This window comes from Brevundimonas sp. 01N35, from assembly GCF_056399785.1.
Genome location: NZ_JBFTRZ010000005.1, coordinates 111,672 through 165,932 on the forward strand (window position 1 = coordinate 111,672; position 54,261 = coordinate 165,932).

Genomic DNA, 54,261 nt, shown 5'->3' on the forward strand with positions numbered 1-54,261 from the left:
CTTGGCCAGTTCGGGCAGGTTCAGCGGGATCACGCGGCAACACTCGACGCAGCCGCCGCAGGTCCGGTCAGGCAGAAGGGGAAGGCTCATGGACGGGGTTTAGCGCACGGCTGGCGGACATTCGCCTCCGAAGCGCTCATCGCCGGGCGCTGCCCTTCAAAACCGTAACAGAGACACTAGCTATTGCGCGGCGGCGCCGGTTCGAATGTCCGCGCCCGGCAAAGTTCAAGGAGAAGCCGATGAAGATCGACCTGGAAGGCAAGACCGCCCTGGTCACAGGGGCCAGCGCCGGGATCGGTCTGGCCATCGCCACAGGACTGGCCCGGGCGGGGGCCGCGGTCACCATCGTCGGCCGCGAGGCGGTGCGCCTGGACGAGGCGGCGGCGCAAATCCGCTTGGCGTCCGGCCGAACCGACGTCGGCGCCGTGGTCGCCGATCCCGGCACGGCCGAAGGCTGCGCCGCGATCATCGCCGCTTGTCCCGAGGTCGACATCCTCATCAACAATGTCGGCATCTACGGCGCGCGCCCCTTCTTCGACATCGACGACGACGCCTGGCTGGAAATCTATCAGGTGAACGTGATGAGCGGCGTGCGTCTGTCGCGGCACTACGCCAAGGGCATGCAGGCGCGTGGATGGGGGCGTATCCAGTTCATCTCCAGCGAGTCCGCGCTGAACATCCCGACGGAGATGGTCCACTACGGCGTCAGCAAGGCGGCGCTGCAGGGCGTCTCGCGCGGTCTGGCCAAGGTGCTGGCCGGCAGCGGAGTCACCGTCAACACCATCCTGCCGGGGCCGACGCGCACCGCCGGGGCCGAGGCGATGATGGCCGATCTGGCCGCCAAGCGAGGGATCGACGCGGCCCAGATGGAAGGCGTCTTCCTGGCCGAAAACCGGCCTTCGTCCCTGCTGGGGCGTTTCGCCACGCCGGAAGAGGTGGCCAACCTGTCGGTTTACGCCGCCTCGCCGCAGGCCAGCGCGACGACGGGGGCGGCCCTGCGCGTCGAGGGCGGGATCGTGGAAAGCATCGCCTGATCGTCCCGTCCGGCGCCGTTGTGGTCTAGGGGCGCATCTACGCTGAATTCCGTAGAGAATCCCTCTAGGGTCGGTTCATGCATGGGCGTTTCCCGATCCTCTATATCGCCGAGGCGGACGCTGAAGAGGCGGTCCTCTCGTCGGGGACGCTCGCCCATCTGGTCGAGGCCATCCCGCACGCCACCTTCACCGTCGTCGGTTCGCCGGCCAGCGCGCCGCTGTTTGCGGACACGCCGCGGCTGGAGCGGCTGATCGTTCTGGACCGCGACGGGCGCTGGGACTGGATCGCCCTGTGGAACCAGGTGCGCGAGACCAACTGGGGGCTGGTGGTCGACATGCGCGGCTCGACCCTGTCGGGCAAGCTGCGGCGCCAGAAGCGAGCGGTGCGGGGCAAGCCGCAGCCGGGCGTGCATCTGGTCGAGCAGGCGGCGAGCGTGCTGCAACTGGATGAGATTCCGGCGCCCAAGCTGTTCGTCGGGCGCGACACCCAGGAAGCCGCCGACGCCCTGATCCCGCCGGGCGAGGGTCCGATCCTGGCCATCGGGCCGGGCGTGGACTGGGTCGGCAAACGCTGGCCGGCCGAGCGATACGCCAAGGTGGCGGGGCCGCTGTTGGCCGACGACGGGCCGCTGGCGGGCGGGCGGCTGATGATCGTCGGCGAGGACATCGACCGGGATTCCGCCCACACCATCCGCTTCGCCGTGGCGCGCCATCGGGTCATCGAACTGCAAGGCAAGCTGACGCGGCTGCAGACGGTGGCGGCCCTGTCGCGGGCCAGCTTCTATCTGGGCGCGGACTCGCTGTGGACCCAGTTGGCCGTGGCGGCGGGCGTGCCGGCGGTGGGCGTGTTCGGCCCCTCGGACGAGACCCTGCGGCGTCCCTGGACCGGCGCCGCGGTGCGCGGTCCGCGCAGCCTGCAGGAGTTCACCGACATGGACCCGCGCCTGAACCAGCACATCCAGCACATGATGGACCTGCCCTATGAGCGGGTGCTGAAGGCGTCGAGGAAGCTGCTGGCGCAACTGGCGGATTAGTTCGCGAGCCCCTGAATTCGTCATTCTCGGGCTTGTCCCGAGAATCCAGACACGCGCCGGTGTGGAGTCGAGGCGTCGCGCGTTCCCTTTCGGCGTCGCGCGTCTGGATCCCCGGCACAGGGCCGGGGATGACGATGGAGAGGGCAGCCTCTCGGGCTTGTCCCCGGCCGGCGACAGCGCGCATAAGCGCTCGACCTCAGGAGATGCGCCAATGACCCAAACCTATGACCTGATCGTGCGGGGCGGCGAAGTCGCCAACCACGCGGGACGCGGCAAGGCGGACGTCGGCGTCATCGACGGGCGCATCGCCTTCATCGGCGACCTGTCGCAAGCGTCTGCGGGCGAGGTGTTCGACGCCACGGGCCTGACCGTCCTGCCGGGCGTCATCGACACCCAGGTCCATTTCCGCGAGCCGGGTCTGGAGTGGAAGGAAGATCTGGAGACGGGCAGCCGCGCGGCGGCCCTGGGCGGCGTCGTCGCCGTGTTCGAGATGCCGAACACCAATCCCAACACCACCGATCCCGACACCATGGCCGACAAGCTGGTGCGGGCCAGGGACCGGATGTGGACCGACCACGCCTTCTACGTCGGCGGCACGCATGAGAACGCCGAGCATCTGGGCGAGCTGGAGCGCCTGCCGGGCTGCTGCGGGGTCAAGGTCTTCATGGGCGCCTCGACCGGCGACCTGCTGATCGCCGACGATGAGGGGGTGCGCAAAGTCCTGTCGAACGTGCGCCGTCGCGCCACCTTCCACTCCGAGGACGAATACCGACTGGTCGAGCGCCGCAGCCTGGCCCGCACCGGCGACTGGACCAGCCACCCCGAGGTCCGCGACGCTGAGAGCGCCATCATGTCCACCCGCCGTCTGGTCGGGCTGGCTAAGGAAACCGGCGCGCGCATCCACGTCCTGCACGTGACGACGCGCGACGAAATGGAGTTCCTGCGCTTCCACAAGGATGTCGCCACCGTCGAGATCACGCCGCAGCACCTGACCCTGGTCGCGCCCGAGGCCTATCAGCGGCTCGGCGCCTATGCCCAGATGAACCCGCCGATCCGGTCGCAGGAGCATGTCGACGCCCTGTGGCTGTGGGGGATGCAGCAGGGGGTGGCTGATGTGCTGGGCTCGGACCACGCGCCGCACACCAAGGAAGAAAAGTCCAAGCCCTATCCGGCCTCGCCCTCGGGGATGCCGGGGGTGCAGACCCTGGTGCCGCTGATGCTGACCCACGTCGCGCAGGGCCGTCTGTCGCTGGAACGCTTCATCGACCTGACCTCGGGCGGGGCGCAGCGGGTGTTCGGCACGGCCAACAAGGGGCGGATGGCCGTCAGCTATGACGCCGACCTGACCATCGTGGATTTGAAGGCGAAGAAGACCATTTCCCACGACCAGCAGGCCAGCCGCTGCGGCTGGACCCCGTTCGACGGCTTCGAGACCACGGGCTGGCCGGTGGCCACCATCGTGCGCGGTCGAGTGGTGATGAAGGACGGCGAACTGATCGGTAAGGCGCACGGCCAGCCGGTTCGGTTCCAGGAGACGCTGGCGGGGTGAGCGGCTCCCGGCCCCAGCTTGGCCTGATCGGCTTCGGCGCTTTCGGGCGGCTGACGGCGCGGCATCTGTCGCCCTGGTTCGACATCCTCGCCTACGACCCGGCGGCGAGCGACAGCGAGGGGCTGGCGCGGCTGACGACGCTGGCGGAGGCCGCCGCCTGTCCGGTGGTGGTGCTGGCCGTGCCGGTCGGGGTTCTGGAGGAAACGGTCGCGGCCATGGCACCGCATGTGACGCCGGGCGCCCTGATCCTCGACGTCGGCTCGGTGAAGGTGAAGCCGGCCAAGGTGATGCTGGACGGCCTGCCCGAGGGTGTCCGAATCGTCGGCACTCATCCCCTGTTCGGCCCCCAGAGCGGCAAGGACGGCATTCCGGGTCTGCGCATCGCCGTCTGTCCGGTGCGCGGCGACAAGGCGGCGTGGCACGTGGCCGCCTTCTGCCGCAAGGCGCTGGGCCTGAAGGTCTTCGTCGTCACGCCGGAGGATCACGACCGCGAGGCGGCGACGGTGCAGGGCCTGACCCATTTGATCGCCAAGGTGCTGATGGCCATGGAGCCGCTGCCGACGCGGATGACCACGACCAGTTTCGAGCGGGTCATGCAGGGGGTGGATATGGTCCGCCACGACAGCGCGGCGGTGTTCCGCGCCATCGAACACGACAACCCCTATGCCGCCGAGGTGCGCCGGCGGTTCTTCGACCTGGCGGAGCAGGCAAGGGCGGAGCTGGAGGGGTAGTCCTCTGCCTTCTCCCCTTGCGGGAGAAGGTGGCAGGCGAAGCCTGACGGATGAGGGGTCTCTCAGAGGCCGGGTGAAGGGCTGCTACTTGCCGTCGCGAAACCCCTCATCCGACCCGCTGGCGCGGGCCACCTTCTCCCTCAAGGGGAGAAGGGAGAGCTTACTTCAGCACGAAATCCGCCACCGCCTCGACCACGCCGGGCGCAAGCGGCAGGGCCGGGTCCACATAGGTCGCCATATTGGCCGCGCGGTCGGCGGGCGCGGTTTTCAGCACATGGTTGACGCCGTCCCAGACGACGAGCTCGGCGCGGGGCTGGGCCGCCTTGATCGCCTCGGCGTCGGCGACTGAAACCTGAATGTCGGTGGTTCCCTGGCCGACGAAGACGGGACCGTTGTAGGCGGCGGCCAGCCTGGCCGGGTCCAGCGCCAGCCACGAAATCAGGTAGGGCTGGACCGAGGGGCGGAACAGGGCGGCCAGTTCGGCGGGCGGATCGGCCACGGTGCGGCTGGCCTCCAATTCGGCGAGGGCGTCATAGGCGCGGGTTTTCAGCGGCTCGGGCAGGGGCGCCAGTTGTTCGCGCAGCACCACGCCCGCGGGGCGCCCGGCGCCCGACAGCAGCACCAGGCCGCAGACCTTGTCGTCGCCGTTCTCGACGGCCGCCAGGGCGACGAGCGCGCCCTCGCTGTGGCCGATCAGCCAGACGCAGGGGCGGCCCGTCTTCGCCGCCGCCTCGGCGGCCCAGGCGCGGGCGTCGTCGGCATAGGTGTTGAAGCGCAGGTCGGCCTCGGCGGGGCCGGCTGCCGCGCTCTCGCCGAGGCCGCGCTTGTCGATGCGGAGGGTGGCGACGCCGCGCTCGGCCAGACCCTCCGCCAGCAACTGATAGGAGGCGGCCCGAAGGCCGAGTTGCGGGCTGTTCCCGTCGCGGTCGGTCGGGCCGGAGCCGGGCAGGATGACGGCGGCGGTGCGCGTCTGGCCCTCGGGCCTCAGCAAGGTTCCGTGCAGGGGCGCAGGGCTGGATGCCAGTTCGACGGGCGTCGAAACCGGCGAGAGCAGAAGGGCGGCGGCGAGGGTCAGCATGGTCGTCTCCGTCGTGTGGGTTGGGTAGAGATCAGAAGGGTTGGCGGTCGGGATCGGTGCGCCAGACGCGCCAGCTTTCGAAAGCGGACCAGAGCGCGGCGATCAGGACGGCGGCGATCACCCCCTGCATCCCCAGCGGCTGGGGAACGAAGGGCGACAGGAGGATGGCCGCCAGGCCGATCAGGCAGAACAGACGGCCGGCCAGCCGATTGGAGCGGTCCCAGGCGAGGCGGCTCTTATAGCTCCACGGCGTACGCACGCCGATGCCGACATTGGGCCCGACCCGACCGAGGAAGGCGCCGATCAGCAGGAAGAGCAGGCCCATCCCCGCCATGTGGAAGCTGACGGGCGCGGTGGTCAGGGTGCCGCCCAGCGAGGTGGCCAGCATCAATACCGACGCGCCGCCGATCGCCAGCAGCGCCACCAACTGACCCATGATCAGGCCGCGCCGTCGCGCCGGATCTTCGGCCTTGTGGGCATAGAGGGCGCAGCCGCCGCAGGCCAAGGCGCCGACGCCCGCGATCAGAAGCAGGCTGGCGGCCAGCTCGCCGCGTCCGCCGAACCGGTCGGCGACGCCCTGGGCGTTGAAATGCAGGGGGATGGGGCCGGTCGGCCCGGCCAGGAAGACCCAGGCGGCGGCGCCGGCGATGGCCGCCGTCACCACGATGGAGGCGATGTCGATCAGGCTCAGGTCGGGTTTTCGGGCTGCGGTCATGGTTGCTCCTCCTCGTGGGTCTTGCCGGCGCCGGTCAGGTCCAGGAGGAAGGCCATGGCCTCCTCGACCGCCGAGATTTCCAGCCGGTAGCGGATCGACTGGCCGTCGCGCTCGGGGCTGACCAGACCGGCCTCCTTCAGCGCGTTCAGGTGGCCGGTGATGGTCGGCCAACTCATGTCGAAGGCGGCGGCGATGTCGCCGGACGCCAGCGGGCCCGCCCTCAGCATGGCGATGATGCGTCGCCGCACCGGGTGGGATAGGGCCTTGAACAGGGTGTTCATAGGGAAGAGGCTAATTAGGAAGCGTCCTAAATGCAACCCGTGTTCGATGAAGGGGCCGCGTGTCTCCTTGACCGTTCATCCCGGCGGAGGTCGGGATCCAGACTAGGCAGCGCGCATCTTAGCTGCGAGCCGGGCATGGCGATGAGCTTGCAGCCAAAGCACTGGATCCCGGCGTCCGCCGGGATGAGCGGGGGGTAAGGGGGGCGCTTCTTGCGGTCTCGGATAAGGGCTGCGCCCTTTCCGGGATGACGGGGGAGGGCGGGCGGCCTATGGCTCGGCTTCGTTCTTCAGCGTGAGGCAGGCCATGGAAATCCGCGATCAGATCGTTCTCATCACCGGCGGCGCGCGCGGCGTGGGCGCGGCGGCAGCGCGGGCCTTCGCCGGGCAGGGCGCGCGGGTGGCAGTCAACTGGCGGGCCAGCGGGGCGCAGGCCGAGGCCCTGGCCGCCGAGCTGGGCGAGCGGGTCATCGCGGTCCAGGCCGACGTGACCGACCGGGCGGCGGTCGAGGCCATGGTGGCCCAGGCCGAGGCGCATTTCGGCGGTGCGATCAGCACCGTGGTCAACAACGCCCTCGACTACAGCTTCAACGGCGACGCGCGGGCGCAGATGACGGACATCGCCTGGGCGGACATGGCGAGCCAGTTCTCGACCGTGATCCACGGGGCGCTGAACGTCATCCAGGCGACGGCGCCCGGCATGACGGCGCAGAGCTTCGGCCGGGTGGTCAACATCGGCACCAACCTGTTCCAGAATCCGGTCGTGCCCTATCACGACTACACCGCCGCCAAGGCCGCCTTGCTCAGCCTGACGCGGACGGCGGCGGGCGACCTGGGCCCGTCGGGGATCACGGTCAACATGGTCTCGGGCGGGCTGCTGCGGACCACGGACGCCAGCGCGGCGACGCCGGATGCGGTGTTCGACCTGATCGCCGGGATGACGCCGTTGCGCTCGGTCACCACGCCACAGGAGTTCGCCGACGCCATCCTGTTCTTCGCCTCGCCGTGGAGCCGGGCGGTGACGGGTCAGAATCTGGTGGTCGACGGCGGTCTGGTCAGGGATTAAGCCTGCGTCGAAATTCCTGAAAGCGGAGCGGACATGAGCGGCACGATTCTGATCACCGGGGCCACGGCGGGCATCGGTCAGGCGGCGGCGCGCCGCTTCGTCGGCGCCGGCTGGAAGGTCGTCGCCACCGGCCGTCGTCAGGAACGTCTCGACGCCCTGGTCGCCGAACTGGGCGCGGACAAGGTTCACGCCGCCGCCTTCGACATGCGCGACGAGGCCGCCATCGACGCGGCGCTGGACGCCCTGCCCGAAGGCTTCCGCGAGATCGACGTGCTGCTGAACAACGCCGGCCTGGCGCTGGGCACGGCCGCGGCCCAGGACGCGGACCTGGACCAGTGGCGTCAGATGATCGACACCAACATCACCGGCCTGGTGACCATCACGCGGCGCCTGTTGCCGCGCCTGATCCAACGCAAGGGCGCCATCCTGAACATCAGTTCGGTGGCGGCGACCTATCCCTACAAGGGCGGCAACGCCTACGGCGGGACCAAGGCCTTCGTGCGCCAGTTCTCGCTGGGCCTGCGCGCGGACCTGCACGGCACGGGAGTTCGGGTCACCTCGATCGAACCCGGCATGACCGAGACCGAGTTCACCCTGGTCCGCACCGGCGGCGACCAGGGCGCGTCCGACGCCCTCTATGGCGGCGCTCAGCCGATGACCGGCGAGGACATCGCCGAGACCCTGTTCTGGGTCGCGACCCTGCCGCCCCACCTGAACATCAACAGCCTGGAGCTGATGCCGGTCAGCCAGTCCTTCGCCGGCTTCCAGGTCGCGCGCGACTGACAATCGCAGGCATGATGGGATGGTCAGCTCCTACCCTACCCGTCATCCTCGGCCTTGTGCCGAGGATCCAGAGACTCGACGCGGGACGGTCTTTCGACATGACCTGCATGCCTCTTCGTGTCTGGATCCTCGGCACAAGGCCGAGGATGACGCCGGGGGGAGGGCTTCTGCGACCTCCCTTGGGATGACGGCCGTTGGGGGCACGGGCGGGCCAGTCGCCATTCCGGCCCATTGTCTCTATAGGACGCGGCCATCGCCCGAACCGCCGCGCCCTTGAGGTCATGACGCCACATCCGCCGCACAGACTGTCCGTCGCCCCGATGATGGACTGGACCGACCGCAACTGCCGGGCGTTTCACCGCGCCCTGAGCAGCCGGGCGCTGCTCTATACCGAGATGGTGACGGCTCCGGCGGTGATCCACGGCGACCGCGAGCGGCTGCTGGGCTTCGACGCCGTCGAGCATCCGGTGGCGCTGCAACTGGGCGGGTCGGACCCGGCGCAACTGGCCGAGGCGGCGCGGATCGGCGAGGCCTATGGCTATGACGAGATCAACCTGAACGTCGGCTGCCCCTCGGACCGGGTGCAGTCGGGCAAGTTCGGCGCCTGTCTGATGCGCGAGCCGGAACTGGTGGCCGACTGCATGGCGGCGATCAAGGACGCGGTCAGCGTCCCCGCCACCGTCAAATGCCGCATCGGCGTCGATGATCAGGATCCCGAGGTCAGCCTGTTCGCCACGGTCGACGCCTCGGCGGCGGTCGGCATCACCCACTTCGTCGTCCATGCGCGCAAGGCCTGGCTGAAGGGCCTGTCGCCCAAGGAAAACCGCGACGTGCCGCCGCTGGACTACGCTCTGGTGCGGCGTCTGAAGCGCGAGCGGCCGCATCTGACCATCTGCATCAACGGCGGCATCGGCGATCTGGATCAGGCCGAGGCGCACCTCGATGATGCTGACGGCGTGCAGTTGGACGGGGTCATGCTGGGCCGCGCCGCCTATCATGAGCCGGCGCTGCTGGGACAGGTGGACCGGCGGCTGTTCGGGATGGATGTCGAGGACGTCGATCCCTTCGCCGCCATCGAACGCTACAAGCCCTACATGGCCGGGCGGCTGGCCGAGGGCGCGCATCTGGCCGGCATGGCGCGGCATATGCTGGGCCTGATGCACGGCCGGGCTGGGGCGCGCGCCTTCCGCCGCATCCTGACGGTCGAGGGCGTCAAGGCCGGGGCCGGGCTGGAGGTCGTGGACCGCGCGGTCGAGGCCGTGCGCGAAGCCGAGGCGCGGCATAGCCGGTTGGGTGAAGCGGCGTCGGAAGAAGCCGCCTGATCCTTAAGCGCCACCGCATTCTTTCGTCATCCTCCGGCTTGACCGGACGACCCAGCGGCGCCGCAGGCGATCTCTACTGAAAGCGTGGCGGGTGACGGTTTCGCCCTCCAGGCGCCGCTGGGTTCCCCGGTCGGCGCCGCTGCGTTTTGCCGGAGCATGACGAAAGGGGGGCGGGGCGGGTTGACGCCCTTTCCGGGATGACGCTGGCGGGTTGCACCGCTATGCCCAAGCCATGAGCGCTCTGCCCCTGTCCGACCTCGCCATGATGTTCGCCGCCCTGATCGCGGCGGGCGCGCTAGCGGGGGTGATCGGCGGCCTGTTCGGGGTCGGCGGCGGGACGGTGCTGGTGCCCGCGCTCTTCTATGCCTTCGCGGTGCTGGGCGTCGGCGGCGAGAGCAATCTGCACGTCGCCATCGGCACCTCGCTGCTGACCATTGTCGCCACCTCGCTGCGGTCGCTGGCGACGCACCGGGCGCACGGGGCGGTGGATGAGGTGGTGTTGAAGACCTGGACGCCGTGGGTGGCGTTCGGCGGTCTGGTCGGGGCGGCGATCGCGGGCTTCACCTCGATGGAGGGGTTGGCCATCGTCTATGGCGTCTGCCTGTTGCTGATCGCCATGCAGATGGGGCTGCTGCCCGAGCGCATCACCCTGCGCAAGGACCTGCCGACGGGCTGGGGACGGCGCGGGATCGGCACGGGCATCGGCCTGCTGTCGGCCATGATGGGCGTCGGCGGCGGCAGTTTCGGCGGTATGACCATGACCCTGTGCGGACGACCGATCCATCAGGCGGTGGCGACGGCCTCGGGCTTCGGTCTGGCTATCGGGGCGACGGCGGCCCTGGGTTTCGCCGCCTTCGGATGGGACGCGCCGGGCCGTCCGCCGCTGTCGCTGGGTTACGTCAACGTGCCGGCGGCGGTGATCATGGGGCTGCTGACGGCGCTGACCGCCCCCTATGGCGCGCGGCTGGCGCACCGCCTGAACCGCAAGGTGCTGAGAAAGGCCTTCGCCGCTTACCTGTTGCTGACCGCCCTGTCGGTGGTGCTGAAGGCGCTCTGAGCGTTTCTAAGTAGAGTTCCGCTGTCGGACGATAAGGCTTTGGCGAACTGTGCGGCGCAGGAGGAGGGCTTAGTTCCTCCGAGCGTAAAAAATGCTGCAGCATCTGTCGGTTCCCAAGAAGCTCCTCCTGTCCTTCGCCGCCGTGATCGGCGCCTGCGGGATGGCCACTCTGGTGGTGTTGTGGAGCGTGGCGGCGCTGCAACGCGCCGACGCCGCCGACGCCGCTTCGAACGCCATTTTCAAGGGTTCCGATCTGCTCCTGGCTGCAGCGGTCGAGCAACAGAACGCCGTGCGCGGCTACGTCGCCACGCGCGATCAGGAATTCCTGGGCCATTACGAGGAGGCGTCGGGCAAGTTCACGGCGCGTTTGGCGGATCTGGCCTCGCTCGACGCGACGGCCGCCTATCGCGCCGAGCAGGACAAGCTGAATGCGGCGGGCAAGGCCTTCCGTGAGGACGCGGATCGCGAGATCGCCCTGGCGCGAGACCCGGCGACCCATGCCCAGGCTCTGTCCGGCCTCAAGCAGGCGGTGCGCCTGTTCGACGTTCGCGCCGCCATATCGGCCATCCAGGAGAAGGAAGCCGTATTGGCCGCCCAGCGGCAAAAGGCCAAGACCCTCGCTTTCGAAGAGGCCTACTGGAGCTTCGCGATCGGCGGCGCGCTGGCGCTGGTCATCGCGCTGGGGGCGGTGGCCTGGCTGATCGGCGCCCTGAGCCGTCCGGTCGAGGCGATGACCCGCGCCATGAGCCGGCTGGCTTCGGGCGACCTGAACATCGACATCCCGGCGGTCGGCCGTCGCGACGAGATCGGCCATATGGCGGACGCCGTCCTGACCTTCAAGCAGAACGCCGAGGAGAAGGTGCGGCTGGAAGCCGAGGCCGAGGTCCAGCGCGCCGCCGCCGAACAGGCCCGCGTGTCCCAGGCCGAGCGTGAGGCAGAAGCGGCCCGCCAGCAGGCCCAGGTCGTCGACGGTCTCGCCGCCGGTCTGGATCGCCTGTCGAGCGGCGAACTGGCCTTCCGTCTGAACACGAGCTTTGCGCCTCAATACGAACAGCTGCGCGCCGACTTCAACGGGGCGATGGCCAGGCTGCAGGACACGATGCGCGGCATCGTCGACCGTTCCAGCGCCATCGGCGCCAGCGCCCATGAGATCAGCCAGGCGTCGGACGACCTGTCGCGCCGCACCGAGCAGCAGGCCGCCTCGCTGGAGGAAACCGCCGCCGCTCTGGAGCAGATCACCGCCACCGTCGCCCGCTCGGCCGAGGGCGCCGTCGAGGCGGGCGGCGTCGTGGACGGAGCTCACGAGGAGGCGGTCAAGGGCCAGGCCGTGGTCGGCCGCGCCATCGCCGCCATGGGCGAGATCGAACGCTCCTCGAACGAGATCGGCAACATCATCGGCGTGATCGACGAGATCGCCTTCCAGACCAACTTGCTGGCCCTGAACGCCGGGGTCGAGGCGGCGCGCGCGGGCGACGCCGGGCGTGGCTTCGCCGTCGTGGCCTCGGAAGTGCGGGCCCTGGCCCAGCGTTCGGCCGCGGCCGCCAAGGCGATCAAGACCCTGATTTCGGCGTCCAGCCGCCAGGTGGGCGAAGGCGTGCAACTGGTCAGCGACACCGGCGAGGCGTTGAAGCGGATCGGCGGCCAGATCGAACGGGTGACGGCCATCGCCGGCGAGATCGTCGCCTCTTCGCAGGAACAGTCCAGCGGCCTGCAACAGGTCAATATCGCCGTGGCCCAGATGGATCAGGTCACCCAGCAGAACGCCGCCATGGTCGAGGAATCGACCGCCGCCAGCCATTCCCTGGCCCAGGACGCCCGCGAACTGGACCGGATGATGGGGGAGTTTTCGCTGGACGACGCCGCGATGGACGCGCGTGGTCAGCAGCAGCGGTTGGCGCGCGCGGTGGGTTAAGGTCCACTTTCCTCCCCATTTTATGGGAGGGGGACCACGAAGTGGTGGAGGGGGCGATGCAAACGTCAGCCGTGGAGTCGCCCCCTCCGTCACGTCGCCTTCGGCGCCGCGCCACCTCCCCATCGCTGCGCGACAGGGAGGAAAGCGCCTAAGCGTCAGGCTGCGGCGCGCAGCACCAGGGCGTCCAGCGCCTGGGTCAGGTCGGCCAGGATGTCGTCCTGGTGCTCAAGCCCGACCGACAGGCGGATCAGGCCGTCGGTGATGCCGGCGACGACACGCGCTTCGGGCGTCATGGCGGCGTGGGTCATGGTGGCCGGGTGGGCGATCAGGCTTTCGACGCCGCCCAGCGACTCGGCCAGGGTGAAGATGTCCAGGCCCTCGATAAGGTCGCGCACGGCGTCCGTGCCGCCGTTCAGCTCGAAGCTGAGCATGGCGCCCGGTCCCGACTGCTGGCGCGTGGCCAGGGCGTGGCCGGGGTGGGACTTCAGGCCGGGATAGTGGACGGCCTTGACCGCCGGGTGCTGTTCCAGCACGGCCGCGACCAGACCGGCGGTGGTCTGCTGGCGCTCGATGCGGGTGAACAGGGTGCGGATGCCGCGCAGGGTCAGATAGGCGTCGAACGGCGAGCCGGTGACGCCCAGACAGTTGGCCCACCAGGCCAACTGCTCGAAATCGGCCGGATCAGCCGCGATCACGGCGCCGCCGACCACGTCGGAGTGGCCGTTGATATATTTGGTGGTCGAGTGGACGACGATGTCGGCGCCCAGTTCCAGCGGACGTTGCAGAGCCGGCGACAGGAAGGTGTTGTCGCAGACCACCTTGGCCCCAACGGCGTGGGCGCGACGACAGACGTCGGCCACGTCCACCACGCGCAGCAGCGGGTTGGACGGGGTCTCGATCAGAACCAGTTTGGCGCCGTCGGCCAGGGCCGCGTCCAGGGCTTCGCCGTCGTTCTGATCGATGAAGGCGACGCGGAAATGGCCCTTCTTCGCCCGGGCGGTCAGCAGGCGGTGGGTGCCGCCGTAGCAGTCGTGCGGCGCGATCAGCAGTTCGCCGGGGTTGAGCAGGCTCAGCGGCAGATCGACGGCGGCCATGCCGGTGGCGGTGACGACGCAGCCGGCGCCGCCTTCCAGCTCGGCCAGGGCCTCGGCCAGGACGTCGCGGGTCGGGTTGCCCGAGCGCGAGTAGTCGTATTTCCGTTTCTGGTCGAAGCCGGCGAAGGAATAGTTGGACGACAGGTACAGCGGCGGCATGACCGCGCCGTGGGCCGTGTCCGTATCCACGCCCGAGCGGGCGGCGATGGTGCGGGGATCGGCGGGGCGGGCGCGGCTCATTGGTCGATGTCCTTGAGTACGGAAGTCAGGATGTCAGCGACCAGAACGTCTTCCTTGAGGAAGGCGTCGTGGCCGTAGAGGGAGGGAGATTCCACGAAGCGCCAGAGGTTGGGCAGGCGCGCGGCCAGCTCCCTCATGTCGTCGATGGGGCAGAGGCGGTCGCTGGTGAAGCCGACCAGGGTGACGGGGGCGCTGATCGCCTCCGGTTCGACCCGGTGGCGGTCGAGGGAGTCCGACAGGGTCAGCCAGCGCGAGGGGGTGGTGCGGTCGCGATAGGCCCGGCCGCGAGATTGCAGGTAGTCGCAGACGGGGTAGGCCTGACCCGCGTGGCTGGGGGCCTCAGAGTCGAAGCGCTCGCCGAACTCGTCGGGCGTGCGATAGGTGGTCATGGCCAGTTCGCGGGCCAGGCCGACGGCCTGATCCACGCGGCCGGTGTCGAGGCCCAGCTGCAGGATGCGGCGCTGGATCCCGCGCCAGGCCGTCGCCAGCGGGTGAGGGCGGTGGGCGGCCGACACCACCACCAGCTGCTCGGCCCAGTCGGGGAAGAGCTCGCCGAAGGCCAGGGCGATCATGCCGCCGTAGGAGCAGCCGATGAAGGCCGCGACCTTGTCCACGCCGAGGTGATCCAGCAGCAGGGCCAGCAGCCGCGCCTGATCCTGGGTGGTGATGGTCAGCGGCGGCTTGGCGTCCTTGGCGTCAGGGCCGAAATCGGGCGCGAAATCAAAGGCCAGGACGCGGAAACGGTTCAGGTCGATGGGGGCGCGGACGCCCACGGCGCCGGACCACCAACCCAGGCCCTTGGTCTCGGTGCGGTGGACATAGCGGTCGGCGGAGATGCCGCCCGCCACGACGATCAAGGGGGCGTTGGCCTTGCCGTGCAGGCGCCCGACGACCTGTTTCTGGGTCAGCGTCCCGCCGAAATCCAGGGGGAAGCCGTCGGGGATGGGGACGAAGACGTCATGGGCCCCGTCGCGCTGAAGCAGCTCGGAGGGGCGACGTGCAGAGTCGGACCGACAAGCGGGCTCTTCGGCGGGGGCGATGGGGTCGATCAGGGCCAGGGTCATGGATCTCGTCACTCAGCAAAACGGCCCACCGAGGAACCCATGCAGTGACAGATCGTGGAGCGTCGCCTCGTCGATGCTCCACTCATCTCTCGCAGCCCCCAAGACAAGTCTCGAGAACCCCGCAGGAGTTGGCACCGTTTCGGGCGGAACCCGATGGTTGCCCCGGCGTCAAAGGGCCTAATCCCTCAGCCGGTCTTGATGAGTGACCTTACGTTGCGGTTGCGAAGGGCGCCGGTCAAGCGGAAAAATTCACCTCATTTCGTTCTTCATCGGCATAAGGTTGGCGAAATACCGCATTTGCAGCCGTATGGAGCAAAAAATGTTCTTATCGGGGTTGACGCGGTGCGGGGTGGTGGATCACCCTGAGGAACGATTTTCAACCGGACGCCGCCTGTGCTTGACCGCCTCGCCCTCTCGCAGACCACCCGCCTCGCCGCTTCGGCGACGGGCCTCGTCGCGTCCGTGATTACGACCACCGGTACCACCACCACCATGCCCTTGCGGGCGGGGACCGGATGATGCGCGCCGCCTAGGCGAGAAACGCAAAAAACCGATCACCCCGCCCGGACCCCCGGGCGGGTTTTTTTATGGCCCGAACCTCACCGTCGTCTCCCCGAAATCCCCCCGACCCAGCCCTCAGGACCGCCCCGATGCCCGCTTCCGCCCTCGCCCTCGTCGCCGATGAACAGAAACCGCAGGCGGCGTCCGCCGCCGAAGTCGTGGTGCTGAAATTCGGCTCCTCGGTCCTGCGCAACGCCGCCGAGGCGCCCGCCGTGGCCTCGGAAATCTACGGCCACGTACGCGCCGGACGTAAGGTGGTGGCGGTGGTCTCGGCCCTGTCCGGCCACACGGACCGGCTGCTGGCCGACGCCCGGTCGCTGGGCCTGGACCACGAGAACGAGCTTCTGCCCGCCTATGTCGTGCTGGGCGAGGAGAAGGCGGCGGCCCTGGTCGCCATCGCCTGCGACCGGGTGGGGCTTGACGCGGTGGGTCTGTCGGTGCGGGAACTGGGCATCGTCGTCGAGGGCCCGACGCAGCACGCCCGTCCCGTCAGCCTGAAGGGCGCGCGGCTGCATGAGGCGCTGGCCGAGCACGAGGTGGTGGTGGTGCCCGGCTTCGGCGGCGTGCGGGCGAACGGTCGGGTGGCCCTGCTGGGCAGGGGCGGGTCGGACCTGACGGCGGTGGTTCTGGCCGCCGAGCTGGGCCTGGACCGGGTACGTCTGGTGAAGGACGTGGATGGCCTCTACGACCGCGATCCGGCCTCAGAGACGGGCACGCCGCTGCGCTATCGCCGCGCCAGTTGGGAGACAGCGCGCCGTCTGGGCGGGGCTCTGGTTCAGCATGACGCCATCGATTTGGGCGAGCGGCGCGGGGTCGAGATCGAGGTCGCCGCCCTGGGCCGCGCCGAGGGCACGGTGGTCGGAGAGCGCGGGGCGCCTCCGGGCCCGGTCCAGCCGAACGCGCCGCTGCGCGTGGCCCTGGCGGGTTGCGGCGTGGTCGGCGGCGGGCTGCTGAACCGTCTGCTGCCTGACAAACGCTATGAGGTGGTCGGGGTTCTGGTGCGCAATCCGGGCAAGGCGCGCGACGTGTCCGCGCCCGCCGACCTGTTCACCAATGACGTCGAGGCTCTGCTGGCCAAGAAGCCTGATCTGCTGCTGGAGGCCCTGTCGGAAGGCGAGGCCGGTCACGCCCTGATCCGTCGCGCGCTGGAAGCCGGTTGCGACGTGGTCAGCGCCAACAAGCAGGCCGTGGCCCGCGACCCGGCAGGCTTGCAGGCCCTGGCTGCGGCCAACGGCGCTCGCGTCGCCTGGTCGGCCTCGGTCGGCGGCGGCGCGCCGATGATCGAGACCCTGCGCGCCGCCCGCGCCGCCGGTCCCGTCGCCGGGTTCGAGGCGGTGCTGAACGGCACGGTCAACTTCATGCTGCAGCGCCTGGGGGAGGGCGCGGCTTTCGCCGATGCCCTGGCCGACGCCCGCGCGGCGGGCTTTGCGGAAGAAGACCCGTCCTCGGACCTGGAAGGCCACGACGCCGCCGCCAAGGTCAAGCTGCTGTCCTTCGAGGCCTTTGGCCGCGCCCCCGCCGACCTGCCGCGCGACGAGCTGTCGGCGGAAACGCCGCTGGGCGACCAGCCTGTGCGTCAGATCGGCGCCTGCCATGATCGCGACGGCTGTCTGGAGGCCTCGGTCCGGCTTGACGGCGATCTGAAAGACGCGCTTTTCCAGTCGCTGAACGGAGAGCGCAACGCCTTGAAAGTCTATGGTCAGGATGGTCGCGTCTGGACGTGCAAGGGGCGCGGCGCGGGGCGCTGGGCCACGACGGAGAGCGTGCTGGCCGACGTGGCCGACGTGGTGCGCGCCCGTCGCGCGGCGGCGGAGCTGATCTAGATATGGCTGTCTTTACGCCCGTCACGCCGGATCAGGCCGCCGACTATCTCATGCGTTACCCCCTGGGCGATCTGGTCGCGCTGACGCCGATCGCCGAGGGGGTCGAGAACACCAACTACAAGCTGGAGACGACTCAAGGGGCCTATGTCCTGACCCTGTTCGAGGGGCGCACCGACGCGGCTTCTCTGCCCTTCTGCCTCGGCCTGACCCGGCATCTGGCGGCGCGGGGCTTTCCCACGCCGTCGCCGGTGGCGGACCATCAGGGCGAGATCATCGGCCGTCTGAACGGTCGGGCCGCCGCCATCCTCAACTGGGCGCCCGGCGCCTGGAAACGCCAGCCGTCGGACAAGGAACAGTATCGCGCGGGTCAGGTCCTGGCCCTGCTGCACCTCGACGCCGCCGACTATGCGGCTGAACGCCAGAACCCGGTCGGGCCCGAGGCCTGGGCGGCGCTGGCCGCGCGCTGCGACGGCGTGGCGCGTGGGGCGGATCGCCAGATGCTGGATCAGATCAAGGCCCTGCTGCCGCGTCTGGCCGAGCCGTGGAGCGATCCCGCCCTGCCGCGCGGGCCGATCCACGCCGACTACTTCCCCGACAACGTCCTGTTCGCTGTGAACGAACATGGCAAGAGCGACATCGGCGGGGTCATCGACTTCTATTTCGCCTGCAACGACGTGCTGGCCTACGACCTGGCCATCGCGCTGAGCGCCTGGGGCTTCGACGCCGAGGGGCGGCCGATGCACTCGGCCCTGCGCGCCTTCCAGAAGGGCTATGAATCCGTGCGTCCCCTGACGCCCGCCGAGGCCGAGGCCCTTCCGGGATTGGGGGCTGCGGCGGCGGTGCGCTTCACCCTGACCCGCCTGCACGACCGCATCTTCCACGACCCCGCCAACCTGGTCACCCCCAAGGACCCGGCGCCCTTCTTCCGGCGGTTGGACTACTGGCGGGCGGTGGAGGCGGTTTAGTCTGGAAAATGCAAAACAAGGCGGCCTCGGGGCCGCCCTGTTCCATTTAATGTACGGGCTTGTTACCAGTCGTGCGGCAGGTAGGGGCCCATGGGCGAGCAAACCCACATCGGCGTCTTGACCTCATAGCCGGTGGGTAACTGGGGTGTCGTAATCCAGACCCAATCTCCTGATTGAGTGCAGCCATCTGATGCGCTGGCGATCAGATTGGTCAACGCGGCGTCGGAATAGACATCCCGCTGGTAGGCGATCGGATAGCATCCGTCGCGGCCCATGCAGTAGATTCCCTCCCCTGGGACATACTGCTGCACCATGGGCATCGGCGCGGCAGCGCCGACCATCGTAGACATCGTCAGGCCCGCCAAAGCGATGCCCATCACCTTCAAAGACATGGAATCCTCCCTAATAGCCAAGCTGGCGACCGGAAGTAGGCATCGACCCGTGCGCAATTTTAAATAACAATGTTGTGTTATGTTTCGCTGAGGTGTGATCCATCCGCCGGTCGCCCAAGTCGGCGCGGATCCATGCAACGATCTTCTCGCGTCAGACTTCAGGGAAGGGAACCGGCGAGGACTCCTGATGACGTCGCATGACAACGCGCAGACATGGCCAGACCTGTCGGCCGCGTCGCTGTGGCCGACGATGGAGACGCTGCAGTTGTGGGCGCAGGTCGTCGGCAAGGTCAGGCTGTCGCAGACGCCCTGGCTCAACCACGGCTGGCACGTGACGCTGCGGGTGTCGGCGCGGGGGCTGACGACGGGCCTCATTCCCCATGGCGCGGTCGGTTTCGAGATGGAGTTCGACTTCATTGCCAGTGAACTGGTCATCCGCGTCAGCGACGGGGGCGAGCGCCGGATCGCGCTCAAGCCCGGGGCGGTGGCGGACTTCTATGCGGAGGTCATGGGCGCGCTGGCATTGCTGGGCGTAGCGTGCCGCATTGATCAGACGCCGGACGAGATGGCGGAGGCGACGCCCTTTCCCGAGGACCGGCGACATCGCCTCTATGACGCGGCGGTGGCTCGGGACTACTGGCGCGCCCTGGTGCAGGTCGATCGCGTGTTGAACGGTTTTCGCACCCGGTTCCTGGGCAAGTGCAGCCCGGTGCATCTGTTCTGGGGCGCGTTCGACCTAGCCGTGACGCGGTTCTCGGGACGGCGGGCGCCGCTGCATCCGGGCGGGGTGCCGCACCTGCCCGACGCCGTCACGCGCGAAGCCTATTCGCACGAGGTGTCCAGCGCGGGCTTCTGGCCCGGCGATCCGGGGCGGGGGCCGTGCTTCTACGCCTACGCCTATCCCGCGCCGCCGGGATTCGACGCGGCGGCGGTCCAACCGGCTGCGGCGCGCTGGGACGCGGGGCTGGGCGAGTTTCTGCTGCCCTATGAGGCCGTCAGGACCGCAGCCGATCCCGACGCCGTGCTGAGCGCCTTCCTTGAGAGCACCTATGAGGCCGCCGCCGATCTGGGCGGATGGGATCGCGCTGGGCTGGAATGCGCGGAGGGCCGCCCCCGCCACCCCCGATGGGTGGGGTGACGGCGCAGGTTGGGGCTCACATTCGGCCCGCTTTCTTGCCGTCATCCCTGGCCCTGTGCTGGGGATCCAGAGACTCGAGGGAAGACGAAGGAAACGCCGAGCTCGGATTTCAACTGTCGTGTTTCTGGATTCTCGGCGCAAGGCCGAGAATGACGAACAAAATATAAGCTCCCGACCTAGCCCGCGAACCCTTTCACCGCCGCCAGCGCCGCCTCGGCCGTGTTGTCGATCACGGTCAGACGTTCGGGCCGGTCGCCCAGGGCGCGGATGACGGGAGCGGGTTCGGGTTCGAAGCCCAGCACGTTCGAGACGAAGGCGCCGAACTTGGACGGGTGGGCGGTGGACAGGGCGACGACGGGGCCGTCAGCGCGGTCCAGCTGGCGCGCGGCGGCCAGGGCCACGGCCGTGTGCGGGCAGACGACGCGGCCCCAGGCGGCGTGGGCGTGGGCGATCTCGGCCTGGGTCGTGGCCTCGTCGATGGAGACGGCGGAGACCTCGGCTTTCAGTGCGGCCAGCAGGTCCGGCGACAGGGTGACGGAACCGTCGCGGGCGAAGGTCTCGAACACCGCGCGCGTTGCCTGGGCGTCGCGGCCCGAGGCCTCATAGACTAGACGTTCGAAGTTCGACGGCGCCTGGACGTCCATCGACACGCTGCCGCTCTCGACGGCGGGGCGGCGGGCGTAGACGCCCTCGTTGATGGCGCGGGCCAGGGCGTCGTTCTGATTGACGGCGGCGACGAAGCCGTTGACCGGCAGGCCCATCTTCTTTGCGGCGATGCCGGCGAAGGCGTCGCCGAAATTGCCGGTCGGGACGACGAAGGTCGCCGCCTGACCCAGCTGGGCCGTGGCCGAGATATAGTAGGGGATCTGTCCCGCCAGTCGGCCCCAGTTGATCGAATTGACCGACGACAGGCGGCGGCCTTCGCGCAAGGATTCCTCGGCCAGCAGACCCTTCACCAGACGCTGGCAGTCGTCGAAGTCGCCGCGCACGGCCAGGTTCAGGACGTTGTCCGCCTGCACCGTCGTCATCTGCTTGCGTTGCACCGGCGAGACGCGGTCCAGCGGGTGCAGCACCACCAGATTGATGCGTTCGGCGCCGGCGAAGGCGCGCACGGCGGCGGCGCCGGTGTCGCCGCTGGTGGCGGTCAGCAGGGTCAGCTTCTGGCCCGTCGCGGCCAGGGCCTCGTCCGACAGGGCGGCGACCAGCTGCATCGCCAGATCCTTGAAGGCGGCGGTCGGGCCGTGGAACAGCTCCAGCACGAACAGGCCGGGCTCCAGCTCGACCAGGGGCGTCACCGCGGGATGGTCGAAGCCCTGGATCAGGCGGTCCAGTGCGCGGTCGAGCGCGCCTGCAGGAAGGGCGTCGCCGATGAAGGGGGAAATCGCCTCCCTCGCCATCTCGGCATAGGTCCGTCCGGGCCGCGCCGCGTCGGCGGGCAGGGTGGGCCAGGCCTGCGGCATGTAGAGGCCGCCGTCGGGGGCGATGCCGCGCAGCAGGGCGTCGGCGAAACTGGTCGGGGCGGCGTCGCCGCGCGTCGAAAGGTAGCGGTCGGGGGAGGAGGTCATGACGGGTCGTTTCTAGCCGTAGGGCGGCGCTTCGTCATGATTATTTTGCGTCTGCGAAGGCGATTTTGGGGTTTTGCGCAACAAGATGACGGCGGGATGCAAGAAGCGGCGCCGGGGCTGGCGCAACGTCGCGGTCCGGTCCATGTCAGGGGCGATGAGACGCCGTTCCTTTCTGATCCGCGCGGGCGCCGCCGCGGCCGCTGTCGGCGGCGGCCTGTGGCTCAAGGACCATGTGATCTGGCGTCGGCCCAAGCTGGGATTCCCTGAGGGCGGGACCAGCGGCTGGCTGCCGTTCGTGGTGAATGACGCCGCCACGCCGACCGTGCGGGCGCGGATCGCCGGGCGCGAGGTGACAGCCCTGATCGACAGCGGCGCCCAGTATTCGGTGATCGACCGAGGGCTGGTGGAGGCCCTGGGCCTGACGACCTTCTTCGACATGCCGCTGGTGGCCTATGGCGTCGGGGGCCAACCGCAGGTCGGGCGCGGGGTGACGCTGGACGTGACGGTCGGGGCGATGCGGATCGGCGCCCTGCGCACCGCCATCCTCGACCTGGGGCCGCTGGCGGCGGAGGCGGGGCTGGGCGCGCCGTTGGTCCTGGGTCAGGACGTTCTGAGCGAGGCGGTGCTGGATCTGGATATGAAGCGCAGACGCGTCCGCCTGGCCGATCCGGCGGCTCATATCGTACCGCCCGCCCTGCGTCCCGTTCCGGTCAGGCGGACGGGAACGGCCCTGACGGCCGAGGTGACGGTCGAGGGGGCGGTGATCCGCGCCGTGGTCGACACCGGGTTTTCATCTCTGATCGCCCTGAGCCAGGGCGCAGCCGAGGCGGCGGGCCTGCTGGACGGCCGGCCCGAGACGGCGGGCTCCAGCATCGTCCTGGGCGGGGTGGCTCCGGCGCGGGTGATCGAGGCGAAAACCGTCACCTTCGGCGACGACCTGTGGCGGTTCGTGCCGACGCCGGTCTTCAGCGACGGACCTTTGCCCCATGCGCCCGACGCCCTGCTGGGCGTGGCCGCCTTCGCGGATCGCGAAGCGGTGCTCGACCTCGGGCGCGGGCGTCTGCACGTCTCGTCCCAGATGGACCTGACGGTGGGTAGACGTCAAAGCCCCTTGAAGGTGTCGCAGGCCGCCGGGTCGCCGGTCTGATAGCCGCGTTGCAGCCACTCGACCCGCTGGGCCGAAGAGCCGTGGGTGAAGCTTTCGGGCGAGACGCGGCCGCCGCCGCGACGTTGCAGCGCATCATCGCCGATGGCCTGGGCGGTCTTCATGCCTTCTTCCAGATCGCCGGGCTCCAGCGCCACCTGACCGTTGGACACGGCGGCGGCGTTCTTGGCCCAGACGCCGGCGTAGCAGTCGGCCTGAAGCTCCAGCGCGACCGAATACTTGTTGCCCTCAGCGCGGCTGCTGGCCTGCTGCTGGGCGCGCTGCACTTGCCGGCTGGCGCCGGTCAGGTTTTGCACGTGGTGGCCGAATTCGTGGGCGATGACGTAGGCCTTGGCGAAGTCGGCGCCCGAGGCCCCCAGCTTGGTCTCCATCTCGCGCCAGAAGCCGAGGTCCAGATAGACCTTCTGATCGGTGGGGCAGTAGAAGGGGCCCATGGCCGACTGGCCCATGCCGCAGCCGGTCTGGGTGCCCTGTTCGTAGAGGACCGTGGTCGGCGGGGTGTAGCCGCGCAGCTTGGTCTTCCACACGTCGTTGATGTTGGAGCCGATGACCTCGACGAACTGACCCGCCTGATCCTCGGGCGAACCGAGCTTGCCGGCCTGCTCGGTCTGGCTGGCGCCGCCGAACTGGCTGGCGACCTGCTGGGTGGTGTTGGGATCGATGCCGAAGACGAAATAGCCGATGGCCGCCAGCACCAGAACGCCGATGCCGCCGCCCGCCACGGCCCCCCCGCCCATGCCGCGCCGGTCCTCGATGCCGCCGCCGCGCCGTCCGCCCTGCCAACGCATGATGTCGTCTCCGCCCTGAACCGATGCCCGAAACTAGGCCGAAACGTCGGGGAGCGCGAAGAGATGCCATCGTGACGGAGATCAGTTCGGGCGTCGATCCAGCCAGGCGTCGATCTCGGTGACGCCGCGCACCATCTGATCGCGGCGCGCGTCCTGAGCCTCGCGCGCCAGCCGTTCTTCTTCGGGCGAGGGGACATAGGCGATGGGCGGGGTCAGGGGCGGCGTCGCTTGGCGCGCGGCCTGAAGCTGCAGGATCGTCAGCTGGGCCTGCAAGCGCTGCTGCTGGGCCAAGGCCTCGCGCTCGGCGGCCTGATTGCGCAGACGCTCCATCTCGATCCGATGCTGGTCGGCGATGGCCGAGCCGGGATCATATCCGGGCGGCGGCGGACCCGGCCAGCCGGGCCAAATCTGGGCGTTCGCCGCCAGAGGCAGGGCGGCCAGCAGCACGGTCATGAGGATCAGGCGGCGCATGATCAAAACATGGGCGCCCGGTCGTCCCGCGCCAAGCGGGGTCGTTAACCGACAGGGGGGACGAGCCCAGTTGTTCCTTGATTTCACTCGTCATTCTCGGCCTTGTGCCGAGAATCCAGATACGCGGCCTGTCAGGGTGGAATGCGCCGTGGCCCCTATCGAGGTCGAGTCTCTGGATCCCCGGGACAAACCCGGGGATGACGGAAAAAGAAACGCTGGAAGGACCTAGATCGAAAAGCTGACGCCGCAGCCGCAACTGGAGGAGGCGTTGGGGTTGCGCACCACGAACTGCGCGCCGGCCAGTTCGTCGACAAAGGCGATCTCGGACCCCTTGAGGAAGGGGATCGAGACGGGGTCGATCACCGCCGCCTGACCGTCGCGGCGGATGATCAGATCATCGGCCTGTGCGGCGTCGACCAGTTCCAGACGATACTGGAAGCCCGAGCAGCCGCCGCCGTCGACGGCGACGCGCAGCATGACCGGCTTGCCCTCGGTCGCGGCCAGCTTGGCCAGACGCTTGGCCGCGCTTTCGGCCAAGACGATGCCTTCCGGCGCGCGGGCCGAAATGGCAAGCGACAGGTCGCGGACTGATTCTGTGGATTGGACGGTGCTCACGGCTCTCTATATGAGGAGCGGACAGGCATTCGCAAAGGCCTGCGCTGCAATAGAAGTGCTGTCCGCCTTGAGCCAGACCCGCGCGTCCTTCGCCGAAGACCCCGCCGCCAGCCGCGGCCGCCATGTCTTCGAGCCCGCCAGCCGCACCCGCACTCCCTTCGCGCGCGACCGCGACCGCATCATTCACGCCACCGCCTTCCGCCGCCTGAAGGAGAAGACCCAGGTCTTCGTGGCGCACGAGGGCGACCACTATCGCACCCGTCTGACCCACAGTCTGGAAGTGGCGCAGATCGCCCGGTCCCTGGCCCATGCCCTGCGGCTGGACGACGATCTGGCCGAGACCATCGCCCTGGCCCACGATCTGGGGCACCCGCCGTTTGCCCATGCGGGCGAGGACGAGCTGCAGGCCCAGATGGCCGACTACGGCGGCTTTGATCACAACGTCCAGAGCTTCCGCGTCATCACGGAGCTGGAAGTCCGCTATCCGAAATTCCTCGGTCTGAACCTGAGCTGGGAAACGGTCGAGGGCGTCATCAAGCACAACGGCCCGGTGATGCATCACCTGGACGAGCCGGCGTGGAAGACGGTCGCGGCCTATGCGCCCGGCGGGGCGGCGGACTGGGACCTGCGGCTCGACACTTTCGCCTCGCTGGAGGCCCAGTGCGCGGCCATCGCCGACGACATCGCCTATAACAACCACGACGTGGACGACGGGGTGCAGGCAGGCCTGTTCACCCTGGCCGATCTGGCCGAGGTTCCCCTGATCGGGCCGTGTCTGGCCGAGGCGCGCCGCGACTGGCCGATGCTGGACGACCGCATGATCCGTCTGGAGGCCGTGCGCCGCATGATCGGCATCATGGTCGACGACGTTCTGGCCGAGACCGAGCTGCGTCTGGCTGCGCACCGCATCGTCACCGCCGAAGACGTGCGCCGGGCGCCGGAGATGATGGTGCAGTTCTCGCCGGGGATGCTGGCGGATCTGGGCGTGCTGCGTCGCTTCCTGTTCGAGCGCATGTATCGCCACTATCGGGTCAACCGCACCCGCAGTCAGGCGCGCCGCGTCCTGTCGCAGCTGTTCCAGCTGTTCATGGCCGAGCCCGAGGTCATGCCGCCCGAATGGTCGGCGCAGGCTCTGTCGGACGATCCGGTCAAGCGGGCGCGGGCGGTGTGCGACTATATCGCCGGGATGACCGACCGCTACGCCATCGAAGTCCACGGCAAATTGTTCAGCCTCGACCTGGCGCTTGATCTGTGATTCGAAAGAGGCCACGGGCGGGCTAGACTGAACACTTCTCACGCGCCGATTCGCGCGCGAGCCGATCCAGAAAGCGCGACCCATGTCCTACGACGACGATCACCGAGGCAATCCCAACGCCGGCCGCGAGCGGGGGGCCTATACGCCGCCCACCGACGACGACCTGCCGTTCGAGCGTCGCAGCTATGATCCCCGTCGCGCGCCAGCCGCCAAGTCGCCGCCGATCACCCTGATCATCAGCGCCGTGGTGCTGCTGCTGCTGATCGTGGCCGTGGTGGTCTTCTATCGCTCGGGCGTGCGCTCTTCGACCGACGCCCCGCCCGCCGTGGGCACGCCCGTCGAAAGCATGAAGGTCGAGGCGCCGCTGGACGCCCAGCCGATCGACCCGGAAGCCGGCGTGCGCGTCTATCGCGACGGCGGCGAGGCCGTCGGCGCCGCCCCCACCTTCACCCCCGGTCCCGAAGCCGTCGAGCCGCGCCCCGCGCCGGCTCCCATCGCCCCGCCGGTCGCCGCCACCGCCCTGCCGCCCGCAGCGCCCGCCGTGGTTGCGCCCGCGCCGGTCGCCCCGGCCAAGCCTGTGACCCCTGCCGTCAAGGCCCCGGCGACTCCCGCTCCGAGCGCCCCCGCCGCTGGTGGTTCGTCGAGCGTGCAGATCGGCGCCTTCTCGTCGACCGCCATCGCCGACCGTGAATACGCCGCCGTCGCCTCGCGCTTCGGCTCGTTCGCCTCGGGCGCAGAGAAGCGGGTGCAGGAAGTCACCGCCGCCAACGGCTCGACCGTCTATCGCACCACCTTCACCGGCATGAGCCGCGAGCGCGCCGTCGCCTTCTGCAACGCGCTGAAGGCCGCCGGCCGCGACTGCATCGTCCGCTAGGGCCTGACTGCATGACCTCCGCCGCCATCTACGGCTGTTCCGGCCATAAGCTGACGGCGGAGGAGCGCGCCTTCTTCGCCGAAGTCCGCCCCTGGGGCTTCATCCTGTTCCGGCGCAACGTGGACAGCCCCGATCAGGTCAAGGCCCTGGTGGCCGAGCTGCGCGACAGCATCGGCCGCGACGACGCGCCGGTCCTGATCGACCAGGAGGGCGGCCGGGTGCAGCGCCTCGGCCCGCCGCACTGGTCCAAGTATCCGCCGGGCGCCGCCTATCTTCAGGCGACAGGAAACGCGGCGGCGGCGCGCGAACTGGTGCGTCTGGGGGCGCGGCTGATCGCCCACGACCTGCGCGAACTGGGCATCACCGTGGACTGCGTGCCGGTGCTGGACGTGCCGGTGCCGGGCGCTCACGACATCATCGGCGACCGGGCCTACGCCCAGGACCCCGCCACCGTGGCCCAGCTGGGCCGGGCGGCGGCCGAGGGGCTTCTGGCGGGCGGCGTCCTGCCCATCATCAAGCATATCCCCGGCCACGGCCGCGCCTTCTCGGACAGCCACCACGACCTGCCGGTGGTCGAGACTGATCTGGCGATGCTGGACGCCTGGGACTTCGCTCCGTTCAAGGCCCTGTCGGACATGCCGATGGCGATGACGGCCCACGTCGTCTTCACCGCCGTCGACGCCAAGCGCCCGGCCACGACCTCCAAGAAGGGCATCCGCCTGATGCGCGAGCATCTGGGGTTCTCGGGCCTGATCATGTCCGACGACCTGTCGATGAAGGCCCTGTCGGGCACGCTGACCGAGCGCGCCGAACAGTCGCTTAAAGCGGGCTGCGACGTCATCCTGCACTGCAACGGCGACCTCGGCGAAATGCGTCAGGCAGCCGAGGGGACTGGCAGGCTGAAGGGCGAGGCCAAACGCCGCGCCGAGGCTGCGCTCAACCGCATCGTCCACACGCCCGAGCCGCTGGATGTGGCCGAGGCCCGCGCCCGGCTGGAGGCGGCCCTGAGCGGTCGTTTCGAAGCCAAGGGGCCGGACGTCGGCGAGGCCCAGGCCTAAAGATGGATCAGGCGTTCCAGCCCAATCTGGACTTCGCCGCCGTTGACGACGCTGACGCCGCCGAGGCCTTCGTCGTTGATCTGGAGGGCTATGAAGGGCCGCTGCACGTCCTGCTGGCGCTGGCGCGCACGCAGAAGGTGGACCTGCTGAAGCTGTCCATCACCAGGCTGGCGGAACAGTATCTGGCCTTCGTTCACGAGGCGCGGCGGCGCAACTTCGCCATGGCCGCCGACTACCTGGTGATGGCGTCCTGGCTGGCCTATCTGAAGTCGCGCCTGCTGCTGCCGCGCACCGAAAAAGGCAAGGCGGAGGAACCGCCGGCCGAGGAGATGGCCGCCGCGCTCGCGTTTCGCCTGCAAAAGCTGGAGGCTATGCGCCGCTCGGTCGAGGCCATCACCAGCCGCCCGCAGCTGAAGCGCGATGTCTTCACGCGCGGCGACCCGGAAGCCACCGTCATCATCCCGTCGGACCGCGTGGACGCCAGCCTCTATGAGCTGATGGCCGCCTATGTCGCCCAGCGTCGGCGCGAGGAGCGCCGCAACTATGCGCCCGGCCAGCGGGTCGAGGCCTTCCAGCTGGAGGCCGCGCGCGACTGGCTGCGGGCCATGATGCCGCGTCTGGCCGACTGGACGCCGCTGGATCAGGTGGCGCCCGCGCGCGAGGACAGCGAAGGCGAGGGGCCGAGCCAGGCCAGCTATACCGCTTCGACCCTGTCGGCCAGTCTGGAGCTGGTGAAGGAGGGGGCGATGGACGTGCGCCAGGCCGAGGCCTTCGCCGACGTCTTCCTCAAGCGCCGGGGCTTGGGCCAACCCCTGGAGCTGACGCCGTGAGTCATTCTGATCCGCTCATCCCGGCGCTCTTCTCCACGTCATCCTCGGGCTTGTCCCGAGGATTCAGAAACGTATCCTTGCTTCGTCAGGCGAGGCGCATCCTTTCTTCAGCGTCGTGTCTCTGGATCCTCGGGACAGGCCCGAGGATGACGGATGGAGGGGGCCTGGGCAGAAGCGGCGCGCATGGGGAGCGTTCCTGATGTCTAACCTCACCTTCATCCCCGACGACGCCGAGATCGAGCGCCGGGTCGAGGCGCTGTTGTTCGCCGCCGCCGCGCCGCTGTCGGCGGCCGAGATCGCGCGTCGTCTGCCCGAGGGCGCCGACGCGGGGCGGGCCATCGCGGCCCTGCGCCAACGTTATCAGGGACGCGGCGTCGAGTTGGAATGCGTCGCCGATCGCTGGCGTTTCCGCACCGCCGCCGACCTGGGCTTCCTGATGACCGAGGAGCGCGAGGAGCCGCGTCGCCTGTCCAAGGCCGCGCTGGAGACCCTGGCCATCATCGCCTACCACCAGCCCTGCACCCGCGCCGAGATCGAGAGCGTGCGCGGCGTCTCCCTGTCCAAGGGCACGCTGGACCTGCTGCTGGAGATGGACTTCGTGCGGCTGCGCGGGCGTCGCCGCACGCCGGGGCGGCCTGTCACCTACGCCACGACCGACCGCTTCCTCGAGCATTTCAGCCTGGCCAGCCTCTATGACCTGCCTGGCGTGCAGGAGATGAAGGCGGCGGGGCTGCTGGACCTGTCGATTCCTGTCGGCTTCGAGGTGCCCGATCCCACGCGTAGCGGCGAGTCGGAAGGCGAGGACCTGCTGGCCGCCCTCGACGACGGCGCGCCCGAATTCGCCCAGGACTTCGTCAACGAGGACTAGTTTTTAGGGACCTGCGACGCCTTGGCGCGGTCAGGGGCCCGTCGCCGACAGCGACGCATCGCCACGCCCTCGCCGCAATGAGTAAGAAAATCTGATATTCCAATACCTTGTGCACTCCGTTCCGTGCCTTGACCTTCGGCCCCCTCGGCTATAGGTTCCGCGCCGAATTCAGACCTGCCCTGGCGTCCCTGCCGGGGTGCTGAGCGCACAGGCCATGTCCCCAACGATGGAATCGCGCGAAGAGGCGATCAAACGCCTCAACGAGCAGGCCGACTCGCTCAAGGCACGGGCCACGCCGACGCCTCCCGACTATGGGGCGAACGCGGCGGGCTACGGCTATCGCCTGATGGGCGAGATGATCGGCGGCCTGGCTGTCGGTCTGGGTCTGGGGTGGGGTTTCGATCTTCTGGTCGGGACCATGCCTTGGGGAATTATCGCCGGAACCCTGATCGGTTTCGGTCTATCGATCTGGCTGGCGGTTCGTTCGGCCCGAAAAATGAGTGCGATCGCGTTGAAGGAACTGGGGCCTCCCCAGGATCTGACCGACGACGAGGTCGAGGACGAGCGGGATTTTTGACCAAACTGTCGTACGGCGGTTTGGCCTTTTGACTTAGGAGACCGGGCGGCATGGCCGATCCGATGCACCAGTTCCAGATCAGCAAGGTTGTTGATCTTCCGGCCGTCAACGTGCCCGGCCTCGGCATGGTTGATCTGTCGATCACCAACTCGACGCTGGCCATGATGGTCGCCGCCGTGCTGATCACCCTGTTCTTCACCGCCGTGACGGCCAAGCCAAAGCTGGTGCCTGGTCGACTGCAGGTGGTGGGCGAGGGGGCGTTCGCCTTCATCGACGATCTCGCGGTCTCGATCATGGGTGAACAGGGCCGCGCCTTCTTCCCCTTCATCCTGACGCTGTTCGTCTTCATTCTGTCGCTGAACCTGCTGGGCATGCTCACGGTCTTCACCGCGACGTCGCAGGTCGCCGTGACCGCCACCTTCGCCATGCTGACCATCCTGCTGGTCATCGGCGTCGGTTTCGCCAAGAACGGCATCAAGTTCTTCAAGCTGTTCGCCCCGACGGGCGTGCCGTGGTACCTGCTGCTGCTGGTTTCGCCGATCGAGTTCATCTCCTTCCTGCTGCGTCCGGTGTCGCTGGCCCTTCGTCTGTTCGGCAACATGCTGGGCGGTCACGTGGCGATGAAGGTCTTCGCCGGCTTCGTGGTGACGCTGGGCGGCATCGGCCTGATCGGCATCCCCGGCGCGGTTCTGGCCATGGGCGGCGTGGTCGCCCTGACAGCGCTGGAGTTCCTCGTCGCCTTCCTGCAAGCTTTCGTTTTCGCCGTTCTGACCACCGTGTATCTGAACGACGTCGTGCATCTGGATCAGCACTAAGCGCTGGGCCAGCCCGCCAACCCTTTCTTTCAATCCATCCCAACGAGGAACTAAAGTTATGGATGCTGAAGCAGCAAAATACATCGGCGCCGGTCTCGCTACCCTCGGCATGATCGGTTCGGCCCTCGGCGTCGGCCTGATCTTCTCGGGCTTCCTGCAAGGCGCCACGCGTAACCCTTCGGCCGCTCCCGGCCAGTTCACCAACCTGATCCTGGGCGCCGCCCTGGCTGAAGCACTGGGCATCTTCGCCTTCGTGATCGGCCTGCTCTGCCTGTTCAGCTAAGTCGAACTGAATATCTGGGCGGCGGCGCGGTCTTCACGACCGTTCCGCCGCTCGCGTCTTTCTGAGATCACCGGATAGAGCCCATGGCCGCCCCTATCGCGAGCGTCGCCTCGCAAGACCCGACCCAGCCTGCGCCGACCGTCACCGTCCAGAACGGTGAGATCGCGCCCGTGGCCGCCCCCGAGGCGACCCATCAGGCCGAAGTCGCCCACGGCGACGCCCATGGCTCCGGCGGTCTGCCGCAGCTGGAGATGCAGCACTGGGCTGGTCAGATCGTCTGGCTGCTGCTGATCTTCGCCGTTCTCTACATTCTGCTGTCGAAGGTCTTCCTGCCGCGTCTGCGTGCCGTTCGTGACGAACGCGCCGGGACGATCGCCGGCGCCGTCGACGCCGCCCGTCAGGTGCAGGCCGAGGCCGCCACCCAGGCGGACGCCGCCAAGGCCGACGTCGCCAAGGCCCGCGCCGACGCCCGCGCCACCGCCGCCGCCGCCAAGGCTCGCGTGACCGAAGAGGCCCACGCCCGTCAGGCCGCCGAGGAAGCCGTCGTCAACGCCCGCATCGCCGAGGCCGAGACCGCCATCGGCAAGACCCGCGACGCGGCCATGGCCAATGTCTCGACCATCGCCTCCGACACCGCCCGCGCCATGGTCGAGCGTCTGACCGGCAAGGCCGCCACGGCCGCCGAAGCCGACGCCGCCGTCAAGGGAGCCGCCTGACATGCCCGCCTTCTTCAATCCTGAGTTCTGGGATCTCTCGAACGCCGAGTTCTGGGTCGCCGTCGGTCTGGTGATCTTCCTGGGCATCCTGGTTCTGGCCAAGGTGCCGGGCGCCATGGCCAAGGCCCTGGACGCGCAAGGCGCCAAGATTCAATCGGAACTGGACGAGGCCGCCCGCCTGCGCGCCGAAGCCGAAGCCATGCTGGCCCAGATCCGTCTGGAAAAGGCTGAAGCCGAAGCTCAGGCCGCTGACATGCTGGCCGCCGCCGAAGCCGACGCTCGCCGTCTGGAGGCCGAAGCCAAGGTTCGTCTGGAAGAGGGTCTGGCCCGTCGTCAGGCTCTGGCCGAACGCCGCATCGCCCAAGCCGAGGCTCAGGCCACGATCGAGGTCAAGGCCGCTGCCGCCGACCTGGCGGCCAAGGCGGCTCAGGACATCCTGGCCGCTCGTCTGGCCGGCGCCAAGGGCGACGCCCTGATCGACGCCGCCATCAGCCAGATCGGCGTCAAGCTGAACTGACCGCTGTCATAGCGACAAACACATCAGGCCCCGCCGGCGACGGCGGGGCCTTTTGCGTTTCAGCGGTTCGCCTCGATCAGTGAGCCGGTGCGCCGTGGATGAAGCCGGCGGCGCGCTTCTCGCGGGCCAGCAGCCGGGCGAAGACGTTGCCCATCACGCCGCCGAAGATCATGTGCGTGATCAGCATCCAGCCGAAGGTGCCGAAGCCGGCGCTTCCGGTGAAGGTGCGCGGGTCGCCCATCATGGTGATGATCAGCATCATCGCCACCCAGGCCGCCACGGCGAACAGGATGCCCCTGGTCTCTGGCGTCTTGGTTGGCAGCCGGTCGTAGATGACCGCGAAAAGCGGCCCCAGGATCAGCGATCCGATGACGAAGTGGATGGCCCAACCGGCCGCCAGATTGCCCGGCATGCCGAACATCTTGGCGACGACCTCGGGGAACGGGTCGAAGACCTTGGCGAACAACAGGTTCACCAACTCGAGAATGGAAACCGCGACGGTCGCAATGAAGCCGGCGACGATTCCCTGTTTTACGCGTGACATCATGAGAAAAGCGCCTCCCAACGCTATCTGTCTTTTGACTACGCGAGGGGAGCATACGCCGTTCATCGCCGACCGGGTTACGGCGGTGTTCACGTTACCGTGTGCGGTGAAATGAGGCTTTTTTTAGCGGAACAGCTTGCGGAATGAGCGGCGGACGCGCTTGCGGGCCCGGATCAACTGGCGGGACGGGCGTTTGCGCAGCACCACCTTTTCGGCGCGGAGGGCCTGTTGCCAGAAAACTGGGGCGATCTCCGGGTTCTTCCGCATCAGGCGGCGGAAGGGATAGACCCACTTCGGCCGGGCGTGCTGGGCGCGGATGAACTGCCGCTTGGCCCACCAGGAATTGCGCAGCAGCAGAATCAGGCCGAGCGCGATGACGGGCACGCCGCCGGGGCCGGGCAGGGGGGCGATCAGAATGCCCAGGCCGATGATCAGCATGCCCAGCGACATCATCCCCAGCCGCTTCGCACGACGCAGCAGTCCGGGCCTCTGGCGAGGCCGGCTGTGGGCGCGGAAGGAAATCAGGGCCAGGGTCACGGGCGCCACGGGCTAGGGGGAGGAGGGCAGGCAACAACGCCTCCTCGCGCCGGCCGGCGTCCTCCTGATGGAGGCCGCACCGACCGCAGCGACGCTGTCACACTCTCCTAGACACGCGCGACAAGGCCGAACCGTGGCGTGTGAATGACGCTTTCGTAAGAGGGGTCTAAATGCAAAACGCCGTGTCTCGAAAGACACGGCGCTCTACTTCAGGTCTCGATCGGGCGTCTATTCGGCGGCGATGTTGGAGCCTTCCGGGGCCGACCAGCGCAGGCGCGGCGAGCGGGCGGCGCGGGTCTCGTCCAGACGCCGCAGCGGCGCATGGAAGGGCGCGCCCTTGAAGCGATCCACGTCGCCGGCTTTCGCCGCCTCGGCCAGCAGGCGCATGGCGTGGATGAAGCGATCCAGCTCGGCCTTGGACTCGGTTTCCGTCGGCTCGATCAGCATGGCCCCGTGGACGACCAGGGGGAAATACATGGTCATCGGGTGGAAGCCCTCGTCGATCATCGCCTTGGCGAAGTCGAGCGTGGTGATGTCCGTGCCCTTCAGCCATTCGTCGTCGAACAGGGCCTCGTGCATGCAGGGGCCTTCGGGGAAGGCAACGCTCATCAGGTCCGACAGGCGGGCCTTGATGTAGTTGGCGTTCAGCACGGCGTCCTCGGCCACCTGACGCAGGCCGTCAGAGCCGTGGCTCATCATGTAGGACAGGGCGCGCACATACATGCCCATCTGCCCCTGGAAGGCGCACAGACGGCCGAAGGCCTGGGCCGCCTCGTCTTCCTCGCGCTCGACCAGCTTGTAGCAGTCGCCCGTGTTCACGACCCACGGAGCGGGCGCGAAGGGGGCCAGGGCTTCCGACAGCACGACCGGGCCCGCGCCCGGGCCGCCGCCGCCGTGCGGCGTCGAGAAGGTCTTGTGCAGGTTGATATGCATGGCGTCGACGCCCAGGTCGCCGGGGCGGACCCGGCCGACGATGGCGTTGAAGTTGGCGCCGTCGCAATAGAAGTAGGCGCCCGCCTCGTGCGTCAGGCGGCTGATCTCCAGGATGTCGCGCTCGAACAGGCCGCAGGTGTTCGGATTGGTGACCATGATGGCCGCCACGTCCGGACCCAGCTTGGCGGCCAGATCAGCCACGTCCACGCGGCCGTCGTCGGTCTGGGCGACCTCGACCACCGAATAGCCGACGAAGGCGGCGGTGGCCGGGTTGGTGCCATGGGCCGAGGTCGGAACCAGCACCTTGCGGCGCTGTTCATGCTCGCCCTTGGCCTCGTGGGCGGCGCGGATGGCCATCAGGCCGCACAGTTCGCCGTGGGCGCCGGCCTTGGGCGACAGGGCCACCGCGGGCATGCCCGTCAGCGTCTTCAGCCAGTGGGCCAGTTGGTCCATCAGCTCCAGCGCGCCCTGAACCGTCGATTGCGGCTGCAGCGGGTGGATGTCCGAGAAGCCCGGCAGACGCGCCATCTTCTCGTTCAGGCGCGGGTTGTGCTTCATCGTGCACGAACCCAGCGGATAGATGGCCAGGTCGATGGCGTGGTTCTTCTGGCTCAGGCGCACATAGTGGCGCATGGCCTCGGGCTCCGACAGGCCAGGAAGACCAATCGGGTCCTTGCGGACCAGGTCGCCCAGGTCCGAACCGTCGGTGGCGGGCTTGGGCAGGTCGACGCCGGTCTTGCCCCAGCCTTCGCCCTCGAAGATCAGGATCTCGTCCTGCAGCAGGCCGCGTCCGCCGGTCAGGGTCGGGTGCTTGTAGTCGTTGTCCGGCGTGGCGTTCGGGGTGGTCGGGCGGCCGACAGTGTTCATCGTGCTCATGGTTCTATCTCCGCTCAGGCCGCCAGGACCTTGGCGAGCGAACCCGCCAGAATCGTGATGTCGGCGTCCAGGGTGGTCTCGGTCGCGGCGACCAGCAGGACATTGTCCAGACCCGCTTCCGGGGCCAAACGGCTGTAGGGCACGCCGGCCAGGATGCCGTGGTCGGCCAGGGTCTGCACCACCTCAGCGGCGTTCTTGGGCAGCTTGACGGCGAACTCGTTGAAGAAGCGGGGGGTCAGGACCTCGACGCCCGGAATGGCGGCCAGGGCGTCGCGCGTGGCGACGGCCTTCTCGTGGTTGAGCAGGGCCAGTTGGCGCAGGCCCGTCTCGCCCAGCAGGCTCATGTGGATGGTGAAGGCCAGGCAGCAGAGGCCCGAGTTGGTGCAGATGTTCGACGTGGCCTTGTCGCGGCGGATGTGCTGCTCGCGCGTCGACAGGGTCAGGACGAAGCCGCGACGGCCGTCGGCGTCGACGGTTTCACCGCAGTAGCGGCCGGGCGTCTGGCGCAGCAGCTTCTCGCGGGTGGCGAACAGGCCGATGTAGGGGCCGCCGAAGTTCAGGGCGTTGCCGATCGACTGGCCTTCGGCCGCGACGATGTCGGCGCCCATTTCGCCTGGCGACTTGAGCAGGCCCATCGACACGGCTTCCGTGACCACGACGATCAGCAGGGCGCCGGCGGCGTGGGCGGCCTCGGCGATCTTGGTCACGTCGGTGGCGGTGCCGAAGACGTTGGGGGTCTGGACGACGACGCAGGCCGTGTCCTTGTCGATGGCGGCGATGACGGCGTCTTCGGCGTCAACGGCGGCGCTCAGGACCTGGGTCTCGACGCCGACGGCGTGAACCACGGTCTCGGTCGCCTTGACGTAGTGGGGGTGCACCCCGCCTGAGATCACCGCCTTATTGCGACGGGTCACGCGGGTGGCCATCAGCACGCCTTCGGCCATGGCGGTCGAGCCGTCATAGAGGGAGGCGTTGGCGACTTCCATCCCGGTCAGGTTCGCGACCTGGGTCTGGAACTCGTACAGGTACTGCAGCGTGCCTTGGGCAATTTCCGGCTGGTAGGGGGTGTAGCTGGTCAGGAATTCCGACCGCTGGATCACGTGATCGACCGTGGCCGGGACGTGGTGCTTGTAGGCGCCGGCGCCGCAGAAGAAGGGCACGGTCGAGGCCGTGGCGTTCTTGCCCGCCATGGCCGAGAGGGCGCGTTCGACCTCCATTTCGCCGGCCACGCGGGGCAGGTCGACAAAGCCGTCGCGGCGCGCGGCCTGCGGCACGTCGATGAACAGGTCGTCGATGGATTGGGCGCCGATGGCGGCCAGCATGGCCTCACGGTCGTCGGGCGTCAGGGGGAGGTAGCGCATCGGGGGTCCTCGGCGGCATCCCGGAGGTCGCGGAAGGCGACGTCCGGGAGCGCTTCAAGCGGCGGGAAATCCGGCGATCCGGACCGGCGCGCCGCGCCGTCCGGGGACGACGGGTCTTACTGGGTGGCGAGGAAGGCGTCGTAGGCGGCCTGATCCATCAGGGCTTCGACCTGCGAAGCGTCCGAAATCCTGATCTTGGCGAACCAGCCTTCGCCTTCGGGATCGGCGTTGACGGTTTCCGGGGCCGAGGCCAGGGCGGCGTTGCCCTCGACCACTTCGCCCGAGACGGGGGCGTAGACGTCCGAGGCGGCCTTGACGCTTTCGACCACGGCGAAGCTGTCGCCCTGGTTGAAGCTCTTGCCGGCTTCCGGCGTCTCGACGAACACCACGTCGCCCAGGGCGTCAGCAGCGTGCTTGGAGATGCCGACTGTGGCGACGTCGCCCTCGAGGCGAACCCACTCGTGATCCTTGGTGAAGCGCATTTCGATCTTCCTCATGCGGCCGAAGCAGCCTGTTTAACTCGTCATCCTCGGCCTTGTGCCGAGGATCCAGACCCCCAGCTTGGGAAGTCGTGATCCGACGGCGGGCGTCGGTGTTTCTGGATCCTCGGGACAGGCCCGAGAATGACGGAATGAGAGGGCGTTAGGCCTTCGGCTTCCGATAGTAGCGGGTCGCCACGAAGGGGGTGGCGACGACTTCGGCGGCGGCGGGTTTGCCGCGCACGATGACTTTCAGGTCCGTTCCCAGCGCGGCGAAGGCTGGCGGGACGTAGCCCATGGCGATGTTGCGGCCCAGGGTCGGCGAGGGGCCGCCCGAGGTGATGACGCCGATGACGGCGCCGTCAGCGTCGGCGATCTCGGCGCCTTCACGGGCCGGGGCGCCTTCCTTGACGTGCAGGGCGACGCGGACGCGCGACGGGCCGTCGGCCAGTTCCTTGAGGATACGCTCGGCGCCGTTGAAGTCGGCGGCTTCCTTGCGCGACTTGGACAGGGCGAAGGTCAGCGCGGCCTCGACCGGGCTGGTCGTGGCGTCGACGTCGTGGCCGTGCAGCGGCAGGCCGGCTTCGAGGCGCAGGGAGTCGCGGGCGCCCAGACCGATCGGTTTCACGCGAGCGTCGGACAGCAGCAGGTTCCAGACGCGCTCGGCGTCGGCGTTCGGCACGGAAATCTCATAGCCGTCCTCGCCGGTGTAGCCCGAGCGCGAGACGAAGCAGTCGACGCCGAACAGCATCAGGCGGGCCGAATCCATGAAGCCCATCTCGGCCAGGACCGGCTCGTGCGCGGCCATGACCTCGGCGGCTTCCGGTCCCTGGATCGCCAGCAGGGCGCGGTCGTCGAGGACGACCAGCTTGGCGTCGCCGGCTAGGTTGGCGTTGAGGAAGGCGAAGTCGGCGTCCTTGTTGCCGGCGTTGACCACGACATAGAGGCCGTCATGGTCGGGCTTGCCCGCCATCAGGTCGTCCATGATGCCGCCCTCGGCGTTCAGCAGCAGGGAATACTTCTGCTTGCCGGCCTTCAGGATCTCGTAGTCGCCGGGCACGAAGCGCTGGAACTGTTGAATTGCGTCATGGCCGGTGATGCGGGCCTGGCCCATGTGCGAGACGTCGAACAGGCCGGCATGTTCGCGGGTCCAGCGGTGTTCCGCCAGAACGCCCTCATACTGGACCGGCATGTCATAGCCGCTGAAGCCGACCATGCGGGCGCCCAGCGCGCGGTGCGCGGCGTTGAGAGGGGTGGTCTTCAGGGCCTGGTCGCTCATGGCGCACTCCGGGTCGCGGGTTGCGGCGATAGCTTCGCCGTCGTCGCGCCCCCGCTGTCCTGAAGCCTGAGAGATTCCGACCGCCCCCCGATCGAGGTCGGCCTTGCTCCGTCGGCGCGCCATACGGCGACTTTCCAGCGTCCGTGCGCTTTCGCGGTCCTTTTGCCTGAGCGTTTCCGGGGCGGTTGCGCCTTCGGCTCCGACAGCCGCTGCGCGACCGTCGATCTCTCCCGCGAGAGCGTGCGACCTAAGGCCCCGACTCCGGCGCGAAGTCAAGCGGCGCCGGGCTTGCCGTGTACGATCCGAAGGGCCATGAGGAGCGCAAACGCCGCCCTCGCGACAGGATTGAAGGACGCCATGACCGCCCGCACCGACCTCGCCGCCCACCTTGCGTCGCTCAACCTGCCGCAGGGCCTGACCCAGACCCTGACGGTCGTCGCCGCCGCCTGCGTCGAAATCCGCAAGGTGGTGTCGGGCGGGGCCCTGGTCGGGGCTCTGGGCGCATCGGGCGCGGTCAACGTGCAGGATGAGGAGCAGAAAAAGCTCGACGTCATCGCCAACGACATCCTGACCCACGCCCTGCTGGCCTGCCCGGTCGTGGCGGGCGTGGCGTCCGAGGAAATGGACACGGTCCAGCCGGCGACGAACCCGGCGGGCCAATACTTGGTCCTGTTCGATCCGCTGGACGGCTCGTCCAACATCGACATCAACGCCCCGGTCGGCACCATCGTCTCGGTGCTGAAATCGCCGTCGGCCCCGCCGAGCGAGGCCGACTTCCTGCAACCGGGCCGCCAGCAGGCCGCGGCCCTCTACTGCCTCTACGGCGGCCAGACCATGCTGGTGCTGACGACGGGCCAGGGCGTTGCGGGCTTCACCCTGTCGCACGACGGCCAGTGGCTGATGACGCACGGCACGATCACGGTCCCGGCGGACACCAAGGAGTTCGCCATCAACATGTCGAACCAGCGCCACTGGGCCGAAAGCGTGCAGCGCTACATCGCCGGCTGCCTGGCGGGCGCCGACGGTCCCCGGGGCAAGAATTTCAACATGCGCTGGGTCGCCGCCATGGTGGCCGACGTGCACCGCATCCTGATGCGCGGCGGGGTGTTCCTGTATCCGTGGGACAAGCGCGAGCCGAACAAGCCCGGCAAGCTGCGCCTGATGTACGAAGGCAATCCCATGGCCTTCCTGATCGAACAGGCGGGCGGCAAGGCGACGACGGACGGGACCCAGGCCATTCTGGACGTGACCCCGACCGCCCTGCACCAGCGCATCCCCGTGGCCCTGGGCTCGGCCCACGAGGTCGATCAGATCGCGGCGGCCTAACCTTCACTCCGTCATCCCGGCCAAGCCTCGCATCGCGAGGCGCAGAGCCGGGACCGCCAAGGACTCGACATTCAAACGTTTGCGCTTCCGGCGGTCCCGGATCGAGCCTGCGGCTCGTCCGGGATGACGATAGGAGGGATCAGTGCGCCGCCGCGTAGGTCTCGACCTCGGCGATCCGCGCCGCCTTGTCGGCCTCGGGCAGGAAGCTGCCCTCGAAGCTGTTCTTGGCAAGCAGCACGACCTGCTCCCGCGTCAGGCCCACGGCCTTCGCCAGCTGGATGTAGTTGGCGTTCACATAGCCGCCAAAATAGGAGGGGTCGTCCGAGTTCAGGGTGACGTGCAGGCCGCGGCGCAGCATCTCGGGGACCGGGTGGTCCTTCAGGTCCTTGACCACGCGCAGCTTCAGGTTCGACAGCGGGCAGACCGTCAGCGTCATCTGGGACGCAGCCAGGCGTTCGATCAGGCCCTCGTCCTCCATCGAGCGGTTGCCATGGTCCATGCGGTCGATGTGCAGCAGGTCCAGCGCCTCGTGGACATAGGCGGGCGGGCCTTCCTCGCCGGCGTGGGCGCACAGCTTCAGACCCAGTTCACGGGCGGCGGCGAAGACGCGCTGGAACTTGGCCGGCGGATGGCCGACCTCGGACGAATCCAGCCCGACGCCGATGAAGTGGTGCAGATAGGGCTTTGCGGCCTCCAGCGTGGCGAAGGCTTCGTCCTCGGACAGATGACGCAGGAAGCTGAGGATCACGCCGCTGGTCACGCCCAGTTCCGCCTTGGCCCGGTCCATGCCCGCGATCAGGCCCTCGACCACCACGCCGAAGGGCACGCCCCGGTCGGTGTGGGTCTGGGGATCGAAGAAGATCTCGGCGTGGCGGACGTTGTCGGCGGCGGCGCGCTGGAAATAGGCGAAGGCCAGGTCCTCGAAGTCCCGACGCGTCAGGAGCACGGCCGCGCCCGCGTAGTAGATGTCGAGGAAGTCTTGAAGGTTGGAGAAGTCATAGGCCGCGCGCACGGCCTCGACGCTGTCATAGGGGATGGCGACGCCGTTGCGCTGCGCCAGTTCGAACATCAGTTCGGGCTCCAGCGAGCCTTCGATGTGCAGGTGCAGTTCGGCCTTGGGCAGACCGGCGATGAAGGCGTCGAGGGACATGGGGGAGGCTCCGTAACTTGGCCCCGACCTTAGCGAACCCGTTCCCGACCGTCATCTGCCGACCCTCTCCCGGCGGGAGAGGGCTTGAGCCTCGGAGAGCGAAGCGATCCGTAAGGCGAAAGGGTGAGGGGCTGGGGCGTCCGTCGGCGTAAGCCGCAGCGCAACGGCTCACACCGATTGAAAGCCTCGACCCTCATCCGGCCCTTCGGGCCACCTTCTCCCACCGGGAGAAGGAAGCAGTACTTACATCCGCTCCGGCGTCTCGATGCCCAGCAGTTCCAGCGCCTGTTCGAGCTGGTGCAGGCTGGCGGCGGCCAGGGCCAGGCGCGAGCCCTTGGTGGCGGCGTCGGGCGCGACCAGGATCGGGCAGGCGGCGTAGAATTTCGAGAAACTCTGCGCCAGCCGATAGGCGTGCTCGGCGATCAGGTTGGGCGAACGCTTGTCATAGGCGTCGGCCGTGGCCGCGTCGAAGGCGTCCAGCGTCAGGGCCAGGTCGCGCTCGGCCGGTTCGTTGATGGCGATGGCGGCGGTCGCGACGCCCTGATCGGCCGCCTTGCGCAGCAGGGATTTCACCCGCACGGCCTGATACAGCAGATAGGGGCCGGTCTTGCCCTCGAAGCTCATGAAGCGGTCGAGGTCGAAGACGTAGGAGGTGGTGCGGTTGTTCGACAGGTCAGCGAACTTCAGCGCCGCCACCGCCACCTTGCGGGCGATGTCCTCGAACTCGGCTTCCGGCAGGTCGTCGCCGAGTTTGGCCTCGTGCAGACGCTCGCGCGCCTTGTCGGTGGCCATGGTGATCAGGTCGTGCAGCTTCAGCACCCCGCCCGCGCGGGTCTTGAACGGCTTGCCGTCGGCGCCGTTCATGGTGCCGAAGCCGAGGTGCTCCAGCGACTTCTCGGGGGCGTAGCCGGCCAGATAGGCGGCGCGGAAGACCTGTTCGAAATGCTCGGCCTGACGCTCGTCGACGACGTAGAGGATCAGGTCGGGATCGATGGATTTGCGGCGGTCGAGGATCGTGGCCAGATCGGTCGTGCCGTACATGGCCGAGCCTTCCGACGAAACCACCAGCAGGGGCGGCGGGCTGGCGGCCTCGATGACCGAACCGTCGGCCAGCTTCTTCTTGCGGGTCTCGCCGGGCCTGGCGACGTGAACCACCTGGGCGCCGTCGTCCTCGACCAGCAGGCCGGTCTCCTTCAGGTGCGCCAGCATTTCGGGCATCAGGGGATCGGCGTCGCTCTCGCCGTTCCACAGGTCGAAGGTGACGTCGAGCGCGCCGAACTCACGCTCCAGCGCGGTGCGGCTGACGGCGACGAAATGAGCCCACAGCGCGCGGTAGCCCGGACGGCCGCCCTGCAGTTCGGCCGTCGCTTTGCGGGCGCGGTCGCGGAAGGCGGGGTCTTCCTTGGCCTTGGCGGCGGCCTGCGGATAGAGGCGCTCAAGGTCTTCCAGCGTGACCGGGCTGTCGGGGGGGAAGGGACCGTCGCCGTCGGCCATGAAGGCGTCGGCCAGATGCTCGTCGCCGCAAGCGGTGATCAGCAGGCCCATTTGGAAGCCCCAGTCGCCGAAGTGGGCGTCGCCCCAGACGATGTCGCCGCGGAAGCGGAACAGGCGCTTCAGGCTCTCGCCGATGATCGACGAGCGCAGGTGGCCGACGTGCATCGGCTTGGCCACGTTGGGGCCGGCGTAGTCGATGACGACCTTGCGCGCGGGCGTGTTCAGCGAGGCGCCGGCTAGGGTCATGTCGGCGGCGACCTCGGCGGCGCGCTGCGCCAGGGCGGCGTTGGAGAGCTTCAGGTTGATGAAGCCGGGACCGGCGACTTCGACCGACGACAGGCGCGGGTCGGCGGCCAGGCGCTCGGCGACCTTGGCGGCCAGCTCACGCGGATTGGCCTTCAGCGCCTTGGCGGCGGCAAGCGCGCCGTTCGACTGGAAGTCGGCCAGATCGGGACGGTCGGAGGCGACGACGCGGGCGAGAGCGGCGTCCACGCCTTCGGCGGCGAAGGCGGCGGCTACCGCTTCGCCCAGGGAGGTTCTGAGATCGGTCATTAGTCGTTCGGTTGGGTCTGGCCGGCGGTGACGCGGAAGCGGCTGCCCGAGCGGTTGAACTCGGCCATTTCGGGCGTGACGTCGAAGCCGATCAGGACCTCGAAGTTGTTGCCGCTGGTGGTGGCGTCGGCGCGGGGGATGACGATGGACTCGGCCTTCTGGATCGAGGCGGTCTGCTGCCCGTCGAAATTGACCGGCAGGTCGAAATATTCCTTGGCCAGGACGGCCGTGTTCCGCTCGGTCACCGCCACCCAATAGCGATAGGTGCGGGTGTCGCCGCTGGCTTGCGGTCCCTTGCCGAGGTTGAACAGGATGTTGAAGTCCAGACGGATCGGATCGGCGCCGCGATAGGCGCAGTCGGCCGAGACGCCTTCGATCTCGCCCGTGAAGCCGACGCCCGCGGCCGAGGGGCGGTTGAAGTCGGCCAGCTCGACATAGCGGGCCGCGTCGTAGAGCACCTTCACATAGGGGCAGGGGCCGGCGTTGGCGCGGCGGTTCAACGGGGCGATGCGCACCTCGCGCGAGCGCTGCGACGTGCCCTGATCCGGCGACTGGCTGCCGCTTTTCTGGCCGCCTTGGCGGCCGCGAGACTGGGCCTCGGCGGATTGGGGAATCAGCGCGGCCGCGAGGGAGAGGGCGGCGAGGGCGGTCAGGACGCGACGCATCAGGAGCTTTCCGGCAGTCGAAAGGGGCGCGGGACGATCGGGCGTCCGACCAGGCCACGCTCGGTGGTGATAGCGGCTAAAGCGAGGCGCGGCAAACGCGACCATGCAGCCGGTGGCGGGAAGGCGCGCGAGCGACTAGGTTCCAGCCATGAACGCGCCCGTCTTGTCCTCAGTCTCGTCCTCTGGCTCGCCCTCCGCCCTTGAGCGCCGCCCCCTGAGCGTGCGCCTCGCCACGCCGCGCGGCTTCTGCGCCGGGGTGGACCGGGCGATCCAGATCGTGGAGCGCGCCATCGAGAAATTCGGCACCCCCGTCTATGTCCGCCACGAGATCGTCCACAACCGCCATGTCGTCGAACGGCTGAAGGGCATGGGGGCGGTCTTCGTCAAGGAACTGGACGAATGCCCCGACGACCGGCCGGTCGTCTTCTCGGCGCACGGGGTGCCCAAGTCGGTCCCCGCCACGGCGCGGTCGCGCGAACTTCTGTTCCTCGACGCCACCTGCCCCCTGGTGTCCAAGGTCCATGTCGAGGCCGAGCGCCATCACGCGGCGGGCCGGCACATCATCCTGATCGGCCACGCGGGCCACCCCGAGGTCGTCGGCACCATGGGCCAGTTGCCGCCCGGCGCCATCAGCCTGGTCGAGACGGCGGCGGACGCGGAGACCTTCCAGCGCCCCGGCGACCAGCCTCTGGCCTACGCCACCCAGACCACCCTGTCGGTGGACGACACCGCCGACATTCTGGCGGCGCTGAAGCGGCGCTTCCCGGAACTGCCGGACCCGCACAAGGAAGACATCTGCTACGCCACCACCAACCGGCAGGAAGCGGTCAAGCGCCTGGGCGAGGGCTGCCAGCTGGTGCTGGTGGTCGGCTCCAAGAACTCGTCCAACTCGGCCCGTCTGGTCGATGTGGCTCTGAAGGCGGGGGCCGGCGACGCGCGGCTGGTCGATGACGCGCGCGATGTGGACTGGTCGTGGTTCGACGGCGTGACGACCGTCGGCGTGACCGCCGGGGCCTCGGCGCCCGAGCCGCTGATCGAGGCCCTGATCGAGGCCATCCGCGGACGCTTCGACGCGACCGTGACCGAGGACGACGGCGAGCGCGAGACCGTCTCGTTCAAACTGCCGCGCGTCCTGACGGCCTGACGGCGGGTCGCCCCCTCCGTCTCGTCGGCTTCGCCGCCGCGCCACCTCCCCATGAAATGGGGAGGAAAGAAGATGCGCTAACGAAAAAGGGCGCGTCCGCCGAAACGAACGCGCCCCTTGATCTCTTGGCCATTCGGCCTTCTTACAGGCCCGGCAGCTTGAAGCCGCGATCCTTGCGCGGGGCGATGGTGATGCCCTGTTGCGCGCCGGTCAGGGCTTGAAGCCGCGCGTGTTCGGAGTTGGCGTCGATGGTCACGGCGCCCTGGGTAGTCTGGCTGACGGTCGGCGCCTGGGTGGCCGGATCATTCTTGCGCCAGAACATGACGCGGTTGGCCCAGCCCTCTTCCTTGTGGGCCAGGTCGCCGAACTCGTCGTCGACGACATAGCGGGCCAGGGGGTCGGCGCGGTCGGCGCCGGCCTGAGCGGCCAGGGCCTGTTCGCCGCCGGTGCGGGTCACGGCCTGGCGCTGACCCAGCAGGATCTGACGGGCGGCGCTTTCGGGGGCCAGTTCCTGCGGACGCGGCTGGCCCGGCGAGGGCGGGGTCAGGCCGTATTCCGGCGGCACCGACAGGGGCGCGCTGGCGACGGTGACGAACTCGTCCGGCACGACCTTGGTCAGGCCGATGCTCTGTTTCATGCTCGAACAGGCGGTCAGGCTGAGGGCGGTGGTGGCGAAAAGGGCCACGGTGAAGGCGCTACGGATACGCATAGGGTCAGCTCGGCTCCGGGAGGCGCGCCCAATGGCGCTGGCTCGGGACGATAGTGAAGAGGGGGTGATTACGACTTTTCGTTGGCCGCGCCAACCGTCGGACGACGTTCTGACAGGAAGCTGTCGAGGATCAGCAGGACGACGCCGACCGTAATGCCGCTGTCGGCGACGTTGAAGATCCACGGAAACAGGCCCGTTCCCGAGAAGTCGAGGAAGTCCACGACCCCGCCGAAGCGGATGCGGTCGAAGACGTTGCCCAGGGCGCCGCCCATGACCAGACCGATGGCCGCGACCAGCAGCCGCCGATCCGCGCGCGTCGCCCACCAGGCCAGGACGGCTGCGACCAGGACGGAGAAGGCGCTGAGGATCCAGCGCCCGGCGCCGCCGCCGAACAGGCCGAAGCTGACGCCCGTGTTCAGCACATAGGTCAGGTTGAAGACCGGCGGCGCGACCTCGGCGATGCGATAGCCGTCGCGGATCTGCGAGATGTGCGAGGCGTCGATCACGCCCAGGACCCAAGCCTTGGTCAACTGGTCCAGGACGATGACGGCCAGGGCGATGCCGTAGGCGGCGTAGGCGATGCGAGGTATTTTCATGCTGAAAGCCGGTTAGCAGGAAGAGAGGCGAGGGCGAAGAGGGAAAGCGACCACGCCCCATGGCGGGGAGGGGGCGCTTGCGGCCTTTCCCCCGGCGTCCCGGCGGCTATAACCGGCCTATGACCCTGCCTCACGCCCTGCCTCGCCTGTCCGCCGTCGCCGACGATTATGACATCCTGCTGTGCGACGTCTGGGGCGTGATCCACAATGGCCGCGAGAGCTGGCCCACGGCCTGCACGGCCCTGACCAAGTTCAACGAAAAGGGCGGCCATGTCGTCCTGATCTCCAACTCGCCGCGGCCGTCGTCGGACGTTGTTGCGCAACTGGACGCCCTGGGCGTGCCACGCGACAGCTGGAAGGCCTTCGTCACCTCGGGCGACGCCACCCGCGCCGAACTGACCCGCCGCGCGCCCGGCCCCGCCTGGATCATCGGCCCGGACCGCGACTTCGTGCTGTATGAGGGCCTGAACCTCGAGAGCGCTCACGACGCCGCGGACGCCGCCTTCATCTCCGTCACCGGTCCCTACGACGATGCGAACGAGACGCCTGAGGATTACCGTGAACGGCTGGTCCCCGCGGTCGCGCGCGATCTGGAGATGATCTGCGCCAACCCCGATCGCATCGTCCAGCGCGGCGACCAGATCATCTATTGCGGCGGCGCGATCGCCGATCTCTACGAATCGATGGGCGGGCGGGTGGTCATGGCCGGCAAGCCGTTCGGACCCATCTATGAACTGGCGCTGCGCGAGGCGCAGGCGTTGATGGGCCGCCCCGTCGACCGCTCGCGCGTCCTGTGCATCGGCGACGGCGTGGTGACGGACGTTCTGGGCGCCGCCGAGCAGGCGCTGGACTGCCTGTTCATCGCCCAGGGCATCCACGGCGACGCCGCCAAGGCGGCGGATGGCACGCTGGATCCGGCCCGCGCGGCCGAGTTGCTCCGGGCCGAGACGACCTTCGCCCGCTACGCCGCGCTCGAACTGGCGTGGTGAGGCTCGCCATTTCGTCACACCTGCCGTAAAGCCCGGCTATGGTCGAATACGTCACACAGCACCCGTCGGGCGGTTACATCCTCGATGAACTCCACGTCGGCATGGCCGCAGAGAAGACGGTCCACGTCACCGAGGACCGAATTCGCCTGTTCGCCGAGGCGTCGGACGACTTCAATCCGGTGCATCTGGACGAGGCCTTCGCGGCCAAGACCGCCTATCGCGGCCGCATCGCTCACGGCCTGCTCAGCGCCGCCTTTGGCTCGGCCGTGGTCGGCACCATCCTGCCGGGCGCGGGGGCGATCTATATCTCCCAGACCCTGGCCTTCCATTTCCCGGTGCGGATCGACGACACGGTGCGCATCGTCATCACGGTGATGGAGGTCGAGCAGGAAAGCGCGCGCGCCACGCTGAAATGCGAAGGCTTTGTCGAGGACAAGCTGATCATGGACGGCGTCGCCGTCGTCCGCGTCCCCCGGCGTCGCAAGCCCGCCAAGGGCTGAAGCCGGTGACGGTCGAGGTGATCCGCGGCTGGCGCAACCTGCCCGTCTCGCAGCGCGGGGCGGCGGTCGCCGTCGGCGCCTTCGACGGGGTGCATCGGGGCCATCAGGCGGTGATCGCCACGGCCCGCGCCGCCGCCGAACGGCTGGGCGTCCCGCTGGGCGTGGTCAGCTTCGATCCGCATCCGCGCCGCCTGTTCCAGCCTGAGGCCGCGCCCTTTCGCCTGATGACGGCGGACCAGATGGCGCGCGCCCTGGCCCCGCTGGGCGTCGACCGCCTGTATCTGATCCCCTTCGACCGCGAGTTGGCGGCGATGAGCGATGAGGCGTTCGCCCGTCGCGTCCTGTCGGAAGGTCTGGGCATAACCCACGCCGCGGTCGGCTTCGACTTCACCTTCGGCAAGGGACGGTCCGGCTCGCCCGAGGCGCTGCGGTCCTATGGCGAGGCTTTGGGCTTCACCGTCTCCGTCACCGACCGCATCGATGACGTCTCGGGTCTGAAGCTGTCCTCCTCGGCCGTGCGCGAGGCCTTGAAGGCCGGCGACATGCCCCGCGCCGCCGCCATCCTGGGCCGCCCCTTCGCCATCCAGGGCGAGGTGATCCACGGCGACAAGCGCGGCCGCACCATCGGCGTTCCCACCGCCAACATCGCCATGGGCGACTACATGCGCCCCGCCTATGGGGTTTACGCGACGCGCACCCGACTGCCGGACGGACGGGTCGTCAAGGGCGTCGCCAACCTGGGCGTCCGCCCCATGTTCGAGATCGACGCACCCCTGCTGGAAGTCTGGCTGCTGGACTTCGACGAAAGCCTCTACGGTCAGACCGTCGAAACCGAACTGGTCGCCTTCCTGCGCGGCGAGATGAAGTTCGACAGCCTGGACGCGCTCAAGGTGCAGATCGAGGCGGATGCAACGGCGGCGCGGGCCGTGCTGGGCTGAAGAAGGCTGCTCGGTCGTCTGGGGGCGCGTTACAGCAGGCAGCCAGAAGGCGACGTCATCAGAGCATCGCGGGCCTTTCAGCCACGTAGGTGAGGTGCCTTTGCAGGGGATGGCCTTGCTCGAAACGAGGATGGTCAAAATCAAGATCGGAGCGCCGCACCATTCCTAGGCGCAACATCAAGCCCCATGAAGCCCGATTGGAAAGCACTGTCCACGCTGCGATCCGTGATCGCTCCGTGTGCCGCCAGCCCCACGCGAGACTCGCCTGTGCCGCTTCCAGGGCATATCCCTTGCCCCATTCGGTTTCCGCAACCCGCCACCCAATTTCCAGTTCGTCTTCGACGGGGGTGCCCGGGTGCCCTCCAAAGCGAAGGCCGCAAATCCCGATAACGCGTGCGGAATTTTTCTCTTCCATGGCCCACATGCAAAGGCCGTGAGCGGCCTGCATGGCCATTTGTTGATCGATCAGCGCATCAATTTCTGACGCTGCTCGAACGCCTCCCATGTGCGCCATCATGGAGGGCGTATTGGCGAACTCGACAAAGCGAGGCTTGTCCCTATTGCGCCAACCACGCAGACGCAGTCGTTCTGTTTCAATCATCGCAAGCCAAGCCCCGTGGAAGTGGCGGGCGCTGCCTTCTTGCAGGACAATGTTGCGCTCATATGGTCCTCGTCGCCGCTACCCGATCGCCTTCAGCAGGCTCTCCGACAGCGCGGGACGCCCCGCCACCAGAACGTCGGCGACCCGCCAGGCCGTGGCTTCGCGGGACAGTTTCAGGGTCTGGCGTCTTTTCTGACCGTCGACGGTGAAGACGACGGCGGCTTCGGCGGTGTTCCGGTCCGTCTGCGTCACCGCGACCGAGGTCAGGACGACCGCGCCGTCCTGGCAGTCGCAGACGGGATCGCCGTCCAGCCAGGGCTTGCCGCCGGTCGCGCGGCGGAAGTCCTCACCGACCAGGGCGTTCAGGGTGCGGGTGTAGAGGGGATCGCGGCCCGGTTCCGGCGCGGTCCGATCCGGCGCTGCGTAGATGGCGTAGAGGGCGCGCACGAAGCCCTCGGGATCGCCGCTCGCGGCCTGATAGGCGCCTTCGCGGCCCAGAGGCAGGGGTTGCGGCAGGGGCGCCGGCGCCTCGGTCGGGGCGGGCGGGGCCTCGTCGGCGCCGGAACAGGCCGCCGCCGTCAGGGCCAGAACCGCCGCCGCTGTCATCGCCTGAATGCGCATCCGTCGCCTCCCGTCTGTTCGCTTCGACTATGGCGCAGGCGCCGCCCGGTCTGCTAGACCGTTTCCACCATGGCCGTTCGCGTGATCCGTCCGATTTCGATTAGCCGCCCGGCGTAGCGCCCAGGGCCTAGCCCCGCGCACGTCGGGATCGAATATCGCCGATGCCGTCCAACGGCCTTCACGCTAGACTGCGCCCGCGCCCCCCCCTCGGCGCCCGCGAACAAGACAAAGATTTCCCATGGCCGACGCCACCAACGACACCGCTTCCGACGCTGTTTCGGGCCGCGACTATCGCGACACCGTCTTCCTGCCCGAGACGCCCTTCCCCATGCGCGGCGGCCTGCCCAAGAAGGAGCCGGAAATCCTGGCCCAGTGGGGCGACCTGTACGGCCATCTGCGCAGCATCCGTCAGGCCCAGAAGGCACCGCTCTATGTGCTGCACGACGGCCCGCCCTACGCCAACGGCGACATCCACATCGGCCACGCCCTGAACAAGACGCTGAAGGACTTCGTGGTCCGCTCGCGTTTCCTGCTCGGCTATGACGTCGACTACGTCCCCGGCTGGGACTGCCACGGCCTGCCGATCGAGTGGAAGATCGAGGAGCAGTTCCGCGCCAAGGGCCGCCGCAAGGACGAGGTCTCCAAGGCCGAGTTCCGCGCCGCCTGCCGCCAATACGCCGCCGGCTGGATCGACGTGCAGCGCGACCAGTTCCTGCGCCTGGGCATCACCGGCGACTTCGCCAACCGCTACGCCACCATGGACTTCACGACCGAGGCGGCCATCGTCGCCGAGTTCCACAAGTTCAAGAACTCCGATCAGCTGTATCGCGGCTCCAAGCCCGTCATGTGGTCGCCGGTCGAGCGCACGGCTCTGGCCGAGGCCGAGGTCGAGTATCACGACCACGTTTCGCCCACGATCTGGGTCAAGTTCCCGGTGATCGGCGCGACGGACAGCCACCCGGACGACCTGCTGGCCTTCCGCGCGGCGACGCCCTCGGTGGTGATCTGGACGACCACGCCCTGGACCATCCCGGCCAACCGGGCCATCAGCTACGGCCCCGACATCGCCTATGGGCTGTATGAGGTCACGGCGCTGGAGCAGGGCCTGGACTATGAGCCCTGGGCCAAGCCCGGCGACCGCTTCATCATCGCCGACAAGCTGGCCGAGGACGTGTTCAAGGCGGCCAAGATCAGCGGCTTCACCCGCGTCGACGGCATCAACCCGTCGGGCCTGGAGTGCGCCCACCCGCTGGCGGCGCTGGATAACGGCTACGGCTTCTCGGTGCCGCTGCTGGCCGGCGACCATGTCACCGACGACGCCGGCACCGGCTTTGTCCACACCGCGCCCGGCCACGGCGCGGACGACTATGCCGTCTGGCTGGCCCACGGTCATCGGGAGGTGCCGGATACGGTGGACGCTGACGGCGCCTACTACGAGCACGTCCCCCTGTTCGCCGGCTTCAAGGTGCTGGAGACCGAGGGCAAGAAGACCGGCAAGTTCGGCCCCGCCAACGGCGCGGTGATGGAAAAGCTGATCGAGGCCGGCAACCTGCTGGCGCGCGGCCGGATGGAGCACTCCTACCCGCACTCGTGGCGCTCCAAGGCCCCGATCATCTTCCGCAATACGCCGCAGTGGTTCATCCGAATGGACGAGCCGCTCGACGGCGGCGACACCCTGCGCGAGAAGGCCCTGACGGCCATCGACGCCACCGCCTTCCACCCGGCGGCGGGCAAGAACCGCATCCGCTCCATGGTTGAGGGCCGCCCCGACTGGCTGATCAGCCGCCAGCGCGCCTGGGGCACGCCTCTGGCCATGTTCGTGGACAAGCAGACCGGCCAGCCCCTGCATGACCCCGAGGTCGACGCTCGCATCCTGAAGGCCGTGTCCGAGGGCGGCGCCGACGCCTGGTTCGACCGGCCCGACGCGGACTTCCTGGGCGCGCACGACGCCGACCGCTTCGAGAAGATCCAGGACATCCTCGACGTCTGGTTCGACTCGGGCTGCACCCACGCCTTCACCCTGGAAGCCCGCGATCCGGCGCACGGCTATAAGGGCGACCGCCCGTCGCACTGGCCCGCCGACCTCTATCTGGAAGGCTCCGACCAGCACCGCGGCTGGTTCCAGTCCAACCTGCTGGAAGGCTCCGGCACGCGCGGCCGCGCCCCCTATGACGCCGTCCTGACCCATGGGTTCACCCAGGACGAGAACGGCGAGAAGATGTCGAAGTCGCGTGGCAACACCACCGACCCGGCTGTCGTCATCAAGGAGTCGGGCGCCGACATCCTGCGCCTCTGGGTCGCCCTGGTGGACTATGCCGAGGACCAGCGGATCGGGAAGCAGATCCTGCAGACCACGGTCGACGCCTATCGCAAGCTTAGGAACACGGTCCGCTACCTGCTGGGCGCGCTGAACGGCTTCGACGAGGCCGAACGCCTGCCCTACGACCAGATGCCGCCGCTGGACCAGTTCATCCTGCATCGCCTGTGGGAACTGGACGGCCAGGTGCGCGAGGCCTACCGCGACTACCGCTTCCAGGATGTGGTCCGTCCGGTGCTGGAGTTCTGCTCGGGCGACCTGTCGGCGCTGTATTTCGACGTGCGCAAGGACAGCCTCTATTGCGACCGTCCCGACAGCCTCCGTCGCCGCGCCGCCCGCACGGTGATGGACGAGGTCTTCATGCGCCTGACCGCCTGGCTGGCGCCCCTGACGCCCTTCACCATGGAAGAAGCCTGGACGACGCGCTTCCCCGACGCTGGCACCAACTGCGCCCGCGTCATCCCGGACACGCCCGGCCAATGGCGCAACCCGGCCGAGGCCGAGCGCTGGGCCGGGGTCAATACGGTGCTGGAGATCGTCAACGAGGCGCTGGAAGCCGCGCGCCGCGACAAGCTGATCGGCGGGGCGCTTGACGCCTGGCCGGTGGTGACCGGTCCGGCGGCGGCCTTCGCCCCGTTCGACGGCCTGGACGCCGCCGAGGTGTTCCGCACCTCGGGCGCCGAGCTTGTGGTCGGCGGCGACGCCGTGACGGTCGAGGTGAAGACCGCCGACCATCCCAAGTGCGCCCGCTCGTGGCGCCGGGTGCCGGACGTCGGCTCCGACGCCGACTTCCCCGACCTGTCGGCCCGCGACGCCGACGCGGTGCGGTGGCTGGACGCCCAGAAGGCCTAAGGGATCAGGCCCCTTCGCTCCGGCGAAGGGGCCTTTTTCTTCCTTCTCCCCTTGAGGGAGAAGGTGGGCCCGAAGGGCTCGGATGAGGGGTCTTGCGACAGTTGATGAAGGCGCGTGACCAGAGCGCGGCGCGACCCCTCATCCGTCAGGCTTCGCCTGCCACCTTCTCCCGCAAGGGGAGAAGGGTTCACGCTGCATCATGAAAGATCAGCCCTAAGGTCATTCGCTTGCCCGCGCGCACCGTGCTGACCCCGTGGCGCATCTGCACGCGATAGTCGCCGCGCGTGCCGGCGACGGGCCGTTCGCGCACGGCGAAGATGACGGCCTCGCCCTGTTTCAGCGGCACGACGTGGGCCTGTGACTGGGACCGGGGTTTCTGCTCGACCAGAACGAACTCGCCGCCCGCGAACTCGGCCGGATCGCTGAGCAGGATCGCGGCCTGCAGCGGGAAGACGAGATCGCCGTAGAGATCCTGATGCAGCCGGTTGTAGTCGCCGGGGCCGTAGCGCAGCATCAGCGAGGTCGGCCGTGTCTGACCCGCCGCCCGGCACTGGGCGGTCAGCTCATCGAGATTATCGGGAAAGCTCGGCCGCTCCAGCCGCGCCGCCCAGCCGTTGGCGACCGGCGCCAGACCCGCATAGAGCCGCGCCCGCAGCCGGGGCAGGAGATCGGGCAGCGGGTCAGCGAAATACTGATACTCGCCCTGTCCGAAGCCGTGGCGCTGCATGACGATGCGGCTGCGGAACCGTTCGGGCTGGTCGTAGAGGGCCTGCAGGGTCTCGCACGTCGCGGGCGTCAGCAGCGGCCCCACGACGGCCCAGCCCCGGACATTCAGGTCGTCAGCGATACGGGGCCAATCGAGGGCGGGGGAGGCGTCGGTCATGCCGCATTAGCGCGGCGCGCGGCGCCGCTGTCTGGCGGCTTTCGGCTGCGGGATCAGAACCGGCGGCGTTGTTCGGCCGAATGCAGCGTCGCGCGGACGAACTCGGCCGGGGGATCCGTCTCGGCCAGGACGGCTTCCTTGATGGCGCGGGGCTCGCCGAACAGGTGGCCTTGGCCCATGCCGATGTCGAGTTCGAGGATGTCGACGACCTGCTTCTCGCTCTCGACCTTTTCGGCGATCAGTTCGAGGCCATAGCGACGCGTCAGGGGGGCGAAGTCGGCGGCCTGGATGTCGGGCTGCGAGGCCAGGGGCGTGGCGCCGTCCAGATCCAGCAGTTGTTCGATCAGCAGATCGGCCGAGATCTTGATGAAGCGCACGTCCGAGCGCTGCAGGTCGGCGAAGTCCAGATCCAGGGTCTGCACCTTGTCGATGGAGAAGCGGAAGCCCAGGTCGGCCAGCTTGGCCATGTTGCGGGCCTCGGCGGCGCCGCGCGCGTCGAAGGTGGCCTGACCCAGTTCGAAGATCAGGGCCTCCTTCAGGTCGCGGTTCTGGCTGAGGAAATCCAGGAACTGCGGGAAGAAGGTCTCGTCGCCCAGCGAGGCCAGCGACACGTTGCAGAAGACCCCGACCTTGCGGTCCTGCCGCGCCAGGCGGCGCACGATCTGGGCGCAGCGGAACAGCA

Annotated in this window: 55 protein-coding genes and 2 riboswitches (2 of these 57 running past the window's edge); of the genes, 29 read left to right on the plus strand and 26 right to left on the minus strand. The window is 68.6% G+C overall.

Annotated elements, in window-relative coordinates; genetic code table 11:
- Positions 1-90 carry the 5' end (the start) of a hypothetical protein gene (locus tag AC1DJ5_RS06820; RefSeq protein WP_441456401.1) on the minus strand. The gene continues 456 nt to the left of window position 1, outside the view, so 90 of the gene's 546 nt are visible here — the first part of the coding sequence; its start codon is at positions 88-90; the stop codon falls past the left edge of the window.
- Between the two features lie 149 nt (positions 91-239).
- Between AC1DJ5_RS06820 and AC1DJ5_RS06825 the strand changes: the two genes are divergently transcribed.
- The 4 genes from AC1DJ5_RS06825 (at position 240) to AC1DJ5_RS06840 (ending at position 4,348) form a co-directional block, all read left to right on the plus strand.
- Positions 240-1,034: an SDR family NAD(P)-dependent oxidoreductase gene (locus AC1DJ5_RS06825; RefSeq protein WP_477020092.1), complete on the plus strand. Its 795-nt coding sequence runs from the start codon at positions 240-242 to the stop codon at positions 1,032-1,034.
- 77 nt (positions 1,035-1,111) lie between these two features.
- Positions 1,112-2,068 (plus strand): glycosyltransferase family 9 protein, encoded by a 957-nt coding sequence (locus tag AC1DJ5_RS06830; RefSeq protein WP_477020093.1) that lies wholly within the window; start codon positions 1,112-1,114, stop codon positions 2,066-2,068.
- 211 nt (positions 2,069-2,279) lie between these two features.
- A complete protein-coding gene (locus tag AC1DJ5_RS06835) occupies positions 2,280-3,617 on the plus strand; it encodes a dihydroorotase (protein WP_477020094.1) in 1,338 nt (445 codons plus the stop codon).
- Positions 3,614-4,348, plus strand: a complete 735-nt coding sequence (locus AC1DJ5_RS06840; RefSeq protein ID WP_477020095.1) for a prephenate dehydrogenase/arogenate dehydrogenase family protein — start codon at positions 3,614-3,616, stop codon at positions 4,346-4,348. Before AC1DJ5_RS06835 ends, AC1DJ5_RS06840 begins: the two co-directional genes overlap by 4 nt.
- 160 nt (positions 4,349-4,508) lie before the next feature.
- On the opposite strand, the gene AC1DJ5_RS06845 is transcribed toward AC1DJ5_RS06840, so the two are convergent.
- Genes AC1DJ5_RS06845 through AC1DJ5_RS06855 form a run of 3 tightly spaced genes read right to left on the minus strand, consistent with a single transcriptional unit; the run spans position 4,509 to position 6,422 of the window.
- On the minus strand, positions 4,509-5,426 hold the full coding sequence (locus AC1DJ5_RS06845; RefSeq protein ID WP_441456396.1) for an alpha/beta hydrolase: 918 nt from the start codon (positions 5,424-5,426) through the stop codon (positions 4,509-4,511).
- 31 nt (positions 5,427-5,457) lie between these two features.
- Entirely contained in the window at positions 5,458-6,141 is a 684-nt protein-coding gene (locus AC1DJ5_RS06850) for an SdpI family protein (RefSeq protein ID WP_477020096.1), read from the minus strand.
- A complete protein-coding gene (locus AC1DJ5_RS06855; RefSeq protein ID WP_441456394.1) occupies positions 6,138-6,422 on the minus strand; it encodes a metalloregulator ArsR/SmtB family transcription factor in 285 nt (94 codons plus the stop codon). Before AC1DJ5_RS06855 ends, AC1DJ5_RS06850 begins: the two co-directional genes overlap by 4 nt.
- Before the next feature lie 304 nt (positions 6,423-6,726).
- On the opposite strand from AC1DJ5_RS06855, the gene AC1DJ5_RS06860 reads away from it, so the two are divergent.
- The 5 genes from AC1DJ5_RS06860 to AC1DJ5_RS06880 all read left to right on the plus strand — a co-directional run bounded on the left by AC1DJ5_RS06860 (position 6,727) and on the right by AC1DJ5_RS06880 (position 12,559).
- Positions 6,727-7,485 (plus strand): 3-oxoacyl-ACP reductase, encoded by a 759-nt coding sequence (locus AC1DJ5_RS06860; RefSeq protein ID WP_477020097.1) that lies wholly within the window; start codon positions 6,727-6,729, stop codon positions 7,483-7,485.
- 33 nt (positions 7,486-7,518) lie between these two features.
- On the plus strand, positions 7,519-8,268 hold the full coding sequence (locus tag AC1DJ5_RS06865; protein WP_477020098.1) for an SDR family NAD(P)-dependent oxidoreductase: 750 nt from the start codon (positions 7,519-7,521) through the stop codon (positions 8,266-8,268).
- A gap of 281 nt (positions 8,269-8,549) precedes the next feature.
- A complete protein-coding gene (gene dusA, locus AC1DJ5_RS06870) occupies positions 8,550-9,590 on the plus strand; it encodes a tRNA dihydrouridine(20/20a) synthase DusA (RefSeq protein ID WP_441455303.1) in 1,041 nt (346 codons plus the stop codon).
- A 232-nt stretch (positions 9,591-9,822) separates the two neighbouring features.
- Positions 9,823-10,647 carry a sulfite exporter TauE/SafE family protein gene (locus tag AC1DJ5_RS06875; protein ID WP_477020099.1) on the plus strand — a complete coding sequence of 275 codons (825 nt, stop codon included), beginning with the start codon at positions 9,823-9,825 and terminating at the stop codon, positions 10,645-10,647.
- A gap of 91 nt (positions 10,648-10,738) precedes the next feature.
- Positions 10,739-12,559 carry a methyl-accepting chemotaxis protein gene (locus AC1DJ5_RS06880; protein WP_441455305.1) on the plus strand — a complete coding sequence of 607 codons (1,821 nt, stop codon included), beginning with the start codon at positions 10,739-10,741 and terminating at the stop codon, positions 12,557-12,559.
- Positions 12,560-12,714: 155 nt separating this feature from the next.
- On the opposite strand, the gene metB is transcribed toward AC1DJ5_RS06880, so the two are convergent.
- Entirely contained in the window at positions 12,715-13,893 is a 1,179-nt protein-coding gene (gene metB, locus AC1DJ5_RS06885) for a cystathionine gamma-synthase (protein ID WP_477020100.1), read from the minus strand.
- Positions 13,890-14,957, minus strand: coding sequence for a homoserine O-succinyltransferase MetX (metX, locus tag AC1DJ5_RS06890; RefSeq protein ID WP_477020101.1), 1,068 nt, complete (start codon positions 14,955-14,957; stop codon positions 13,890-13,892). The genes metB and metX overlap by 4 nt, the downstream gene beginning before the upstream one ends.
- Before the next feature lie 79 nt (positions 14,958-15,036).
- Positions 15,037-15,162: riboswitch (SAM riboswitch) on the minus strand.
- 445 nt (positions 15,163-15,607) lie between these two features.
- Between metX and AC1DJ5_RS06895 the strand changes: the two genes are divergently transcribed.
- Positions 15,608-17,341, plus strand: coding sequence for an amino acid kinase family protein (locus AC1DJ5_RS06895; RefSeq protein ID WP_477020102.1), 1,734 nt, complete (start codon positions 15,608-15,610; stop codon positions 17,339-17,341).
- 2 nt (positions 17,342-17,343) lie between these two features.
- Positions 17,344-18,306 carry a homoserine kinase gene (locus AC1DJ5_RS06900; RefSeq protein ID WP_477020103.1) on the plus strand — a complete coding sequence of 321 codons (963 nt, stop codon included), beginning with the start codon at positions 17,344-17,346 and terminating at the stop codon, positions 18,304-18,306.
- Between the two features lie 62 nt (positions 18,307-18,368).
- Here AC1DJ5_RS06900 and AC1DJ5_RS06905 read toward each other — a convergent pair whose 3' ends face one another.
- Entirely contained in the window at positions 18,369-18,698 is a 330-nt protein-coding gene (locus tag AC1DJ5_RS06905) for a hypothetical protein (protein WP_441455311.1), read from the minus strand.
- Between the two features lie 187 nt (positions 18,699-18,885).
- Here AC1DJ5_RS06905 and AC1DJ5_RS06910 point away from each other — a divergent pair, with 187 nt between their 5' ends.
- On the plus strand, positions 18,886-19,836 hold the full coding sequence (locus AC1DJ5_RS06910; RefSeq protein WP_477020104.1) for a DUF5996 family protein: 951 nt from the start codon (positions 18,886-18,888) through the stop codon (positions 19,834-19,836).
- Positions 19,837-20,012: 176 nt separating this feature from the next.
- Here the strand turns inward: AC1DJ5_RS06910 and thrC are convergent, their stop codons facing one another.
- Positions 20,013-21,401, minus strand: a complete 1,389-nt coding sequence (thrC, locus tag AC1DJ5_RS06915) for a threonine synthase (RefSeq protein ID WP_477020105.1) — start codon at positions 21,399-21,401, stop codon at positions 20,013-20,015.
- Positions 21,402-21,555: 154 nt separating this feature from the next.
- On the opposite strand from thrC, the gene AC1DJ5_RS06920 reads away from it, so the two are divergent.
- Positions 21,556-22,548: an aspartyl protease family protein gene (locus AC1DJ5_RS06920; protein WP_477020106.1), complete on the plus strand. Its 993-nt coding sequence runs from the start codon at positions 21,556-21,558 to the stop codon at positions 22,546-22,548.
- On the opposite strand, the gene ypfJ is transcribed toward AC1DJ5_RS06920, so the two are convergent.
- The 3 genes from ypfJ to erpA all read right to left on the minus strand — a co-directional run bounded on the left by ypfJ (position 22,503) and on the right by erpA (position 24,392).
- The gene (gene ypfJ / locus AC1DJ5_RS06925; RefSeq protein ID WP_477020107.1) at positions 22,503-23,354 is read right to left on the minus strand and encodes a KPN_02809 family neutral zinc metallopeptidase; all 852 of its coding nucleotides are present in this window, start codon (positions 23,352-23,354) and stop codon (positions 22,503-22,505) included. The two genes, AC1DJ5_RS06920 and ypfJ, sit on opposite strands and share 46 nt — an antisense overlap.
- A gap of 81 nt (positions 23,355-23,435) precedes the next feature.
- Positions 23,436-23,825 (minus strand): hypothetical protein, encoded by a 390-nt coding sequence (locus AC1DJ5_RS06930; protein WP_477020108.1) that lies wholly within the window; start codon positions 23,823-23,825, stop codon positions 23,436-23,438.
- Positions 23,826-24,050: 225 nt separating this feature from the next.
- On the minus strand, positions 24,051-24,392 hold the full coding sequence (erpA, locus tag AC1DJ5_RS06935) for an iron-sulfur cluster insertion protein ErpA (RefSeq protein WP_477020173.1): 342 nt from the start codon (positions 24,390-24,392) through the stop codon (positions 24,051-24,053).
- A 115-nt stretch (positions 24,393-24,507) separates the two neighbouring features.
- Between erpA and AC1DJ5_RS06940 the strand changes: the two genes are divergently transcribed.
- From AC1DJ5_RS06940 to AC1DJ5_RS06985, 10 genes are all read left to right on the plus strand, one after another.
- Positions 24,508-25,695, plus strand: coding sequence for a deoxyguanosinetriphosphate triphosphohydrolase (locus AC1DJ5_RS06940; RefSeq protein WP_477020109.1), 1,188 nt, complete (start codon positions 24,508-24,510; stop codon positions 25,693-25,695).
- Between the two features lie 82 nt (positions 25,696-25,777).
- Entirely contained in the window at positions 25,778-26,569 is a 792-nt protein-coding gene (locus AC1DJ5_RS06945; RefSeq protein ID WP_477020110.1) for an SPOR domain-containing protein, read from the plus strand.
- A gap of 11 nt (positions 26,570-26,580) precedes the next feature.
- Positions 26,581-27,627 (plus strand): beta-N-acetylhexosaminidase, encoded by a 1,047-nt coding sequence (nagZ, locus tag AC1DJ5_RS06950; protein ID WP_477020111.1) that lies wholly within the window; start codon positions 26,581-26,583, stop codon positions 27,625-27,627.
- Between the two features lie 2 nt (positions 27,628-27,629).
- Positions 27,630-28,457 (plus strand): segregation and condensation protein A, encoded by an 828-nt coding sequence (locus AC1DJ5_RS06955; RefSeq protein ID WP_477020112.1) that lies wholly within the window; start codon positions 27,630-27,632, stop codon positions 28,455-28,457.
- 199 nt (positions 28,458-28,656) lie between these two features.
- Positions 28,657-29,325 carry an SMC-Scp complex subunit ScpB gene (scpB, locus tag AC1DJ5_RS06960; protein WP_477020113.1) on the plus strand — a complete coding sequence of 223 codons (669 nt, stop codon included), beginning with the start codon at positions 28,657-28,659 and terminating at the stop codon, positions 29,323-29,325.
- A 214-nt stretch (positions 29,326-29,539) separates the two neighbouring features.
- Complete coding sequence (locus AC1DJ5_RS06965) at positions 29,540-29,902, plus strand: AtpZ/AtpI family protein (protein ID WP_441455324.1); 363 nt, start codon at positions 29,540-29,542, stop codon at positions 29,900-29,902.
- A 50-nt stretch (positions 29,903-29,952) separates the two neighbouring features.
- Positions 29,953-30,717 carry a F0F1 ATP synthase subunit A gene (locus tag AC1DJ5_RS06970; RefSeq protein ID WP_441455326.1) on the plus strand — a complete coding sequence of 255 codons (765 nt, stop codon included), beginning with the start codon at positions 29,953-29,955 and terminating at the stop codon, positions 30,715-30,717.
- A gap of 58 nt (positions 30,718-30,775) precedes the next feature.
- Positions 30,776-31,000, plus strand: coding sequence for a F0F1 ATP synthase subunit C (locus AC1DJ5_RS06975; protein ID WP_441455328.1), 225 nt, complete (start codon positions 30,776-30,778; stop codon positions 30,998-31,000).
- An 83-nt stretch (positions 31,001-31,083) separates the two neighbouring features.
- Positions 31,084-31,716, plus strand: coding sequence for a F0F1 ATP synthase subunit B family protein (locus AC1DJ5_RS06980; protein ID WP_441455329.1), 633 nt, complete (start codon positions 31,084-31,086; stop codon positions 31,714-31,716).
- Position 31,717: 1 nt separating this feature from the next.
- The gene (locus AC1DJ5_RS06985) at positions 31,718-32,233 is read left to right on the plus strand and encodes a F0F1 ATP synthase subunit B (RefSeq protein WP_441455330.1); all 516 of its coding nucleotides are present in this window, start codon (positions 31,718-31,720) and stop codon (positions 32,231-32,233) included.
- Positions 32,234-32,309: 76 nt separating this feature from the next.
- Here the strand turns inward: AC1DJ5_RS06985 and AC1DJ5_RS06990 are convergent, their stop codons facing one another.
- From AC1DJ5_RS06990 to gcvT, 6 genes are all read right to left on the minus strand, one after another.
- Positions 32,310-32,780, minus strand: coding sequence for a DUF6789 family protein (locus AC1DJ5_RS06990; protein WP_441455332.1), 471 nt, complete (start codon positions 32,778-32,780; stop codon positions 32,310-32,312).
- 120 nt (positions 32,781-32,900) lie between these two features.
- Complete coding sequence (locus AC1DJ5_RS06995) at positions 32,901-33,314, minus strand: hypothetical protein (protein ID WP_477020114.1); 414 nt, start codon at positions 33,312-33,314, stop codon at positions 32,901-32,903.
- Positions 33,315-33,542: 228 nt separating this feature from the next.
- Positions 33,543-35,123 carry an aminomethyl-transferring glycine dehydrogenase subunit GcvPB gene (gene gcvPB / locus AC1DJ5_RS07000; RefSeq protein WP_477020115.1) on the minus strand — a complete coding sequence of 527 codons (1,581 nt, stop codon included), beginning with the start codon at positions 35,121-35,123 and terminating at the stop codon, positions 33,543-33,545.
- Between the two features lie 14 nt (positions 35,124-35,137).
- The gene (gene gcvPA, locus AC1DJ5_RS07005; RefSeq protein WP_477020116.1) at positions 35,138-36,484 is read right to left on the minus strand and encodes an aminomethyl-transferring glycine dehydrogenase subunit GcvPA; all 1,347 of its coding nucleotides are present in this window, start codon (positions 36,482-36,484) and stop codon (positions 35,138-35,140) included.
- A gap of 116 nt (positions 36,485-36,600) precedes the next feature.
- Positions 36,601-36,966, minus strand: a complete 366-nt coding sequence (gene gcvH, locus AC1DJ5_RS07010) for a glycine cleavage system protein GcvH (RefSeq protein ID WP_441455613.1) — start codon at positions 36,964-36,966, stop codon at positions 36,601-36,603.
- 160 nt (positions 36,967-37,126) lie between these two features.
- Positions 37,127-38,242, minus strand: a complete 1,116-nt coding sequence (gcvT, locus tag AC1DJ5_RS07015; RefSeq protein WP_477020117.1) for a glycine cleavage system aminomethyltransferase GcvT — start codon at positions 38,240-38,242, stop codon at positions 37,127-37,129.
- Between the two features lie 144 nt (positions 38,243-38,386).
- A riboswitch (glycine riboswitch) is annotated at positions 38,387-38,485 on the minus strand.
- A gap of 114 nt (positions 38,486-38,599) precedes the next feature.
- On the opposite strand from gcvT, the gene AC1DJ5_RS07020 reads away from it, so the two are divergent.
- Positions 38,600-39,568 (plus strand): class 1 fructose-bisphosphatase, encoded by a 969-nt coding sequence (locus AC1DJ5_RS07020; RefSeq protein WP_477020118.1) that lies wholly within the window; start codon positions 38,600-38,602, stop codon positions 39,566-39,568.
- 139 nt (positions 39,569-39,707) lie between these two features.
- Here the strand turns inward: AC1DJ5_RS07020 and AC1DJ5_RS07025 are convergent, their stop codons facing one another.
- The 3 genes from AC1DJ5_RS07025 to AC1DJ5_RS07035 form a co-directional block, all read right to left on the minus strand.
- Positions 39,708-40,718 carry an adenosine deaminase gene (locus AC1DJ5_RS07025; RefSeq protein WP_477020119.1) on the minus strand — a complete coding sequence of 337 codons (1,011 nt, stop codon included), beginning with the start codon at positions 40,716-40,718 and terminating at the stop codon, positions 39,708-39,710.
- Positions 40,719-40,961: 243 nt separating this feature from the next.
- On the minus strand, positions 40,962-42,764 hold the full coding sequence (gene argS, locus AC1DJ5_RS07030; RefSeq protein ID WP_441455341.1) for an arginine--tRNA ligase: 1,803 nt from the start codon (positions 42,762-42,764) through the stop codon (positions 40,962-40,964).
- Positions 42,764-43,429: a DUF2057 domain-containing protein gene (locus AC1DJ5_RS07035; RefSeq protein ID WP_441455342.1), complete on the minus strand. Its 666-nt coding sequence runs from the start codon at positions 43,427-43,429 to the stop codon at positions 42,764-42,766. The genes argS and AC1DJ5_RS07035 overlap by 1 nt, the downstream gene beginning before the upstream one ends.
- Before the next feature lie 148 nt (positions 43,430-43,577).
- Here AC1DJ5_RS07035 and ispH point away from each other — a divergent pair, with 148 nt between their 5' ends.
- On the plus strand, positions 43,578-44,573 hold the full coding sequence (gene ispH, locus AC1DJ5_RS07040; protein WP_441455343.1) for a 4-hydroxy-3-methylbut-2-enyl diphosphate reductase: 996 nt from the start codon (positions 43,578-43,580) through the stop codon (positions 44,571-44,573).
- A 142-nt stretch (positions 44,574-44,715) separates the two neighbouring features.
- Here the strand turns inward: ispH and AC1DJ5_RS07045 are convergent, their stop codons facing one another.
- Together AC1DJ5_RS07045 and lspA are read right to left on the minus strand one after the other, a co-directional pair.
- The gene (locus AC1DJ5_RS07045) at positions 44,716-45,282 is read right to left on the minus strand and encodes a DUF3035 domain-containing protein (RefSeq protein ID WP_441455344.1); all 567 of its coding nucleotides are present in this window, start codon (positions 45,280-45,282) and stop codon (positions 44,716-44,718) included.
- Between the two features lie 68 nt (positions 45,283-45,350).
- Positions 45,351-45,878, minus strand: a complete 528-nt coding sequence (lspA, locus tag AC1DJ5_RS07050; RefSeq protein ID WP_441455346.1) for a signal peptidase II — start codon at positions 45,876-45,878, stop codon at positions 45,351-45,353.
- Positions 45,879-45,997: 119 nt separating this feature from the next.
- On the opposite strand from lspA, the gene AC1DJ5_RS07055 reads away from it, so the two are divergent.
- The 3 genes from AC1DJ5_RS07055 to AC1DJ5_RS07065 are packed head-to-tail and all read left to right on the plus strand — an operon-like array spanning position 45,998 to position 48,305.
- Positions 45,998-46,867, plus strand: coding sequence for a TIGR01459 family HAD-type hydrolase (locus tag AC1DJ5_RS07055; protein ID WP_477020120.1), 870 nt, complete (start codon positions 45,998-46,000; stop codon positions 46,865-46,867).
- Positions 46,868-46,905: 38 nt separating this feature from the next.
- Positions 46,906-47,367, plus strand: a complete 462-nt coding sequence (locus tag AC1DJ5_RS07060) for a MaoC family dehydratase (RefSeq protein WP_441455348.1) — start codon at positions 46,906-46,908, stop codon at positions 47,365-47,367.
- Between the two features lie 5 nt (positions 47,368-47,372).
- Positions 47,373-48,305, plus strand: a complete 933-nt coding sequence (locus AC1DJ5_RS07065) for a bifunctional riboflavin kinase/FAD synthetase (protein WP_477020121.1) — start codon at positions 47,373-47,375, stop codon at positions 48,303-48,305.
- Positions 48,306-48,363: 58 nt separating this feature from the next.
- Here AC1DJ5_RS07065 and AC1DJ5_RS07070 read toward each other — a convergent pair whose 3' ends face one another.
- Together AC1DJ5_RS07070 and AC1DJ5_RS07075 are read right to left on the minus strand one after the other, a co-directional pair.
- The gene (locus tag AC1DJ5_RS07070; protein WP_477020122.1) at positions 48,364-48,906 is read right to left on the minus strand and encodes a GNAT family N-acetyltransferase; all 543 of its coding nucleotides are present in this window, start codon (positions 48,904-48,906) and stop codon (positions 48,364-48,366) included.
- A gap of 78 nt (positions 48,907-48,984) precedes the next feature.
- Positions 48,985-49,527 carry a DUF3828 domain-containing protein gene (locus tag AC1DJ5_RS07075; RefSeq protein ID WP_477020123.1) on the minus strand — a complete coding sequence of 181 codons (543 nt, stop codon included), beginning with the start codon at positions 49,525-49,527 and terminating at the stop codon, positions 48,985-48,987.
- A 238-nt stretch (positions 49,528-49,765) separates the two neighbouring features.
- Here AC1DJ5_RS07075 and ileS point away from each other — a divergent pair, with 238 nt between their 5' ends.
- On the plus strand, positions 49,766-52,696 hold the full coding sequence (gene ileS / locus AC1DJ5_RS07080; protein WP_477020124.1) for an isoleucine--tRNA ligase: 2,931 nt from the start codon (positions 49,766-49,768) through the stop codon (positions 52,694-52,696).
- 187 nt (positions 52,697-52,883) lie between these two features.
- Here the strand turns inward: ileS and AC1DJ5_RS07085 are convergent, their stop codons facing one another.
- Together AC1DJ5_RS07085 and tipF are read right to left on the minus strand one after the other, a co-directional pair.
- The gene (locus AC1DJ5_RS07085; protein WP_477020125.1) at positions 52,884-53,579 is read right to left on the minus strand and encodes a 2OG-Fe(II) oxygenase; all 696 of its coding nucleotides are present in this window, start codon (positions 53,577-53,579) and stop codon (positions 52,884-52,886) included.
- Between the two features lie 53 nt (positions 53,580-53,632).
- On the minus strand, positions 53,633-54,261 hold the final stretch of the coding sequence (gene tipF / locus AC1DJ5_RS07090) for a flagella assembly cyclic-di-GMP phosphodiesterase TipF (protein WP_477020126.1). It continues 640 nt past the right edge of the window; 629 of the gene's 1,269 nt are visible here — the last part of the coding sequence; the start codon falls outside the window, past its right edge; the stop codon is at positions 53,633-53,635.

Bases quoted from the DNA above. Each gene is read 5' to 3' on its own strand.
- AC1DJ5_RS06825 (WP_477020092.1), top strand. From the start codon at position 240: ATGAAGATCGACCTGGAAGGCAAGACCGCCCTGGTCACAGGGGCCAGC.
- AC1DJ5_RS06830 (WP_477020093.1), top strand. From the start codon at position 1,112: ATGCATGGGCGTTTCCCGATCCTCTATATCGCCGAGGCGGACGCTGAA.
- AC1DJ5_RS06835 (WP_477020094.1), top strand. From the start codon at position 2,280: ATGACCCAAACCTATGACCTGATCGTGCGGGGCGGCGAAGTCGCCAAC.
- AC1DJ5_RS06845 (WP_441456396.1), bottom strand. From the start codon at position 5,426: ATGCTGACCCTCGCCGCCGCCCTTCTGCTCTCGCCGGTTTCGACGCCC.
- AC1DJ5_RS06850 (WP_477020096.1), bottom strand. From the start codon at position 6,141: ATGACCGCAGCCCGAAAACCCGACCTGAGCCTGATCGACATCGCCTCC.
- AC1DJ5_RS06855 (WP_441456394.1), bottom strand. From the start codon at position 6,422: ATGAACACCCTGTTCAAGGCCCTATCCCACCCGGTGCGGCGACGCATC.
- AC1DJ5_RS06860 (WP_477020097.1), top strand. From the start codon at position 6,727: ATGGAAATCCGCGATCAGATCGTTCTCATCACCGGCGGCGCGCGCGGC.
- AC1DJ5_RS06865 (WP_477020098.1), top strand. From the start codon at position 7,519: ATGAGCGGCACGATTCTGATCACCGGGGCCACGGCGGGCATCGGTCAG.
- dusA (WP_441455303.1), top strand. From the start codon at position 8,550: ATGACGCCACATCCGCCGCACAGACTGTCCGTCGCCCCGATGATGGAC.
- AC1DJ5_RS06875 (WP_477020099.1), top strand. From the start codon at position 9,823: ATGAGCGCTCTGCCCCTGTCCGACCTCGCCATGATGTTCGCCGCCCTG.
- AC1DJ5_RS06880 (WP_441455305.1), top strand. From the start codon at position 10,739: ATGCTGCAGCATCTGTCGGTTCCCAAGAAGCTCCTCCTGTCCTTCGCC.
- metB (WP_477020100.1), bottom strand. From the start codon at position 13,893: ATGAGCCGCGCCCGCCCCGCCGATCCCCGCACCATCGCCGCCCGCTCG.
- metX (WP_477020101.1), bottom strand. From the start codon at position 14,957: ATGACCCTGGCCCTGATCGACCCCATCGCCCCCGCCGAAGAGCCCGCT.
- AC1DJ5_RS06895 (WP_477020102.1), top strand. From the start codon at position 15,608: ATGCCCGCTTCCGCCCTCGCCCTCGTCGCCGATGAACAGAAACCGCAG.
- AC1DJ5_RS06900 (WP_477020103.1), top strand. From the start codon at position 17,344: ATGGCTGTCTTTACGCCCGTCACGCCGGATCAGGCCGCCGACTATCTC.
- AC1DJ5_RS06905 (WP_441455311.1), bottom strand. From the start codon at position 18,698: ATGTCTTTGAAGGTGATGGGCATCGCTTTGGCGGGCCTGACGATGTCT.
- AC1DJ5_RS06910 (WP_477020104.1), top strand. From the start codon at position 18,886: ATGACGTCGCATGACAACGCGCAGACATGGCCAGACCTGTCGGCCGCG.
- thrC (WP_477020105.1), bottom strand. From the start codon at position 21,401: ATGACCTCCTCCCCCGACCGCTACCTTTCGACGCGCGGCGACGCCGCC.
- AC1DJ5_RS06920 (WP_477020106.1), top strand. From the start codon at position 21,556: ATGAGACGCCGTTCCTTTCTGATCCGCGCGGGCGCCGCCGCGGCCGCT.
- ypfJ (WP_477020107.1), bottom strand. From the start codon at position 23,354: ATGCGTTGGCAGGGCGGACGGCGCGGCGGCGGCATCGAGGACCGGCGC.
- AC1DJ5_RS06930 (WP_477020108.1), bottom strand. From the start codon at position 23,825: ATGCGCCGCCTGATCCTCATGACCGTGCTGCTGGCCGCCCTGCCTCTG.
- AC1DJ5_RS06945 (WP_477020110.1), top strand. From the start codon at position 25,778: ATGTCCTACGACGACGATCACCGAGGCAATCCCAACGCCGGCCGCGAG.
- nagZ (WP_477020111.1), top strand. From the start codon at position 26,581: ATGACCTCCGCCGCCATCTACGGCTGTTCCGGCCATAAGCTGACGGCG.
- AC1DJ5_RS06955 (WP_477020112.1), top strand. From the start codon at position 27,630: ATGGATCAGGCGTTCCAGCCCAATCTGGACTTCGCCGCCGTTGACGAC.
- scpB (WP_477020113.1), top strand. From the start codon at position 28,657: ATGTCTAACCTCACCTTCATCCCCGACGACGCCGAGATCGAGCGCCGG.
- AC1DJ5_RS06965 (WP_441455324.1), top strand. From the start codon at position 29,540: ATGTCCCCAACGATGGAATCGCGCGAAGAGGCGATCAAACGCCTCAAC.
- AC1DJ5_RS06970 (WP_441455326.1), top strand. From the start codon at position 29,953: ATGGCCGATCCGATGCACCAGTTCCAGATCAGCAAGGTTGTTGATCTT.
- AC1DJ5_RS06975 (WP_441455328.1), top strand. From the start codon at position 30,776: ATGGATGCTGAAGCAGCAAAATACATCGGCGCCGGTCTCGCTACCCTC.
- AC1DJ5_RS06980 (WP_441455329.1), top strand. From the start codon at position 31,084: ATGGCCGCCCCTATCGCGAGCGTCGCCTCGCAAGACCCGACCCAGCCT.
- AC1DJ5_RS06985 (WP_441455330.1), top strand. From the start codon at position 31,718: ATGCCCGCCTTCTTCAATCCTGAGTTCTGGGATCTCTCGAACGCCGAG.
- AC1DJ5_RS06990 (WP_441455332.1), bottom strand. From the start codon at position 32,780: ATGATGTCACGCGTAAAACAGGGAATCGTCGCCGGCTTCATTGCGACC.
- gcvPB (WP_477020115.1), bottom strand. From the start codon at position 35,123: ATGAGCACGATGAACACTGTCGGCCGCCCGACCACCCCGAACGCCACG.
- gcvPA (WP_477020116.1), bottom strand. From the start codon at position 36,484: ATGCGCTACCTCCCCCTGACGCCCGACGACCGTGAGGCCATGCTGGCC.
- gcvH (WP_441455613.1), bottom strand. From the start codon at position 36,966: ATGCGCTTCACCAAGGATCACGAGTGGGTTCGCCTCGAGGGCGACGTC.
- gcvT (WP_477020117.1), bottom strand. From the start codon at position 38,242: ATGAGCGACCAGGCCCTGAAGACCACCCCTCTCAACGCCGCGCACCGC.
- AC1DJ5_RS07020 (WP_477020118.1), top strand. From the start codon at position 38,600: ATGACCGCCCGCACCGACCTCGCCGCCCACCTTGCGTCGCTCAACCTG.
- AC1DJ5_RS07025 (WP_477020119.1), bottom strand. From the start codon at position 40,718: ATGTCCCTCGACGCCTTCATCGCCGGTCTGCCCAAGGCCGAACTGCAC.
- argS (WP_441455341.1), bottom strand. From the start codon at position 42,764: ATGACCGATCTCAGAACCTCCCTGGGCGAAGCGGTAGCCGCCGCCTTC.
- AC1DJ5_RS07035 (WP_441455342.1), bottom strand. From the start codon at position 43,429: ATGCGTCGCGTCCTGACCGCCCTCGCCGCCCTCTCCCTCGCGGCCGCG.
- ispH (WP_441455343.1), top strand. From the start codon at position 43,578: ATGAACGCGCCCGTCTTGTCCTCAGTCTCGTCCTCTGGCTCGCCCTCC.
- AC1DJ5_RS07045 (WP_441455344.1), bottom strand. From the start codon at position 45,282: ATGCGTATCCGTAGCGCCTTCACCGTGGCCCTTTTCGCCACCACCGCC.
- lspA (WP_441455346.1), bottom strand. From the start codon at position 45,878: ATGAAAATACCTCGCATCGCCTACGCCGCCTACGGCATCGCCCTGGCC.
- AC1DJ5_RS07055 (WP_477020120.1), top strand. From the start codon at position 45,998: ATGACCCTGCCTCACGCCCTGCCTCGCCTGTCCGCCGTCGCCGACGAT.
- AC1DJ5_RS07060 (WP_441455348.1), top strand. From the start codon at position 46,906: ATGGTCGAATACGTCACACAGCACCCGTCGGGCGGTTACATCCTCGAT.
- AC1DJ5_RS07070 (WP_477020122.1), bottom strand. From the start codon at position 48,906: ATGATTGAAACAGAACGACTGCGTCTGCGTGGTTGGCGCAATAGGGAC.
- AC1DJ5_RS07075 (WP_477020123.1), bottom strand. From the start codon at position 49,527: ATGCGCATTCAGGCGATGACAGCGGCGGCGGTTCTGGCCCTGACGGCG.
- ileS (WP_477020124.1), top strand. From the start codon at position 49,766: ATGGCCGACGCCACCAACGACACCGCTTCCGACGCTGTTTCGGGCCGC.
- AC1DJ5_RS07085 (WP_477020125.1), bottom strand. From the start codon at position 53,579: ATGACCGACGCCTCCCCCGCCCTCGATTGGCCCCGTATCGCTGACGAC.